This window comes from Pantoea sp. SM3, from assembly GCF_000963995.1.
GTDB classification, from domain to species: domain Bacteria; phylum Pseudomonadota; class Gammaproteobacteria; order Enterobacterales; family Enterobacteriaceae; genus Pantoea; species Pantoea rwandensis_B.
Map to the genome: position 1 here is coordinate 1 of NZ_JZRD01000018.1, position 57,671 is coordinate 57,671.

Annotated in this window: 51 protein-coding genes (1 of these 51 running past the window's edge); 36 read left to right on the forward strand and 15 right to left on the reverse strand. The window is 53.3% G+C overall.

Translation table 11 applies throughout. The features are described 5' to 3' along the window. Positions 1-39 precede the first annotated feature (39 nt). Together VI01_RS11945 and VI01_RS11950 are read right to left on the reverse strand one after the other, a co-directional pair. Positions 40-1,302 (reverse strand): MFS transporter, encoded by a 1,263-nt coding sequence (locus tag VI01_RS11945; protein WP_045815276.1) that lies wholly within the window; start codon positions 1,300-1,302, stop codon positions 40-42. A gap of 140 nt (positions 1,303-1,442) precedes the next feature. Further along, a complete protein-coding gene (locus VI01_RS11950) occupies positions 1,443-2,777 on the reverse strand; it encodes a PLP-dependent aminotransferase family protein (protein WP_045815277.1) in 1,335 nt (444 codons plus the stop codon). A gap of 97 nt (positions 2,778-2,874) precedes the next feature. Between VI01_RS11950 and VI01_RS11955 the strand changes: the two genes are divergently transcribed. Both VI01_RS11955 and VI01_RS11960 read left to right on the forward strand, forming a co-directional pair. After that, positions 2,875-3,774: a DMT family transporter gene (locus VI01_RS11955; RefSeq protein WP_045815278.1), complete on the forward strand. Its 900-nt coding sequence runs from the start codon at positions 2,875-2,877 to the stop codon at positions 3,772-3,774. A 126-nt stretch (positions 3,775-3,900) separates the two neighbouring features. After that, on the forward strand, positions 3,901-4,986 hold the full coding sequence (locus tag VI01_RS11960; RefSeq protein ID WP_045815279.1) for a diguanylate cyclase: 1,086 nt from the start codon (positions 3,901-3,903) through the stop codon (positions 4,984-4,986). Here the strand turns inward: VI01_RS11960 and VI01_RS11965 are convergent, their stop codons facing one another. The 3 genes from VI01_RS11965 to VI01_RS11975 are packed head-to-tail and all read right to left on the reverse strand — an operon-like array spanning position 4,987 to position 7,437. Beyond that, positions 4,987-5,445, reverse strand: a complete 459-nt coding sequence (locus VI01_RS11965; RefSeq protein WP_045815280.1) for an OsmC family protein — start codon at positions 5,443-5,445, stop codon at positions 4,987-4,989. Between the two features lie 43 nt (positions 5,446-5,488). After that, the gene (gene otnK / locus VI01_RS11970) at positions 5,489-6,778 is read right to left on the reverse strand and encodes a 3-oxo-tetronate kinase (RefSeq protein WP_045815281.1); all 1,290 of its coding nucleotides are present in this window, start codon (positions 6,776-6,778) and stop codon (positions 5,489-5,491) included. Continuing rightward, entirely contained in the window at positions 6,772-7,437 is a 666-nt protein-coding gene (locus VI01_RS11975; RefSeq protein ID WP_045815282.1) for an aspartate/glutamate racemase family protein, read from the reverse strand. The genes otnK and VI01_RS11975 overlap by 7 nt, the downstream gene beginning before the upstream one ends. Positions 7,438-7,642: 205 nt before the next feature. On the opposite strand from VI01_RS11975, the gene VI01_RS11980 reads away from it, so the two are divergent. Both VI01_RS11980 and VI01_RS11985 read left to right on the forward strand, forming a co-directional pair. Continuing rightward, positions 7,643-8,890, forward strand: a complete 1,248-nt coding sequence (locus VI01_RS11980) for an alpha-hydroxy acid oxidase (protein ID WP_045815283.1) — start codon at positions 7,643-7,645, stop codon at positions 8,888-8,890. A 2-nt stretch (positions 8,891-8,892) separates the two neighbouring features. Further along, positions 8,893-9,582: a substrate-binding domain-containing protein gene (locus tag VI01_RS11985; protein WP_045815284.1), complete on the forward strand. Its 690-nt coding sequence runs from the start codon at positions 8,893-8,895 to the stop codon at positions 9,580-9,582. On the opposite strand, the gene VI01_RS11990 is transcribed toward VI01_RS11985, so the two are convergent. Beyond that, positions 9,579-10,613 (reverse strand): LacI family DNA-binding transcriptional regulator, encoded by a 1,035-nt coding sequence (locus tag VI01_RS11990; protein ID WP_045815285.1) that lies wholly within the window; start codon positions 10,611-10,613, stop codon positions 9,579-9,581. The genes VI01_RS11985 and VI01_RS11990 overlap by 4 nt on opposite strands. A 264-nt stretch (positions 10,614-10,877) precedes the next feature. Here VI01_RS11990 and VI01_RS11995 point away from each other — a divergent pair, with 264 nt between their 5' ends. From VI01_RS11995 to VI01_RS12025, 7 genes are all read left to right on the forward strand, one after another. Then, a complete protein-coding gene (locus VI01_RS11995; protein ID WP_045815286.1) occupies positions 10,878-12,182 on the forward strand; it encodes an MFS transporter in 1,305 nt (434 codons plus the stop codon). Positions 12,183-12,192: 10 nt separating this feature from the next. Further along, positions 12,193-12,831: an aldolase gene (locus VI01_RS12000; protein WP_045815287.1), complete on the forward strand. Its 639-nt coding sequence runs from the start codon at positions 12,193-12,195 to the stop codon at positions 12,829-12,831. Between the two features lie 33 nt (positions 12,832-12,864). Beyond that, positions 12,865-14,013, forward strand: a complete 1,149-nt coding sequence (locus VI01_RS12005; RefSeq protein ID WP_045815288.1) for a beta-propeller fold lactonase family protein — start codon at positions 12,865-12,867, stop codon at positions 14,011-14,013. A gap of 51 nt (positions 14,014-14,064) precedes the next feature. Beyond that, entirely contained in the window at positions 14,065-14,772 is a 708-nt protein-coding gene (locus VI01_RS12010) for a hypothetical protein (protein WP_045815289.1), read from the forward strand. A gap of 116 nt (positions 14,773-14,888) precedes the next feature. Further along, complete coding sequence (locus tag VI01_RS12015; protein ID WP_045815290.1) at positions 14,889-16,298, forward strand: cytochrome c; 1,410 nt, start codon at positions 14,889-14,891, stop codon at positions 16,296-16,298. Then, positions 16,288-16,818, forward strand: a complete 531-nt coding sequence (locus VI01_RS12020) for a sugar dehydrogenase complex small subunit (protein ID WP_045815291.1) — start codon at positions 16,288-16,290, stop codon at positions 16,816-16,818. Before VI01_RS12015 ends, VI01_RS12020 begins: the two co-directional genes overlap by 11 nt. Then, positions 16,815-18,461: a GMC family oxidoreductase gene (locus VI01_RS12025; RefSeq protein ID WP_045815292.1), complete on the forward strand. Its 1,647-nt coding sequence runs from the start codon at positions 16,815-16,817 to the stop codon at positions 18,459-18,461. Before VI01_RS12020 ends, VI01_RS12025 begins: the two co-directional genes overlap by 4 nt. A 140-nt stretch (positions 18,462-18,601) precedes the next feature. On the opposite strand, the gene VI01_RS12030 is transcribed toward VI01_RS12025, so the two are convergent. Then, entirely contained in the window at positions 18,602-19,261 is a 660-nt protein-coding gene (locus VI01_RS12030) for a helix-turn-helix domain-containing protein (RefSeq protein ID WP_045815293.1), read from the reverse strand. A 133-nt stretch (positions 19,262-19,394) separates the two neighbouring features. Here VI01_RS12030 and VI01_RS12035 point away from each other — a divergent pair, with 133 nt between their 5' ends. The 9 genes from VI01_RS12035 (at position 19,395) to VI01_RS12075 (ending at position 28,170) form a co-directional block, all read left to right on the forward strand. Beyond that, positions 19,395-20,312, forward strand: coding sequence for a carbon-nitrogen hydrolase family protein (locus VI01_RS12035; protein ID WP_045815294.1), 918 nt, complete (start codon positions 19,395-19,397; stop codon positions 20,310-20,312). Beyond that, entirely contained in the window at positions 20,305-21,087 is a 783-nt protein-coding gene (locus VI01_RS12040; protein WP_045815295.1) for an ABC transporter ATP-binding protein, read from the forward strand. The genes VI01_RS12035 and VI01_RS12040 overlap by 8 nt, the downstream gene beginning before the upstream one ends. A 12-nt stretch (positions 21,088-21,099) precedes the next feature. After that, positions 21,100-21,942 carry an ABC transporter permease gene (locus tag VI01_RS12045; RefSeq protein WP_045815296.1) on the forward strand — a complete coding sequence of 281 codons (843 nt, stop codon included), beginning with the start codon at positions 21,100-21,102 and terminating at the stop codon, positions 21,940-21,942. Positions 21,943-21,944: 2 nt separating this feature from the next. Beyond that, on the forward strand, positions 21,945-22,847 hold the full coding sequence (locus tag VI01_RS12050; protein WP_231638514.1) for an ABC transporter substrate-binding protein: 903 nt from the start codon (positions 21,945-21,947) through the stop codon (positions 22,845-22,847). A 168-nt stretch (positions 22,848-23,015) separates the two neighbouring features. After that, the gene (locus VI01_RS12055) at positions 23,016-23,222 is read left to right on the forward strand and encodes a hypothetical protein (RefSeq protein ID WP_045815297.1); all 207 of its coding nucleotides are present in this window, start codon (positions 23,016-23,018) and stop codon (positions 23,220-23,222) included. Next, positions 23,215-24,585, forward strand: coding sequence for an amidase (locus VI01_RS12060; RefSeq protein ID WP_045815298.1), 1,371 nt, complete (start codon positions 23,215-23,217; stop codon positions 24,583-24,585). Before VI01_RS12055 ends, VI01_RS12060 begins: the two co-directional genes overlap by 8 nt. Before the next feature lie 5 nt (positions 24,586-24,590). Then, positions 24,591-25,457: a DMT family transporter gene (locus tag VI01_RS12065; protein ID WP_045815338.1), complete on the forward strand. Its 867-nt coding sequence runs from the start codon at positions 24,591-24,593 to the stop codon at positions 25,455-25,457. A 602-nt stretch (positions 25,458-26,059) separates the two neighbouring features. After that, a complete protein-coding gene (locus VI01_RS12070) occupies positions 26,060-27,295 on the forward strand; it encodes an oligosaccharide flippase family protein (RefSeq protein WP_045815299.1) in 1,236 nt (411 codons plus the stop codon). A 5-nt stretch (positions 27,296-27,300) separates the two neighbouring features. Further along, the gene (locus VI01_RS12075; protein WP_052697000.1) at positions 27,301-28,170 is read left to right on the forward strand and encodes an ATP-grasp fold amidoligase family protein; all 870 of its coding nucleotides are present in this window, start codon (positions 27,301-27,303) and stop codon (positions 28,168-28,170) included. Positions 28,171-28,278: 108 nt separating this feature from the next. Here VI01_RS12075 and fic read toward each other — a convergent pair whose 3' ends face one another. After that, complete coding sequence (gene fic, locus VI01_RS12080) at positions 28,279-29,355, reverse strand: protein adenylyltransferase Fic (RefSeq protein ID WP_045815301.1); 1,077 nt, start codon at positions 29,353-29,355, stop codon at positions 28,279-28,281. A 531-nt stretch (positions 29,356-29,886) separates the two neighbouring features. Between fic and VI01_RS12085 the strand changes: the two genes are divergently transcribed. Continuing rightward, entirely contained in the window at positions 29,887-30,504 is a 618-nt protein-coding gene (locus VI01_RS12085) for a response regulator transcription factor (RefSeq protein WP_045815302.1), read from the forward strand. An 89-nt stretch (positions 30,505-30,593) separates the two neighbouring features. Beyond that, positions 30,594-34,115 (forward strand): transporter substrate-binding domain-containing protein, encoded by a 3,522-nt coding sequence (locus VI01_RS12090; protein WP_156149354.1) that lies wholly within the window; start codon positions 30,594-30,596, stop codon positions 34,113-34,115. A 20-nt stretch (positions 34,116-34,135) separates the two neighbouring features. Here the strand turns inward: VI01_RS12090 and VI01_RS24565 are convergent, their stop codons facing one another. Continuing rightward, positions 34,136-34,750, reverse strand: coding sequence for a response regulator transcription factor (locus VI01_RS24565; protein ID WP_052697001.1), 615 nt, complete (start codon positions 34,748-34,750; stop codon positions 34,136-34,138). Beyond that, entirely contained in the window at positions 34,750-35,097 is a 348-nt protein-coding gene (locus tag VI01_RS25385; RefSeq protein WP_156149355.1) for a hypothetical protein, read from the reverse strand. The genes VI01_RS24565 and VI01_RS25385 overlap by 1 nt, the downstream gene beginning before the upstream one ends. A gap of 139 nt (positions 35,098-35,236) precedes the next feature. Between VI01_RS25385 and VI01_RS12100 the strand changes: the two genes are divergently transcribed. From VI01_RS12100 to VI01_RS12110, 3 genes are all read left to right on the forward strand, one after another. Then, the gene (locus VI01_RS12100) at positions 35,237-35,935 is read left to right on the forward strand and encodes a response regulator transcription factor (RefSeq protein WP_045815304.1); all 699 of its coding nucleotides are present in this window, start codon (positions 35,237-35,239) and stop codon (positions 35,933-35,935) included. A gap of 658 nt (positions 35,936-36,593) precedes the next feature. Beyond that, complete coding sequence (locus VI01_RS12105) at positions 36,594-36,815, forward strand: hypothetical protein (protein ID WP_045815305.1); 222 nt, start codon at positions 36,594-36,596, stop codon at positions 36,813-36,815. A gap of 94 nt (positions 36,816-36,909) precedes the next feature. Beyond that, positions 36,910-37,359, forward strand: coding sequence for a GNAT family N-acetyltransferase (locus VI01_RS12110; protein WP_045815306.1), 450 nt, complete (start codon positions 36,910-36,912; stop codon positions 37,357-37,359). Here VI01_RS12110 and VI01_RS12115 read toward each other — a convergent pair. Beyond that, positions 37,356-38,273, reverse strand: coding sequence for a LysR family transcriptional regulator (locus VI01_RS12115; protein WP_045815307.1), 918 nt, complete (start codon positions 38,271-38,273; stop codon positions 37,356-37,358). The genes VI01_RS12110 and VI01_RS12115 overlap by 4 nt on opposite strands. A gap of 110 nt (positions 38,274-38,383) precedes the next feature. On the opposite strand from VI01_RS12115, the gene VI01_RS12120 reads away from it, so the two are divergent. After that, positions 38,384-39,523 (forward strand): M20 family metallopeptidase, encoded by a 1,140-nt coding sequence (locus tag VI01_RS12120; protein WP_045815308.1) that lies wholly within the window; start codon positions 38,384-38,386, stop codon positions 39,521-39,523. Continuing rightward, on the forward strand, positions 39,510-40,910 hold the full coding sequence (locus VI01_RS12125) for a YfcC family protein (protein ID WP_045815309.1): 1,401 nt from the start codon (positions 39,510-39,512) through the stop codon (positions 40,908-40,910). The genes VI01_RS12120 and VI01_RS12125 overlap by 14 nt, the downstream gene beginning before the upstream one ends. A gap of 62 nt (positions 40,911-40,972) precedes the next feature. Here the strand turns inward: VI01_RS12125 and VI01_RS12130 are convergent, their stop codons facing one another. Genes VI01_RS12130 through VI01_RS12140 form a run of 3 tightly spaced genes read right to left on the reverse strand, consistent with a single transcriptional unit; the run spans position 40,973 to position 46,383 of the window. Beyond that, positions 40,973-42,964 (reverse strand): hydantoinase B/oxoprolinase family protein, encoded by a 1,992-nt coding sequence (locus VI01_RS12130; protein WP_045815310.1) that lies wholly within the window; start codon positions 42,962-42,964, stop codon positions 40,973-40,975. Positions 42,965-42,979: 15 nt separating this feature from the next. Next, entirely contained in the window at positions 42,980-45,031 is a 2,052-nt protein-coding gene (locus VI01_RS12135) for a hydantoinase/oxoprolinase family protein (RefSeq protein ID WP_045815311.1), read from the reverse strand. Between the two features lie 8 nt (positions 45,032-45,039). Continuing rightward, the gene (locus VI01_RS12140) at positions 45,040-46,383 is read right to left on the reverse strand and encodes an FAD-binding oxidoreductase (protein ID WP_045815312.1); all 1,344 of its coding nucleotides are present in this window, start codon (positions 46,381-46,383) and stop codon (positions 45,040-45,042) included. Positions 46,384-46,630: 247 nt separating this feature from the next. Here VI01_RS12140 and VI01_RS12145 point away from each other — a divergent pair, with 247 nt between their 5' ends. Then, positions 46,631-47,380: an IclR family transcriptional regulator gene (locus VI01_RS12145; protein ID WP_045815313.1), complete on the forward strand. Its 750-nt coding sequence runs from the start codon at positions 46,631-46,633 to the stop codon at positions 47,378-47,380. A 267-nt stretch (positions 47,381-47,647) separates the two neighbouring features. Then, on the forward strand, positions 47,648-49,015 hold the full coding sequence (locus VI01_RS12150) for an MFS transporter (RefSeq protein ID WP_197079592.1): 1,368 nt from the start codon (positions 47,648-47,650) through the stop codon (positions 49,013-49,015). Between the two features lie 129 nt (positions 49,016-49,144). Here VI01_RS12150 and VI01_RS12155 read toward each other — a convergent pair whose 3' ends face one another. Then, positions 49,145-49,915 (reverse strand): GntR family transcriptional regulator, encoded by a 771-nt coding sequence (locus VI01_RS12155; protein WP_045815315.1) that lies wholly within the window; start codon positions 49,913-49,915, stop codon positions 49,145-49,147. Positions 49,916-49,994: 79 nt separating this feature from the next. On the opposite strand from VI01_RS12155, the gene VI01_RS12160 reads away from it, so the two are divergent. The 7 genes in view from VI01_RS12160 to VI01_RS12190 are tightly spaced (at most 21 nt apart) and all read left to right on the forward strand, a layout consistent with a single transcriptional unit that may run on beyond the window. Beyond that, positions 49,995-51,275: a M20 family metallopeptidase gene (locus VI01_RS12160; RefSeq protein WP_045815316.1), complete on the forward strand. Its 1,281-nt coding sequence runs from the start codon at positions 49,995-49,997 to the stop codon at positions 51,273-51,275. A gap of 21 nt (positions 51,276-51,296) precedes the next feature. Next, on the forward strand, positions 51,297-52,895 hold the full coding sequence (locus tag VI01_RS12165; protein WP_045815317.1) for an ABC transporter substrate-binding protein: 1,599 nt from the start codon (positions 51,297-51,299) through the stop codon (positions 52,893-52,895). A gap of 9 nt (positions 52,896-52,904) precedes the next feature. After that, on the forward strand, positions 52,905-53,852 hold the full coding sequence (locus VI01_RS12170; protein ID WP_045815318.1) for an ABC transporter permease: 948 nt from the start codon (positions 52,905-52,907) through the stop codon (positions 53,850-53,852). Beyond that, a complete protein-coding gene (locus tag VI01_RS12175; protein ID WP_045815319.1) occupies positions 53,845-54,672 on the forward strand; it encodes an ABC transporter permease in 828 nt (275 codons plus the stop codon). The genes VI01_RS12170 and VI01_RS12175 overlap by 8 nt, the downstream gene beginning before the upstream one ends. Then, positions 54,672-56,309, forward strand: coding sequence for an ABC transporter ATP-binding protein (gene nikE / locus VI01_RS12180; protein WP_045815320.1), 1,638 nt, complete (start codon positions 54,672-54,674; stop codon positions 56,307-56,309). Before VI01_RS12175 ends, nikE begins: the two co-directional genes overlap by 1 nt. 10 nt (positions 56,310-56,319) lie before the next feature. After that, positions 56,320-57,546 carry a M20 family metallopeptidase gene (locus tag VI01_RS12185; RefSeq protein ID WP_045815321.1) on the forward strand — a complete coding sequence of 409 codons (1,227 nt, stop codon included), beginning with the start codon at positions 56,320-56,322 and terminating at the stop codon, positions 57,544-57,546. Then, positions 57,546-57,671: the 5' portion of a Xaa-Pro peptidase family protein gene (locus VI01_RS12190; RefSeq protein WP_045815322.1), read on the forward strand. It continues 987 nt past the right edge of the window; the window shows 126 of its 1,113 coding nt (coding positions 1-126); it begins with the start codon at positions 57,546-57,548; its stop codon lies off the right edge, out of view. Before VI01_RS12185 ends, VI01_RS12190 begins: the two co-directional genes overlap by 1 nt.

Genomic DNA, 57,671 nt, shown 5'->3' on the forward strand with positions numbered 1-57,671 from the left:
CTTAACTGATCGGCATTAGGCCTGATGGCCGCCTTCTTTTTAAAGTGGCCTGCGGTGATCGTCTTTATTCAACGTTAACAGCGCCACGAAACTTACCAGCGCGGTGCCCATCACATACCACGCCGGAATATCTGCATTACCCGTCTGCTTCATCAATCCGGTAATAATCAACCCCGCACAACCGGAAAACAGTGCATTCGAGAGCGAGTAGGCTAATCCAAGCCCGGTATAGCGCACGCGCGTCGGGAACATTTCCGCCAGCATCGCGGGGCCGGGGCCTGCGAGCATGCCAACCAAGGCACCCGCGACAAACACCACAGCCGCTTTGATTAGCAAGCCATTTTGTGGGTCTTGTAGTACTTTCAGCAGCGGGAATGCCAGCACCAGCAACAGGAAAGTCGCCAGTAACATCACTGTGCGTCGTCCCACGCGATCGCTCAGGATACCCGCAGGCAGGATGGTAGCCGCAAAACCGAGATTAGAGATCACCGCAATCAGCAGCGCCTGGTTGAAGCCGGTATGCAGCGCAGCCTGCAAATAGGTGGGCATGATCACCAGATAGGTATAACCCGCTGCGGACCACACCATCAGTCGTCCGATTCCCAGCACAATGGCACGCACAGTAGCGCTGACCGACGCGCTTTTTGCATCTGTTGCTTGCTCAAACTGTGGAGACTCTTCTAAGCCTGACCGTAGCCAAAGTGCAATCGCTCCAAGAGGCAGTGCGAGCAGGAAAGGAATGCGCCAGCCCCAGGCACTCATAGCTGCATCTCCTACCATCAGCGGCAAAACGGCCACCACGGCCACGCCTGCCAGCAGGCCAAACGCCACGGTCAGAGACTGCCAGGCGCCGTAAAAGCCGCGCTTGCCGGGAGGCGCAAACTCCGTCATCAGTGAAACTGCGCCGCCGTACTCTCCGCCAGCAAACAACCCTTGCAGGATGCGTAACGCGGTAATCAGCAGCGGTGCGGCAACGCCAATCGAGGCGTAAACCGGCACCAGACCCATCGCGACTGTGGCGAGCGTCATCAAAATCAGCACAGCGATCAGCACCGGTTTGCGTCCATAGCGATCGCCAAGCCTGCCGAACAGAATCGCGCCTAACGGGCGGAAAAAGAAGGCCACGGCGAATGCCGCATAGGTCAGGATCAAACTGGTGAGGGCACTTTCACCCTCAAGCTGGAAGAAGTTTTTAGCCATCAGCGTGGCCATAAAACCGTAAACGGCGAATTCATACCACTCAATAAAATTGCCGACGGATCCGGCAATGAGCACGCGCTTGTGTGCCGCAGAAAGAGACATGACGTTTTCCTATCAACAAAGGGCAGTGAACATCCTGCGGTCTGGCCGTCATTGTGACAACTGCTGGTGCTAATCTGCTGCTGAAAATCGCTGTGGGTTCAAAGTTTTAATTATCGAGTGGCTGAAAACCACGCTTCGTTTTACAAACCCTCTTCAAAATGAATCGCTTCCTTTACTTCTCTTAATGCAGATTGCAACGCATGCAGGCTTACAGACCCCAGCGCCAGTCGGATAGCCTGCGGTACGATGGAGGAAGTGCTGAAAGGTTCTGCGGTTGATACGGAAATCCCACTCTGCAGTAAACGTTTCATGACGCGCTCCGCCCGAGCCTCACCGGGTAATACAATCCAGATAAAATACGCATTCGGATGGCCATAGCAGGTAAAAGTGTGCAAGATCTTTCGCGCCAGGGCCTGACGTTGCTGGGCATCATTTCGTTTCTCTTCCTCAAGTTGAGCAATGTAACCCTCTCGCAACCAGTCGCAGAGGATGGAAGTCATTAATGCGGGTGTGTTCCAGCTAGTGGCGCGAATCGCGCGTTCCAGTGCATCACGATGTTCCGCAGGACACACTACGGCACCAACTCTCAACCCCGTCGCCACGTTCTTAGAAAAACCAGTGACATATATCGTACGTTCAGGAGCGTAATACGCCAGTGGTGCTGGCGCCGTTTGAGCGAGGTAAGCGTAAGCAGCATCCTCGATGATCAGCAAATTGTATTTTCGAGCGATTGAGCTGATTTTTTCTCTTTGATCCTTGTTCAAGACCCAGCCCAGCGGATTATGCAATGTAGGCATGGTGTAAATGGCGCGAACCCGCCTGCTTTGGCAGACTGTTTCCAAAGCCACAAGATCAGGGCCTGAAGAATTGACTGGGATAGGGACTAGCTCCAGATGGTACAGGCTGGCCAACACCTTAAAGCCCGGATAAGTCAGAGCATCAACCGCGACAACATCACCTGGTCTCAACAAACCCATTACGGTTATCGCCAAACCATGTTGCGCGCCGTTAACGATGAGAACGTTTTCGGCTTGCGGAACAAGCCCCATATTGCTCAGGTAAAAGGCAACCGCTTCACGGTCGTTCAAACGCCCGGCATAAGGCTGATAGCGCAATAACGATTCGATGTCACCGCGTGTCGCAAGTTGTCGCAGCGCACTGCGTAGACGGTCAGCTTGTTCTGGCAGGGAAGGGGTGTTGAAATTCAGATCTAATACATCTGGTGCAACTCGCTGTTGATCATCACCTGATCCCAGTGGGCGTAAAATTTCCCTGACAAAGGTTCCCCGACCTGTTTCTCCGCTCACCAGCCCCATGGCTTCCAGCTCATTGTAAATACGTGTTGCGGTGGCTAATGAGATAGCGCGTTGACTGGCGAGAGCTCTGTGCGTGGGCAATCGTGTCCCTGCGGGCAAATGGCCGAGTTGTATCGCGCTGGCGAATTCATCAACGATGACTTTATAGCGGGCCTTCATCTAATGTATCCATGACAATTTTTTGATTGTCTTTAATGCTGTCATTTACGCTCTGTAGCGTCAACGGTGGGTAAGTCAATGAATCAAGGTGGCGTTTATGGCAAGTAGCAGCAACACAAGCGTGTGTCACGCTTGCAATTCTGGATTAAAAGGATGGATAAGCGGATTCATCGGGATGATTATTTTTAGTGGGTCATTACCGGCTACGCGCGTGGCAGTACAAAGTTTTGACCCCTTCTTCCTAACCTTCATGCGGGCTTCAATAGCGGGAATGTTGGCGCTTCTGCTGATTTTCGCTCTAAGGCAAAGCAGGCCTGCCCTCAGCCAGCTTTTCTCCTTGTTTATCGTCGCACTCGGTGTCGTAGTAGGTTTTCCTTTGCTCACTGCACTGGCGTTACAGCATGTCAGCTCCGCACATTCCATCGTTTTTATCGGATTGCTGCCAATGTCTACCGCGTTTTTTGCTGTCATTCGCGGAGGCGAACGACCACGAAGAGCATTCTGGTTCTTTTCCACTATCGGGTGTCTATTGGTCATGGGATTTGCGCTGGCGCAAAGTGCCGCGGTTTCACTTACCGGTGATATCCTGATGCTCGCAGCGACGTTAGTGTGCGGCCTGGGTTATGCGGAAGGCGCGATGCTTACTCGTCATCTGGGCGGCTGGCAGGTCATATGCTGGTCACTGATTCTTTCACTGCCGATCATGCTGCTGGCAACAGTGATGACTGCTCCTATGCGTTTTTCACCTGTTCAGGCGTCAGCATGGTGGGCTTTAGGTTATGTATCGCTGTTCAGTATGCTGATTGGTTTCATTTTTTGGTACAGAGGTTTGGCAGCCGGTGGCATCGCCAGCGTAGGTCAACTTCAGCTATTACAGCCTTTCTTTGGCCTCAGTTTTTCGGCTTTATTGCTCCATGAATCCATCAATCCATCGATGCTGGCGGTGACGGCAGCCGTTGTAGGTTGTTTGGCCGCCGCGCGTAAATTTGGGCGATAGCTTTACAGAAAACTAACGAATCTTGCGCAGTTGTTAAGCGCAAGGTAAAAATTCTTAAAATAAAGCGCTCCGCTCACTGTTTTTCCCGTTAAACTGCATTTCTTGTCGATCAGACTTTTCCAGTGAATGAATTATTACTCACCTGATGATAGCCATCTGAAGCGGCGTTCGCAGCGCTTCGTGCGTCGTATGTTTATCATGCGCCAGCTTGGCACAATTTTATGTTTCTTCCCGATTCTCTCGGTATTGATGGAGATGGATCGCGGTGTGGCGTTCAGCGCCCTGTTATTTATCAATGCGTTTATCTGGCCGTGGGTGGCTTATCGCCGGGCATTGCGTGCAGAAGACTCCACCGGCACCGAACGCCATAACTTAACGCTGGACGCGGCATTCGGTGGGATTTGGGTGGCGCTGATGGCGCTCAGTCCGCTTCCTTCGTTCATTATCATGGCCGTGCTGGCCTCGGACCGTTATGCGGCAGGGGGCGCAGCGCAGTTAATCGCTGCCATGCAGGCGTTCCTTTGCGCTTTCGTTATGGTCTGGCTGGTGGATGGCGCGGGCGTCCATCTCGCATTCAGTCCGCAAACCGTCTGGCTGACATTGCCGCTGGCGACCTGCTATATGCTGGTATTGAGCGTGACGTCTTACAATTTGACCTGGCAATTGCGTAAACGAAACCGGGAGCTGGAGCGTATTGCGTTAATGGACCCTGGTCTGGAAATCCCTAACCGCCGTCTGTTTGAACGCCGCCTGGAGAGTGAATTCCTGAGTACGCGTCGTGGCGAAAGTGCGGGCTATCTGTTGCTGATGGACCTCGATTACTTCAAGTCGGTGAACGATACCTGGGGCCACGAAGCCGGGGATTTTCTGCTGGCTGAGATATCAGCGCTGCTACGCAATCATGTGGGATTACAGGATATTCCCGCGCGTTTCGGCGGCGATGAACTGGGCGTGATCGTGCATCACGCGACCGATGAGTCGGTTGTCGCGCTGGCAAATCGCTTGAAAGAAAAAATCGCCCAGGTGCGTCTACCGGCGTCGGCAGAGTTTCGCTGCTCGGTGAGTATCGGCATTGCTTCAGCCGCCAACGCCGAAACTTTGCGCCATTGGTTACGCCATGCAGATGAAGCGTTATACGAGGTAAAACGCGCCGGACGAAATGGAGTGCGGTTGTGGGTACCTCCGCAACCGCCATTGGCCGGCGCCGCCTGATCAGGCAAACGTCGGCTCGCAATTCACCGGGAAGTTGAGTGAATTCGCCACATAACAGGCCTCATGGGCCTGATGATGTAACTCACGCGCGCGATCCGCATCTGCCGGATCGCGCAGCGTAATATGCGGCTTCAGCGTGATCTGCGTGAAACGACCCCGCGCCCCTTCCACCATGGTGCCTTCCGCGGCATCCTCATAAGCTTCCACCACAATGCCCGCGTCCGCGCACAGGTGCAGATACCACAGCTTGTGACAGGCTGAGGCCGAAGCCAGCAATAACTCTTCAGGATTCCAGCGCGTGGCATCGCCACGAAATGCCGGATCGGCGCTTAATGGCATCGTGGGTTTGCCATCTGCCAGCATCTCACCGTTACGATCGTAAGCCGTATAAGAAGACGTGCCTGTACCGCGATTGCCTGTCCAGCGCACTGTAACCTGATAATGGTGTTCCTTGGCCATACCTCTGTTCCTCAACATGTCACGTGAATATAAGTGGGATAACTCACTCTATTTTATCAAGATGATAATCGCCACCTAATGTGTTCAAAGCATGTTGAAAGAAATCTCTTCTGCCAAAATTGCCTGACTTAAGTGCAAGCGCCAGTGGTTGATCTGAGTGGCTAAACAAGGTGGGAACACCGGGATCGATCTCATTGCCCACCTGCAGTGAGCCAAGGTTCAGTGCACTGACCACCGCACCTGACGTTTCTCCACCGCCAACCACTAATCGCCGAATGTCTGCTTCATAAACCAGTTTGTGCGCAGCATCGCCGAAGAGTTGATCAAGACGTTGTGATATACGCTGTTGACCATATTGTTCCTGCGCTTTTTTCACGCTAAGCGGATCGCCAGATGAGTAAACCAGCGGGCAGTCTGCCTGATGATCAAGAATAAACTGCACAATATCATCGGCTGTGATGTTGTTTTGCATTACCTGCTGGATGTCCAGTGCTAATACCGCGGAATGCTGCTGATGGGCTTCTATTTGGCCGCGTGTTGCGCCAGAACAGCTGCCAACCAAAATCGCACTTAACCCCTCCACCGCAGGTTGTTCCTGATTCCCACCTTGAGCGAGACCCGCTTTGATGAAGTTATGCGGTAACGCTTGTGCAATGCCAGAACCACCGGAGATCAGTGGGAATCCCGCCGCCGCTATACCAATAATGGTGAGGTCGTGGTCGCTTAACGCATCCACAACCACTAATTTCACTTCATCATCACTCGCGAATTGTTGACGAAGTGGTTCGCTGCCCTGAGCTACGTGCTGCCAGGCAATATGACCAACAGGTGTGACAGCTTGTTGCGCTAATAAGCGACGAATATCCGCATCTTTCATCGGAGTGATGGGATGATGCTCCATGCCTGATTCATTCAGCGGGCGATCGTGAACGAACAAATTGCCCTGATAAACCGTGCGTCCCATGGTGGGGAAGGCCGGGCAAACAATGACCTGTTTTGCCTGCAAGCGCATTGTTAGTGCATCCAGTACTGGGCCGATATTGCCCTCGGCAGTGGAATCAAAGGTTGAACAATACTTGAATATAATCTGTGTGCAGCCCTGATCGAGTAACCACTCACAAGCCGCCAGCGACTGCTCAACGGCATCGGCTGCGGGTATAGACCTCGATTTGAGCGCAATGACTCCCGCTTCCACGGCTGGAGCGGCAGGGTGCAGGGGTACGCCAAGATATTGCGTCGTGCGCAATCCACCTTCACCAGTTAACCCCTTGGAGAGTGTCACCGCAATATCACTGGCACCGGTAAAATCATCAGCAATTACGCCAATCAGCATGATGTTTCTCCCAGCGCGGCGCGCAGTTTTTTCACTGCGGCATGCGGTGCGGTCAGGACGGGCACTGAAACGCGTTCCCGGACGGCTTCAGCAGCTTGTGAGGTAGAGAAGTGCGCGAGCATAATCGCATCGCAGTGGCTTAGCCGAGGGGCATATTCGGCCACCAACCGGTTATGGCTGGCGACATCGCCCTTACGCAATAAATCGATCGCATCAGGTACCAACAGGGTTTCCAGCTTGGCGTCAGAACCACACTGTGCTGCATAGTGATCGAACTCATCGCACATGGTGACCAGAGAAGGGCCGAATGTCGCCAACATGCCAATCCGTTGACCTGACTGAAGCGCGGCCTCAAACATCGCTTCATTCGGCTTCAGTACGGGGATTGGCAGGGTTGCGGCCAGTTGTTCTATCGCCGGGCCAAATGCTGAACAGGTGACTAAAATGCCTTGTGCTTGCATGGTGTAGGCATAGTGTCCGAGTGCGACAAAGCGTTCGATGAGTTCGGGGGTTAATTGCTCCGTTTTCGCTCGGTCAATCGTCAAACCATCATCCAGCAAATTCACGATTTCCGACTCTGGCCATTCGTCTTTGAAAGCTTGCTGAATAGGCGGCATGGCGACTGGCGTGGCATGCAGTAAAACGATTCGTTGGCTCATGTTGATCTCCGTTAGCTGCCATAGGCTCGATGTACTAAAGAACACCATACTCAGATAAAAATTAAAATGTAAGGGCTTACATTTTACTTGATATGGTGATGATGATCACATAAAAAATCTGAGCGTCTGTCAGGATATAAAACAGAAAATAATTGGCTATAAACAATTTTGATAACGCTTACTTTTTTAAATGTGAGAACGCGCTATGACGACTCGTGGAGAGACCACTGCTATCAACATCGTACAGAAACCGGAAGCGCAGACGCGTCCAGTTAACACTTTGCCGCGACATTTTCGCGACCTTCTGGCCTTAGAGGATTTTGAACGCCACGCGCGTAAGCGCTTGCCGAATATGATTTTTCAATATGTTAAAGGGGGAGTTGAAACCGGTAGGGGACTCGCGGCTGCCCATGAGGCTTATCAGCAATATCACTTCGTTCCACGTATGTTCCGCGATGTCTCCGGGCGCGATCAACATGTTGAACTGCTGGGGCATAGCTGGTCGCTGCCATTTGGCGTCGCCCCACTCGGAGGAGCCTCCTTTGTGAGCTACCGGGCTGACCTGATGTTAGCCAAAGCTGCGCGCGCTAAGAATGTGCCGATGATACTCAGTGCGTCATCCTTGATTCCCCTGGAAGATATTATTGCCGCAAACCCTGATGCCTGGTTCCAGGCTTATCTCGCGGGAGACCAGCCACGTATTGACCGCCTGCTCGATCGCGTCGAGCGTGCGGGGTACAAAACACTGGTGGTGACGGGAGATACCCCGATGTTGGGCAACCGTGAGCACAACACCCGCAGCGGCTTTAGTATGCCCATCAAAATCACCCCGAAAGTCATGTGGCAGAGCGCTATCAGTCCACGTTGGCTATTGGGAACCGTGGCGCAGACCTATCTCCGCCATGGCGCACCGCACTTTGAAAATACCGATGCTGAGCGCGGTCCACCGATGATGTCGAACAAGGTGCGAAACACCAACGCACGTGACAAGTTGAGCTGGACGCATGTGGAAGCTATCCGCAAAAAATGGAAAGGCAATTTGGTGGTGAAAGGCTTGATGTCGCCTGAAGATGCCTTTATCGCGCGTGATTTAGGCGCAGATGCCGTGATCCTCTCGAATCATGGTGGCCGCCAATTGGATTACACCATCCCGCCACTGCATTCCTTGCCGGAGATTGCGGCTGCCAAAGGCAATATGAAGGTGATTATCGACAGCGGCATCCGCCGTGGCACCGATGTCATGAAAGCGATGGCGCTAGGCGCTGATTTTGTCTTCTTAGGACGTCCTTTCCTGTACGGATCGGTTATCGGTGCGCAAGCGGGTATCGAGCATGCTATGCATATCCTACGTGACGAAATTGATCGCGATATGGCACTGCTCGGTGTCACACGGCCTGATCAACTGAATGCTGCGTTCTTGCGCCGCGCACCCCTGTTTGCCCGTGAGGATTAAGCATGGAGTTAACCATCTATAGCGCGCTTGCGTTAAGCGCGCCTTTTGAAGAGCTGTTAAAACAGTGGCAAAGCCTGCAACCGGACCATCGGTTGGCAATACGCTGGCATCCCAGCACCCTCATTGAACAAGAAATACGGCAAGGAGCCAAAGCCGAGGCGATCATAGCCACGGTCGAAACGGTCGATCGACTCATAGAAGATCGCCTCGTGGATGCCAATAGTCGGATAGAAGTGGTGGATTCTCCGATTGGCATTGCGGTGAAGTCTGGCACGCCAAAACCGGATATCAGTAGCCGGGAGCATTTAATCGACAGCCTGGTGGCCGCACGTTCGGTGGCTTGGTCCGAAGCAGGAGCCAGCGGTCAATGGTTTTCTCGGCTGATTAAGCAGTTGAATATCGATGAGATTTTGCGTCAACGCGGAACGGTGATTCCGGCCGGATTTACCGCTGAGCAACTGATCAATGGCAAGGCGGATATCGCTGTACAGCAGATCAGTGAATTGCTGATGGTGCCAGGCATCGATATTGTGGGGCCGTTGCCGGCTGGCACTCAGCAGCCCATTTCGCTTTCCGCTGCGCTGCTGCAAGAGGCAACCTACCCTGAAGAGGCGGCTGCATTTCTGGCGTGGCTGAAAACCCCGTCAGTCACGCAAGTTTTCAACCAGTTCGGTATGTTACGCCGCGATTAACGCTCTTGTCGGGGCACAGAGCCGGTGCTGCCCCGAACAATTAACTCTGTTTGGATCACCGTATGTGCCTGAGCAGGCAGGTTATTGAGCGTGTTTAACAGGAACTGCGCGGCGTGTTCGCCTATTGAAGCCAAGTCTACGCGCATTGTGGTCAACGGATGCTCAAGGTGCTCGGCATATTCGTAATCATTAAAGCCCACGATGGAAATATCATTCGGAATACGCAAATAGCGTTCGCTCGCGGCGCGCATAGCGCCAAACGCCAGCAGGTCATTACCGCAGATGATGGCGGTGGGTGGCTGCGGCCCATCCAGCAGACGAAACACCGCTTTGCGCGCGTCATTCATGCTGAAAGCGTTATCGATCAGGTGGCTATCCGGTAACGCCAGACCCTGCTTCTCCAGTGCGCGCCGCGTACCCTTGAGACGTTCAGAAACGCGGTCGTTTGACGGCGGGGTGCCGACGATCACCGCGAAACGTTGGTGTCCCAGCGCTAACAGATGATTGGCAATCACCTCCGCTGCGCCTTCGCTATCATAGCCGACACAAGGTTTCTCCTGATCCAGTGAGAAAGTCTGCACACAGGCTATCTCTTGCTGCTGAATTCTTTCCCAAAGCTTGGGGTGGTGGGTATGACCCACCAGCATCAAGCCATCAATGCCGTACTCAATCAGCTTGTTCACTTCTTTAAGCTCGGTATCCGGGTCGAAATTGGAATTGGCCAACAACAACGTATAGCCCGCCTCATGAATTAACTGCTGAAACGCCGCCAGCGGGCGAGAAAAGGTTTCTGTTGCGAGGGTAGGGACCACGGCGCCAATCGTCATGCTGCGGCGCGAGGCCAGTGTCCGGGCTGCACGGTTAATCACATAGCCTAACTCTTCACACGCCTTTTCAACCGCCTCACGACGGGCGGCTTTGACGGTGCTGCTCCCGTTTAAAACGCGTGACACCGTGGCCGTTGAGACGCCAGAGAGACGCGCAACATCTTCCAGTGATACGCGGCCAGATCCATTTTGTTTCTCACTCATCAAGTCACTCCTGCAGAAAGAGTGAGCTTGCCCACAAAAATCACAGGCAACTCACAATCAATTTTGAAAGCGCTTACTTTTGGCTTGACTGTATTTTGTAATCGCTTACTTTTGACAACATGTTATCAGGTTGGGGTCACCCGCTCACGATTTATTAACCGATTTGTGACGAGTTGCTCCGCATTTTAACCACTACCCTGGCCCTGCAGCCCGATACGCCGCAGAACCTCTGTTACTTACAAATAAATCATAAAGGAATTCACCATGCGCAGATATCCACGAATTCGCTGGTTGATGATCGTGTTCTGTTTTTTTGCCATCGCCATCAACTACATCGACCGCATCAACCTTGCCATCGCGGCGCCGCACATCAAAGCGGATTTGGGACTGGATGACACCAGTATGGGGCTGGTGCTGGGGGCATTCTTCTGGACATATGCCTTGATGCAGATCCCGGCAGGGCGTTTGATCGACCGTTTAGGAGCCCGTGCTGGCTTGGCACTAGCCGTGGGCTGGTGGTCGCTGTTTACGGTGTTCACCTCGTTCGGTAAAGGGTTTACCTCGTTGTTCGCGGCGCGTTTGGCGTTGGGTATCGGTGAAGCGGGGGGGAACCCCGGCTGTGTCAAAGTGGTCTACAGCTGGTTTGCGAAAAAACAGCGAGCGACGGCGAGTGGTATTTTCGATGCGGGCCCACGTGCGGGCAGTGCGCTGGCCTTGCCGTTGGTGGCCTGGCTTATCAGCACCTGGGACTGGGAAACATCATTCGTTGTCACCGGCGCATTAGGTCTGGTGTGGGTCGCTATCTGGCTGGTGTTCTACCGCGAGCCGGAAGAGATGAAAGGCTTGGACGAGACCGAACGACAAAACTTGCTCGAAGATCGTGCCGCTCCAGTAATTGAGGGCAATGCAAAAGTCGATTTGTGGTCATTGTTCCGCCACCGCAACGTGTGGGGCATGATGATTGGTTTCTTCTGCATGAATTTTGCCACTTACTTCTTTGTCACCTGGTTCCCGACTTACCTGACCGTAGCACACGGTTTCTCACTGAAGGAGCTGGGCACACTGGGGGCGATCCCGGCTTTGATGGGGATTCCGGGAAGTTTACTGGGCGGCGTGACCTCCGATGCGCTATACCGCAAAGGCTTCAGTCTGACCACCGCACGTAAAACCTGTCTCGTATTGGGCATGCTGCTGTCATCGGTGATTGCGTTCGCGGCGTTTACCGACAGCAACGCGGTGATCTTGACGCTGTTCTCCATTACCTATGCGGGCCTCGCTTTTACGGCCGCCAACATCTGGACACTACCTGCTGATGTGGCTCCTGCCAGTTACTACGTGGCGACACTGGGCGGCATCCAGAACTTCGCCGGTAATCTCGCAGGCATTGTCACCGCTTCCTTTACCGGCCTGATGCTCAGCCTGAGTCACGGTTCCTTTGTGGTCCCGTTGCTGGTGGCGGGAGGGATCTGCGTGCTGGGTGCGCTGACCTTCCTGTTTGTCCTCGGCAAGCTCGAGCCACTGCCAATCACTCCCACTCGTAAAACCCCCGTCGTTGCGACAGCTAAATAAGGAGAGCGTGATGCAAAACGAACAATCTTTACGTGAAGAGATTTGCCAGGTCGGCGCAGATCTTTTCAATCGCGGCTACACCACGGGCACTGCCGGTAATATCAGCGCCCGTTTGGAAGATGGCTGGTTAATTACGCCAACCGATGCCTGCCTGGGACATTTGCAGCCTTCGCGTATTGCCAAGGTTAATCGTGATGGTGAGTGGGTTTCAGGTGATAAGCCCTCAAAAACGTTGCTTCTGCATCGTCAGATTTATGACCGCAATCCTGAGGCGCAAGGCGTGGTTCATACCCATTCCACTCATCTGGTGCAGCTGACGCTGGCTGGCGTCTGGCAGCGCGACAGCATTCTGCCACCGTTAACACCTTACCAGGTGATGAAAGTGGGGCGTATCCCGTTGATCGCTTACCGTCGCCCGGGCCATGCCGAAGTGGCGGAGCAGGTCGCTGCATTGGCGAACGATGTGCGCGGCGTGATGCTTGAGCGCTTAGGTCCGGTGATCTGGGGAACTTCGGTTTCGTCGGCCAGTTTCTCACTGGAAGAGTTAGAAGAAACGGCACGTCTGTGGCTAAACTGCACAACGAAACCGGCGGCATTACCGGAAACCGCAGTGTTGGAGCTGTGCGAGCACTTTAAAACACGCTGGTAGTCACAGGCTGTACCCTACAAAAGAGATAAATAAATGAAAAAAACGCTAATTGCAGCAGGCATGATGCTCTGCGCTTCAACGGTCATGGCGCAAGAGACGGCATTCGTCTACGTATCAAACGGTGACAGCGGTACGGTAACCGCCTATACGCTGAATAAAGCCAAGCAGACGCTCAGCCCCATTGGTGAATATCAAACCGGGTTGAAGAGTATGCCAATGGTGGTGTCGAAGGACAAAAAAACGCTGTATGTCTCGGTCCGCAGTCAGCCTTATCACGTATCGAGTTGGCATATCGCCTCTGATAGCACGTTGAGTCATTTTGCCGATACTCCGTTGCCGGAAGCGATGGCCTATATTGCACTGGATAAGACGGGGCGCTTCCTCTTGTCATCTTCGTACGGCGGCGATTTGTTCAGTATTAACCGCATCGCCAATGATGGAAAAGTAGAAAGCGCACCTGTCCAGGTGGTTCACACCGGCAAGCGTGCTCACTCGATCCAGACTGACCCTAGCAACCACTATCTCTACGTGCCGTTGCTGGGTGCAGACCAGATGTTGCAGTATCGTTTTGACAGTCAAAGCGGCAAAGTGACAGCCAACACGCCCGCTTTTGTGAACATTCAGCGAGAAGCCGCAACCGGGCCGCGCCATTTTGCTTTCGCACCGAAACCGGATGGGCAGGGCGAGCAGAATCTCTATTTATTAACCGAGATGGCAGGCAACATCTCACGCTTGACGCTGAATAAAGATGGCACGCTGAACGAACATGAAGCGACACCCTCACTCGATCCAGTGATTGCCCGTACCATGCAGCGCGGCGAGGCGCGTCCACTGACTGGCGATGATGATCTGCCAAAGTCAGAAAAACCGCGTTTATGGCAGGCTGATATTCACATTACCCCAGACGGACGCTTCCTTTATTCCACCGAGCGCACCAGCAGCAATATTACTGCCTTCCAGATTTCACCGGACGATGGTCATTTAAGCTTCATTAATAGTACCAAAACGGAAGAGCAGCCCCGTGGATTTGCTATTGATAACTCAGGCCATTTCTTAATCGAATCAGGACAGAAATCAACACAGGTGGCGCTCTACGCGATTAACCCGGCAAGCGGGAAGCTTAATTTGCTTGAGCGAGCGCCAACTGGGAAGGGTGCAAATTGGGTGACGATTGTTGAGTAAATATCACTCGCTTAATGTCATCTGCTATTCGTTATTTTAACAGGAGTCGTAATGTCTATTGTTCGCAAAACGATCACCAGTACCTTGATGTGCACCGCAATCTTTACTGCCAGTCTGCAAGCTCAGGCAACTGAAAAAGTTGTGGCGACTGATTTGGAACCTCTGCACCATGTTATTTTGGAAAATAAATATGTGACGGTCATGCGGGTGTTAATCCAGCCCGGCGAGTCAACGTTGTTTCATGAACAACATCTGGACTATGTCAATACACATATCGAAGGCAGTCCGGTAAAAATCGAATATCCCGATAAACCGGTTAATAATACCGAGATGAAAACCGGTAATGTTAAATTTGGTGAACATCAGGGTAAATCTGATACAGATAAAGTCACTAATACCGGTACGAATGTTAATCATCAAGTCGCATTTGAAATTAATATTCCTGGCCCCCAACATTTTGGCGGTGCCAGCCGTCCAGCTCGTGAAGCTTTCCAACAAGTATTAGATAAGAAAACCGTCAAAGGTTGGAAGGTTACCCTGAAACCCGGCGAGAGCAGCGGCGAATATACCCAGCATGGGCCGGGCGTTCGCGTCTTCTTTACCGAAGGGCGGGTATTACTTGCTGACGACAAACATCCGAATCGAGTGAAAGAGCTATGGGTTCATCCGGGAGATGCTTTTTTAACCGAGCCTGGGAAAGTCGATATTACGGCGGCCAGTGGTGAAAATATCATCTTTAATGATTATGAACTGTTATAGCACTGTTTTTATTTTGTAAATCAAAAACATTTGATATTCTGCATTCCCGCAACTTTGTTGCGGAAATGTTTTCTTATTTAACACCAAATAATTATTATTAACCGGAAGCAATTATTATGAAGGCAAGAAAGGTGAGACCGCGCTGTCTACCTTTCGCGTTGAGTTTACTGTTGTCGACGACATTTTTAGCCCATGCTGAAAATGCGCCTGATGCTGCATCACTTATCGCGAAAGGGAAATATCTGGCTATTGCGGCGGATTGTGGTGCATGCCACACGCCACCCAACCATGGTGATGAAATGTCAGGCGGATATGTTATTTCTTCGCCGCTAGGAAATATCGTTGCCAGTAATATCACACCCTCAAAAACTGCAGGGATTGGTAATTACACCGAAGAAGACTTTGCTAAGGCAGTGCGTGAAGGGATAAACAAACAAGGACAGCATCTTTATCCTGCGATGCCTTATACCTCTTACGCAAAAATAACCGATGCCGATATTCATGCGCTGTATGCATATTTTATGCACGGAGTGAAAGCCAGCGATCATCGTCCACCGGCCACCGATCTGCCTTTCCCGTTTAATATTCGTTTAAGTATGGCGTTATGGAATACTTTATTTGCAGATAATAAGGTGTTTATTCCCGCACAAGACAAATCTGAGCAGGTTAATCGCGGCGATTATTTAGTCAATGCCTTGGCTCACTGTGATACCTGCCATACACCGCGTAATTCACTGATGGGACAAGTAAACGATCAGGCGTTGAGCGGGGGAAATTTGGGTAGCTGGTTTGCACCCAATATCACACCGGACAAGCATTCGGGCATCGGCAACTGGAGCGATGAAGAGATCGCGCAATACCTGAAGACGGGCCATGTTGCGGGTAAAGCTCAGGCCGCGGGTCCTATGGCTGAAGCAGTTGAACACAGTTTGCAGTATCTCAATGACGATGACATCGCTGCCATGGTGGCGTATTTGCGTCAGATCCCTGCTGTGGGCCAGTCTTCTGGCGCATCGCGCGAATCGCTGGGTAAACCGGCGACAGATGAAGCCGCACTTCGCGCGGTGAGCCATCCTGATGAAGGCTGGAAAATCTACGGCAGCACCTGTGCCAACTGTCATCAGCCTGATGGCTCGGGTAATAAACTTTATCCATCACTGTTCCACAACACGGCAACAGGCGCACCACAGGCGGACAACCTTATTGCCACCATCGTCTATGGTGTGCATCGCCAGGTCAACGGGCAGGATATTGATATGCCTGGATTCGGCCCGGATGCTCTGTTTACCGATCGTCTGACCGATCAACAAATCGCCGATGTCAGTAATTATGTGCTGAAAAACTTCGGTAATGCCCAGCTCACGGTGACACCGCAGCAGGTGAAAACCGTGCGGGAGGGTGGCGAGCGCCCGCTTATTGCCCGTTTGGCTCAGCCTGCAGCATGGGGCAGTGCGGCGGCGGTCATCATCATTCTGTTGGTGCTTCTGATTTCACGTTCGCGCAGAGGTAAAAAGCATGGCGCATAATTCCACCACCCGAATTTCTCGCCGTCGTTTATTGCAGGGGATGGGTATCTTATCCCTTGGCGCGATGTGCAATTCACTGTTCCCTGCACGTGCACTGGCTGCCGAGCAAATGGCGGACAACGCCTTCCTTGATGTGTCCGCTTTCCTGGTCAGTCGTCCTGTTGGTCCCATTTTGGGGCAGCGCTATTTCAGCGCCTTGGTTCGTCATGATGCGCAGTTCCCGCAAAAGCTGAGCAGCCTGCATACGCTGTTGCAGCAGCATACCTTTGCACATGTCGACGATTTCCTTGCCGCATTCAGAGCGGATAACGCGGACTGGCAGACAGCAAAAACGGTGATTTCTGCCTGGTATACGGGCGTCGTCGGGACAGGCAGCGACCTGGAACTGATCGCCTACGCCGATGCGCTGATGTACCTCCCCACCAGAGACATTCTCGTGGTGCCGACGTACGGCGGCGGTCCGTTCTATTGGGCCGTGACACAACCAGGTAAAGTGGCAACAACAGGAGAGAGCGCATGAGTGCTAAAAAGGTCGATGCCGATGTGATCATTATTGGGTCCGGCGTTATGGGTGGTCTGGTCGCGACTCAAATGGCAAAAGCGGGCAAATCAGTGATCATTCTTGAGGCCGGTCCGCGCGTTTCACGTCAGGAGATTGTAGAACGCTTCCGTAATTCTCCGTTCAAAATGTCGCTCACCAACATCAAGTTGCAGGGGGTGGGATCGCCTTATCCTAACCCGCCGCATATTCCGTCTACTTACGGCGATTATTTACAACAGGTTGGCCCGGTTAAATACCCGACTAAATACCTGCGTGTGGTGGGTGGAACCACCTGGCACTTCGGTTCCGCGCTGTGGCGTATGATCCCTAATGATTTCAAATTAAATACTCTTTACGGACGTGGGCGTGATTGGCCCTTTGCTTACGATGAGCTGGAATCCTGGTACGGCAAAGCGGAACATGAACTGGGCGTTTCAGGCATGGATGGCCAGGATGAGAGTGGTCAGGGGGGTAAAGCCTGGCCGCCACGTTCGACACCCTTCCCGATGCCCGGCTTGCCCACCAGCTATATGTTCGATCGCCTGACGGAGATGTTGGGTAAAGGGGGATACAATCCGGTGCTGGAACCCAACGGCCGCGCGACAAAACCTTGGGGTAAGCGCCCTAAGTGTGGCGGTAATAACAACTGCAACCCGGTTTGCCCGATTGCCGCGAAATATGACGGCTCAATGCACATTGATGAAGCGGAAAAACTGGGCGCAACGCTGCTGGATAATGCGGTGGTGTACCGTATTGAAGCAGGCGATGATGGCAACATCACCGGTGTGTGGTACAAAAAGCCGGACGGATCGGAGCATCACCTTACCGCCAACTATTTTGTGCTGGCCGCTTACGGCATTGAATCACCAAAACTGTTGCTGATGTCCACCTCTGAAAAATACCCTAATGGCATTGCCAACTCTTCCGATCAGGTTGGGCGCAATTTAATGGGGCATACCGGTATCAGCATGAATGTGATGATGTCTGAAGATGTCTGGCCAGGGCAGGGACCCACGGAACTCTTGGTCTATCTCAACAATCGTGATGGCGCGTTCCGCAAGGATTTCCCGAGTTATAAAATCAAAGTCCGCAACACTGTCCCTACCGCGGACTATGCTGCTTCGTTGATTGAAAAAGGGGTATTGGGATCGAAACTGGACGCAGAGATTCGCCGTCAGTCTGCACGTTCACTCAATTTTGCGATTGATTTTGAAACCTTGCCGCTGCCGGAAAACCGCGTTACGCCGAGCAAAACCAAGAAAGATGCGATTGGTATTCCACTGCCGGAAATTTACTACAGCGTGACCGATTATTGGCATGCGGGTAAAGAAGAGGGCATCAAGGATTTCCATAAGTTCGCTGAATTGCTCAACGCAGAAATCCTGTCTATCGATACCAAGTTCCAGGATCGCCAGCACATTATGGGCACCACGATCATGGGGGACGATGCAAAAACCTCGGTGGTAGACAGCAACTGCCGCACCCATGACCATCCGAATATGTGGATCGCCGGTACGAGCGTAATGCCTTCTGCCTCTTGCATGAACCCAACCTTAACGGGTGCAGCGCTGAGCCTGAGACTGGCAGAGCATATGTTGCAAACCATGGGTAAGCATGAATAATCACTATGCGTAAGTTGTAAAACAGACAGCGGGGCTTACATGCCTGCTGTTTGCCGATTAAGCTTCTCGTGATCATCTATCTGAACGGTCGTTGTTCGTACCGTTAATTTACTTGCAGCATGGCGGCCCCTGGGTCGCCATTAGCCGCCGCGCGTCAAATCCTCAATATCCAGCGTTTCGGTCTGGCAAATGGAAATCAGGCTGGCGGCTTCTTCACTTAGCCGTACAAAGGTATGACGCATCGTACTGTCGATGTAGGCGCTGTCACCTTGCGCCAGCCGCAGTGGTGCATAGAGCTGCGTGTGCAACATCACTTCGCCTGACAAAACATAAATGAACTCTTCACCGGCATGTTGAGACCAGGCTTCCGGCGGTGGCAATTCACGTGTCTCAATTCCCATCACCACCGGGATCATCCCTTTCACCAGCAGTTCGGCGGCATGCACTTCATAACGAAAATAGGGATTGGTAAAGGCCAATCCTTTACCGGCCAGTGTGTAAGTGCGGCGGCCCTGAATGGCGGTGCTCGCCACCGAAGGCGGGGGCAACTCTTCGGCGAACAGTTCTGCCAGAGAGTAATCAAACGCGCTGGCAATCTTGGCAATGGTATCGAATGAAGCGGATACCTGACCTTTTTCAATCTTCGAGAGCGTCGAAATCGAGACGCCACTCAACTCGGCGACCTGCTCCAGCGTCAATTCTCGCGCCTGACGTATCGTTTTGATTCGCAGTCCAAAATCTTGTTCGCCGGTTAAGGCGGCGCCCAGCCCGGAGGCTTCATGCTGTCGGGTGGTTTTCATTGGCAATGATTCTTCTGCTGAGTGAACTGGACAGTTAATTTCTCACATATGATAAAAATTATCACATAAGAAAATTGTATTGGTCTAAATGTGAGCAGAGTAGCAGTTTAAAAGAAAACTTCTGGGAGCTGCTATGAACATAACCACCATCGCCAGCATTACGCTGCCCGCGTTTTACGATAAAGCCCGCAACCTCAACAACCTGCTGAGTTGGATGGAACAGGCGGCACAGGAAGGTGCCGATCTGGTGGTTTTTCCGGAGCAGGTTTTGCAAGGCTATCTGCCGGATACGCTCAACTGGAACGGTGAAGCAGTGGCGTGGCAAATGGCGCAAGCCGAAGTGGTGACAGAAGGTGAGAGCGTGCAGGCAATGCAAAAGCTCGCCACGCAACTGGGCTTGCATGTGGTTTTTGGCATGACCGAGCGCCATCCTGAACGTGCCGAAGTGCTGTTTAACAGCGCGGTGCTATTGGGGCCTGAGGGTTTAATCGGCGTATATCGCAAAGTGCATCAGCCGGGCGATGAGAAACATGTCTACTATCCTGGCAGCGATTTCCCGGTATTCCCTACGCCAATTGGCCGCATTGGCATGTTGATCTGTTACGACAAAGTGTTCCCGGAAAGCACCCGCGAGCTGGCGCTTAAAGGCGCAGACATCATGATCATGCCCACCGCATGGGGCTATGCGGGCGATGGCAGTGCAGGCGATGCCGATCCGATGGTCGATAGCTACACGCTGTTTGGACGCGTGCGCGCGCTGGAAAATCAGTGCTGGATGATCGAATCCAATCTGTGCGGCCAGCACGGCAATCTTCACTATCATGGCCACAGTCGCATCATCGATCCGCTCGGTCATATCGTCGCCGACAGTGGCAGCACGGAAGGCATGGCGATTGCCTGCGTCGAGGTGCAATCCGCCATTCTGCGCGCCCGCAGCAGTGACTATCTCGGCTATCACTTCCTGAAAGATTACGTTCCGGTGCAGGCTCCGCCTTCGCCGCTGACGGTTCACAATCGCCATGCGCGACCTTTGGGGGAAAACCATGAGTAAAGTTCTGGAAGCCGCTGGCATCCACAAAAGCTATCCCACGCCGGAGGGGGAGGTGACGGTGCTGCGCAACCTCAACTTCCACGCCAATCGCAACGAATTCGTCTCTTTTGTCGGGCCCAGCGGCTGCGGCAAATCGACGCTGTTCAACATCATCACCGGGCTGCTCATGCCGGACAGCGGCAGCATTCTGCTGAAGAATCGCGAAACCACCGGCACGCCGTCACCGGAACTCGGTTATGTGCTGCAAAAAGACCTGCTGTTTCCGTGGCGTACGGTGATCGACAACGTGATCCTCGGGCTGGAGGTGCGCGGCATGCCCAAAGCGCAGGCACGAGCGAAAGCGCGTGAACTGTTCGAGCTCTACAAGATGACCGGTTACGAGCAGAAGTATCCGTCGCAGCTTTCCGGCGGGATGAAACAGCGTGTGGCATTGATGCGCACCATGGTCACCAACCCGGAAATCATCCTGATGGATGAGGCTTATAAAGCGCTGGACTACCCGCTCAAAATTTCGCTGGAAAGTGAATTGCTGAGCGTGGTGAAAGAGCAGCACAAGACGGTGATCTTCATTACGCATGATATCGAAGAGGCGGTCACGCTGTCGGATCGCGTCTATGTGATGAAGGCGCGTCCCGGTGAAATTGTGCAGGAGATTGAGGTCGATCTGGGTACGGAGAGCCTGTCGATTCCCGTACGCCGCCTGTCGCCGCGTTTCAATGAGTATTACGAGCATATCTGGCGCAGCATCGGCATTCAGCCTGAGCCGGTTAACTAACGAGAGGACGACATGACAATGAACTCAGTGTCTACACGCCCCACGGTTGCGGCGACGGCAAATCGCAGTTCGCGAGAAACCTTTTTCCGCTCGGCTAACGCTCGCCGCTACACGCTGCTGTTCTTACAAGTGGCGATTGTGGTGGTGCTGCTGGGAGGGTGGGAACTCGGTGTGCGCAGTGGCAACATCAACGCCTTCCTGTTCTCCAGTCCCTCGCAGGTGTGGGAGGTGCTGGTCCAGCGGTTCCAGTCCGGTGAAATGGTGACCGATGTGCGCGTCACCGCCGTTGAAACCCTGGTGGGGTTTGCCGTGGGCGCGATTGGCGGCTCAATCCTCGGCCTGCTGCTGTGGTATTCGCGTTTTATCTCTGACCTGGCCGCGCCGTTTATCGCTGCCATTGGCTCAATCCCGGTGCTGGCGATTGCGCCGATGACCATCATCTGGTTCGGCACGGAGATGCTTTCCAAAGTGGTGATTGTGGCGTTTTCCTGCGTGGTGGTATCGCTGACCACCTCTTATAAAGGCGCGATGCGCACCGATCCTGACCTCATCAACCTATTGCGATCCTTCAACGCTGGACGCGGCACCATCTTCTTCAAGCTGGTGGTGCCATCCGCGATGTTGTGGGTGCTGTCAGGCTTACGCCTCAACGTTGGCTTCGCGCTGGTGGGCGCCATCGTGGGTGAATACATCTCTTCGGATAGCGGCGTGGGTCACATGATCCTGCTGGGTAGCTCCAATTTCGGTATGAACATTGTGCTGGCTGGCATCGTGCTGGTCATGCTGATGATGCTGTGTTTCAACGCGCTGGTGGCATTTATTGAACGCCTCATTCTCTCCTGGGACAGGAAATAATCATGAAAAAATTCCGTTTAGCTACGATCTCTGCCGCAGTTTGTCTGGCTTCTCTGGTGAGTGCGCACGCGGCTGACACGCCGGTGCGCATCAACCAGGCGTTTCAATCGCTGCTCTATCTGCCGCTGTATGTGGCGCAAGAGCAGGGCTTTTTTAAACAGCAGGGCGTTGATGTCAAAATCAGTACCGGCGGCGGTGGGGCGCAATCCTGGGCGGCGGTGATTGGCGGCTCGGCAGATTTCTCGATTCAGGATCCGGTGTTTGTACCTAAAACCCGTGAAAACGGCGGTAAAGGCGTGGTGGTGGCCGGGGTACAGAACGCGCCAACTATCTTCATCTTCGGCAAAGAGGCGGCTTCCTTGCAGGACAATTTGTCACTGCTCGCGGGGAAACGTGTGGTGACCAGCCCGCAACCTGATACCACCTGGGCGTTTATGAGTTATCTGATCAAACAGAACAACCTCAAAGACGTGAAGCTGGTGCATGTGGCGATTGGTAATGAAATCCCGGCGGTGGCGGCAGGTCGTGCAGATTACGCGTTAGCGGCGGAGCCACAGGTCACCATGGCCGAAAAGCAAAACGGCTTGCATGTGGCTTACTCGTTCTCAGCCGCACAATCCTGGTATCCGTTTGCCTTCTCCAGCCTGACGACCACGCAACAATATATCGATAAGAATCCGCAGGCCGCGCAGGCCGTCGTGACTGCCTTTGAACAGGCCTCGCGCTTTATCTACAAGCATCCGGCTGAGTCGGTGACCATTGCACGTAAATACTTCCCGGCGTTGCCCGAAGAGGTGGTGAAAACCGCCGTGCAGCGTGAAATTGATGCCAAAGGCTATCCAGAGAACGTGCTGGTGTCGCAGAAGGCCTGGGATAACAACATGAACATCGCGCTGTATGCCTAAAACATCAAAGCCTACCCCTCTGAAGCCACGTCATATCAGAACAACGTGAACACGGCGCTGGCGACGAAGGCCAAAGAAGCGGTTGATGCGATGGGTGATAAATAAGCCATTACCGACTTTCGACAGGTTATGGGCGTACCGCGGTGCGCCCGCATTAAAAGAGGATTGATGATGGATGCACTGACACTTCGGCTGGCCTTGATACAGCGTCATTGCGCGGCTGATGAGGTCGAGCTGGAACACCTGCTCACCGATTGTGAAGCGCGTGCGACGGGCGTTAGCGCCTTTGCAGCGCAACATTTCTTGCCAACGCTGCTGCCGGCAAATGCCTGGGTCTCTGCTTTGCAGCCGCCGCTGGAGTTGCCCCATGAGTGAGTTGATCGATGTCTCGATGCTGACCTTGGCACAACAGCTGCGCATGCGGCAGACCAGCGTCCCAGAACTGGTCGAAGCCTGTCTGGCGCGTGAGGAAATCACACGCGATCTTAATGCGTTCAATGAGGTCTATGTGTCTCAGGTACGTCAGACGGCCAAAGCCAGCCAACGCTTGCTGGAACAGGGTTACGACTTGGGCCCGCTGCATGGTATGCCGATTGCCATTAAAGCCAATATCGATTTGGCCGGTGAGGAGATGCACGCGGGCAGCCAGATACTCAGTGGCAATATCGCCCAGCGTGATGCGGTGGTCGTGCAGCGCCTGAAACAGGCGGGTGCGTTAATCATCGGCAGCACCAATATGCATGAGTTCGCCTGGGGCGGCACCACTAACAATCCGCACTACGGTGCCAGCAGTAATCCCTGGGATGATGCCCGCATTCCCGCCGGATCCAGCGGGGGTTCCGGCGTGGCTGCCTCGGTGCGCAGTGCGCTGGCAACGCTGGGAACCGATACCGGTGGTTCGATACGTTTACCGGCTTCGATGAACGGCATCACGGGCCTGCGCCCGGGCGTGGGCCGACTCTCCACGGAGGGCATTTTCCCCCTCGCCACCAGTCTCGATACCGTTGGGCCGCTGGCACGTTATGCCGAAGAGTGTGAAGTGCTGTTTAACGTGCTGGACGGCAAAACACAGCCGCTGACAGCTTTACCGGAACTGGCCGGATTGCGTATTGGTTTGCTGCCCGATGTGCATCAGCAGGTACAGCCCGATGTCGCGGCTGCCTATGATCAAATGGTGCAGTGGTTGGGCGCGGCGGGTGCACGTTGCCAGACGCTGAGTTTGACCGGGCTTGAGCAGGCTGTGAATGCGCTGGTGCTGATCAATCTTGCGGAACCGGCTTCATTGCACGCTGCCTGGCTTGCTGATCGTCCGCAAGAATACGGTGCGGATGTGCGTAAGCTGCTGCAAACGGGGCTCGCCATTACCGCCGTCGAGTATCTGCAGGCACAACGTTTCCGCACCGGTTTACGCTTGCAGTTGTTGCAGCATTTGAATCAGGTGGATGTGATTCTGGTGCCGACGCTGCCGTTTACCGCACCGCATAAAGGACTGGAAGTGATTCAAATGGGCGACCGCGAAGAGAGCGTGTTGACCGGCAACATGCGTTACAACGCGCTGGCAAGTCTGTCAGCACTGCCTGCTATCAGTCTGCCTGCCGGGTTTGATCATGAAGGGATGCCCATCGGCATGCAGCTCATTGGACGTGATGGCGCTGAGCGCAAACTGCTTGCTTTCGCGCGTCGATTCCAGCAGGAGCACGATTATCATCTGCAAACGCCAACCCGGCTACGTGCGTGAAACCCATTCCCCTGCGCGACCTGTTAATCCTGCTGTTGGTGGTAAACGGCTGGGCCTTTAACGTTATCGCCATGAAGTTTGGCCTGATGGAACTGCCGCCGCTGTTCATGCTGACGCTGCGTTTTGTGCTGGTGGCAGCCCTGTTGCTGCCGTTTCATCGCCTGACGTGGCGTCAGCTACCTGGCATGATGCTGCTGGGATTCACCTTTGGTTTTGTGCATTTCGGGTTAATGGTGATTGGCATGCAAAGCACCGATGCGGGCACCACCGCGGTGTTTATCCAGATGGGCACGCCGATCGCCATGCTGCTGGCCGCATTCTGGCTCAAAGAGCGGCTTCGCTATCAGCAAATCGGTGGCGTGGTGGTGGCGTTTTTTGGCGTGATAATTCTTGCAGGCAGCCCGGCGCTAACGCACTGGCAAAGCACCATGTGGTTATTGATGAGCGCTTGTGGCTGGGCATGCAGCACGGTGCTGATCAAGCGTCTGCCGCCGATTGCACCGCTGGCGATGACGGGCTGGCTGTCACTGTTTGCCATTCCACTGGTAGGGATGAGTTCGCTACTCACCGAGCAGCACCAACTCGCTTTGCTGCTGGCTGCGGGTTGGCGCGGTTGGCTGGGGGTGATCTACAGCGCGCTGGGTTCATCTATCCTCGCTTATTCATTGTGGTACGGCTTGCTAAAGCGCTATCCCGCCAGCCAGATTCTGCCCTGGTCATTGCTGAGCCCGGCACTGGCGCTGTTAATGGGCGTGGCGATTCTGCATGAATCACTGGATCGCAGCAAAGTGATCGGCACGCTGCTGATTGTGGGCGGGATATTGCTGGCAGTGGTACGAGGCACAGTAATAAAGAAGAGGGTAGTGGTGTAATTGGGATTTTTCAGCCGCAAAGCTCAGATATCTTTATGTAAGAGAGTTTTATCCGCGTATCACTCAAACCTGTCAATGCGGCATGTCAGGCACGCACGTCGGCTCAAAAGCGCGAGTTAATTCCCTTACTTAAAATTGATTTGTTGCGATAAACACAGCGCTTACCCGTGTTGATATTGTCGCAGCCCGATGTCCCTGTGTTAAAACGCCGAGTTAAGGGGAGGAATGAATGGGTTTGCGTTTTATTATTCTGTCCGCCGCGCTCATGCATACTGCCCTCTCTATCTTCCTAATCATTACCCTCCTATTTAATTAATTCCATCAATGCAATGCCTTATTAATAGCTGGTACTGATTTTTATAAATATTGCTACTAATCTGATTCGAACAGAAAACCCTTCACTATTTTTGTATAAACAGTCACAGTATCGACCAATTAAAATGAAAGCGTAAAGTAAAGAGAGAATGTGAAGGTTATTTGACTATATAACCTTTTGGCAAATAAATATACCAGTAATGCATATAAATCCCGTTGCTTTTGAGCGTAGAACATCAATCAAGCATAACAACTGCAACTCAACATAAGTGTATGTGAGACGTGAAATGTATTCTAACGCAATATGGATCATGCTGGAGAAGTCAGTCAACATCATCGGACTGATATATATCAATTCGTTAATGGCTAAATACATTGGCCCAGATAACTTTGGCAAGATAAACATCGCCACTTCTCTGTTTATTTTTGTGCAGACGTTATCATGGTTTGGCGGTCAAAATATTATCTTCAAGCGCATGAGCGAGAGGACGCGATCGGGTATCTCTTTAGCAATGCATACTCAGAATCAGCGACGTTTTTTCTTTCTCATCTTCTCAAGTGCAGTACTGACGTATCTCTACTTCTTTACGGATCTCACGGTCTTTATCTTTGGCGTGGCCAACTGCATCGCGACCTATTACATCGTGATGGACTTCTTTTCGATTTACAACAACACCCAATTAAAATCAAAAATCAACACGATAACCAATGTCATCGGACTATCCATGGCACTGTTAGCCCGGTACGGCATCGCACACTTCGAGCTGCCTATTTACTACTTCACAATTCCCATTATTATTATTCCCCTTATCCCTTACATTATGCGTCTCATTTACTTTAGGCAGACTACGACAATCAATGAGAGCAGTAAGGGTGCCGTCATGTATAACCGTCATATGTTGTACACCGGTGGGGCCTTGATCCTATCGAGCATATCAGCGGATATCTACACGCAGATTTCGAGTATTTTTCTGGCCAAAATGATTTCTTACTCAAATCTGGGAATCTATAGCGTTGCATTAACCATAGGAGGCGCCTGGTCATTTATCGTATTGGCATTAATAACGAGTTTCTTCTCAAAGATTTACAATGAAAAGAATCAACCTGCTGTTGATGAGTTACTCAGTAAGATCAATAGGATTGTTATCCTGCTGTCCCTTGTTGTGCTAGGTGGGTTCTATCTGGTTGGTGATGACTTTGTCCATTTGCTGTATGGCAATAATTATATGGGGTCTGTGGAAATCATACCCATCATCATTATTGGCACGATGTTCTCGTCACTGGGAACGATCTGCTACCGGTATATGATCAAAGAGTCCGGATACAACTACCTGGCTAAGAAAATGTTTTTATGTTGTGTCTTAACCGTGCCATTTTCCTGGGTCATGATCCGTTCCTTCGGAATTAATGGCGCTGCATACTGTTTTTTGATTGTTGAAATTTTGTCTTGCACGTTACTGAATTATTTTTTCAAGAATAGAACAATCATCAAAATGCACCTCAACATTTTTAAAACGAGATAATTTCAATGAGAATGATAAAACACACAGTTAAGTCAGCTCTGAAAATTAGCGCTAATATTTCACCAGAATTCTGTGCTAAAGCCCACTACTACATAAAATTTAAGAAGAAACTTAATTTAACCAACCCGACCAATTTTAATGAAAAGATTCAGTGGCTCAAGTTCAATGAGCTGAATAATGATATCTACACCCGCTGCGCGGATAAGTATAAAGTCAGGGAATATATTTCATCCAAAGGCTGCGGTGAAATTCTCAATGAGCTTTATGGCGTCTACGATAGTCCTCAAGACATTGACTATGCTGCACTGCCTGAAAGGTTTGCGCTCAAGTGTAATCACGGCGCAGGCTACAACATCATTTGTAGTGATAAATCCTCATTAGATGTTGAAAAAACCAACAGGCAGTTGAGCAAGTGGTTAAGTGAGGATTTCTCATCACATTTTATTGAGCCACAGTACCGAAAGATTGAGAGAAAGATTCTCTGTGAAAAATTCATCGAGAATGAACGCGGTGGTTTCCCAGACGACTATAAGTTTTACTGCTTCAACGGTGAACCTTACGCCGTCATGGTTTGTGTCGGTCGTGAAAAAGGCACGCCTAAATTCTATTACTTTGATATGAACTGGAATCCACTTCCCTTTGAAGACACAGTGAAGTTGCTTAATAAGCATGATCTGCCAGAGATGCCTGATGGCTTTGTGAAAATGAAGCATTATGCAATGAAACTGGCGACCGATTTTAAGTTTGTGCGCGCTGATTTCTATCTTCTGAACGGTGAGGTCATTTTTGGTGAACTGACATTTACGCCTTCAGCAGGACTGGATGTCTCACTTCAGGAAGCGGATGCCATTTTGGGTGGGCAGCTGAGGTTGTGATCTGTGTGCATTGAGCGAACACAGCACACTCACGTCGCCCTTCGCTGTGGGTTAATAGCGGCTCGGGGATTGAGGGTGGCATAAAGCAACCCTTGATCCCCTTGTTATTTATTGATTAAGTTCCTTCAATAGCCTTGTGTTCATATACAGCTTCTCGCGTCCGTAACTTTTCTCTTCTAATACGCCAATTTCCACCAACTGTTTCAAATAGGAAGAGGCCGTTTGACGTTTAGCGATACCACTTTCAACCAGATTTTCGATGCGGCAGTAAGGTTGCGCAAACAGCACCTGCATCAACTCATAGGAATAGATTTTTGGCAGTTTTTCCCTGACGTACGCTGCCACTTCGGTGATTAATGCCCGCACGATAGCAATCTTTTGCGTCGTCCAAATGGCGGTATTTCGCACGGCTTCCAGCATGAATAGAATCCAGGCTTCCCATTCACCGTTTGCGGTGACGCCACGCAGCAGCGTGTAGTAATCGTCTCGGTTTTCCAGAATGAACCGCGAGAGATACAGAATGGGTAACGAAAGCAACTCGGTTTGGATCAAGTACAGAATATTCAGGATACGGCCAGTACGACCATTACCGTCAGGAAAGGGGTGAATGCACTCAAACTGATAATGGGAAATCGCCATTTTTACCAGTGGATCGATCTCGTCATTGGCATGAATGAAACGCTCCCAGTTTGCCATCAAATCACGAATAGCGGTTTCACCCACAGGAGGGGTATAAACCACGTTGTTGTGTTGGTCACGCAACACCGTCCCCGGCGTTTTGCGAATATCACTTTGCACTGCACGTAGCTTGGTGCAAAGCGCTATCGCTGTATTGGTACACAGTGGGTAAGCATCAAGATGGGTATAGCCCTCGAACAGGGCCGTGCGGTAACGTAACGCCTCTTTTGTGGAGGGATCGGCGTTTTCGTCATGATCGGCATATTGGAAAAGCTGATCGCTGGTGGTCACGATGTTTTCAATGCGAGATGAATCCTTCGCTTCTAACATGGGTAAGATGTTAATCAGCAACCCTTGATCGGGGATCAGTTCCCCAGCGGTTTTTAGCTCCGCGACTGCGGCCCGAGCCGCGATACAAGCCTTCAAAACCCTACGTGTCTCAATGGTTTCGAGGTCAGGCGGCAGCAACGGCAAGGTGTTATAGGGGGTTTCAGGTTTCCAGCTCATATGTTTAAAAAAACCGATTTTATCGACATATAGCCATAATATGTCGATGCCTTAAACATGTCACGGCCATATGTTTAAAAAAACCGATTTTATCGACATATCGTCAAAACATGACGATGCCGTATACATATCGAAATCCAGGTCTCTGTCAAAAATCGTCACGACTCTGCCGGGTTATTGGGGTGTTTGCCAACCAATTCATACTCAATCATTCAGGTTATCAATAGCCACACTTTATTCACTTCCGAGCTTTTTCCTTCTGATGGCAGTCAGGAAATATTTTGCGTTTATTTTGAATTATCGTGCCACCTATAAATGAAAAGTAAGATATATCATATGACCTGAGATGTTAAATGAACACATAACAGCTTGAGGCCAATGCTATAGGGTGTAATGGTATATAAATCAATGCATTAGATGCCTTGCAAGGTGGGGCATCGATAAGTACTTTCCTACAGACTATTCTTAGTTATCTTGCTAGGCTATCTTTCAAATCCATCCTGTCAACCGATCTTACGGGCCGCCTATCCCATGAAGAAAGTGCTAATTGTCGATGACCATCCGGTGATTCGTTTTGCCGTGAAAATGCTGCTGGAGCGAAGCGGTATGGAGGTTGTGGCTGAAACTGATAATGGTGTGGATGCTATTCAGAAGACCAAAGATACGCTCCCGGACCTGGTATTACTGGATATCGGTTTACCTAAAGTGGATGGTTTTCAGGTGTTACAACGTCTACGCGCATTGCAGTTACCGCTGAAAATTTTGGTGCTGACCTCGCAAGGGGGAGCGAACTTTGCCCAACGTTGCAAGAAGGCCGGTGCCGACGGTTTTGTCACCAAAAGCGATGATTTAGGCGAACTCACCGATGCGATTAAAATGGTGATGCGCAACTATAGCTTTTTCCCGCACGTGGAGTATGGGCAGTCGAATAATCAGGATGACGGCAAGTTGCTTTCTGATATTTCCGATCGTGAACTCAGTGTTTTGATCAGCATTGCTAAGGGTCTGACCAACAAGCAGATAGGGGAACAACTGATGTTAAGTGAAAAGACCATCAGTACCTATAAACATCGCCTAAAACATAAACTCAATGCACACACGTTAATTGAGTTGATCGATTTTGCCCGTCGTAACAATTTGATTGGATAATTCTTTCTATGCAGCGCTTACGTGTCATTTTACTGTTTATCGGAACGTGGCTGGTTTGCGCTCCCGTTCAGGCTTCCGAACTTCAGTTAATGACGCACCTGATAGGCTCAGAACAACCTGCATTATTATTATCCCCCGATGAAAAAGCCTTCCTTCACCAGAAACATCAGTTGGTGATGGGCGTGATGCGTAACGACTCGCCCCCCTATGGGATGCGCAATATTCGTGGCGAATTTGAAGGTATCAGCGCGGATTATGTCGGTCTTATCGCGCAACAGTTAGGTATTGCGGTCCGCATTGAAACCTTTAATGATCCTGAAAAGCGCTGGGAAGCATTGGCGGCGGGAAAAATCGATTTTATCCCTTCAGTTCCCGCCAATGTGGCAAAAGACGCGTTTGCTATGTCCACATCCTATGCCAGAGACCGGGCGGTTCTGGGTACGGAGATGACACATCCCATGGCGCTACCTGCTGACCTGCAAGGGGTTCAGGTGGCTTTAGTTAGAGATTACCTGCCGCTTTCACTGTTACGCCAATATTACCCGCAAGCCAAATTTCGTCTTTATGAAAATTATCAGGATGCTCTCAGCGCTGTGGCTTTCGGCAAAGCGGATGTCTACCTGGGCAATAGTTACTCGCTAAGTCGCAACTTCCTGAATAACTTGCAGTTAGCGCGCTATAGCACCTTGCCAGTCAGGGATATCTCCTTCGCATTTAGCCGCAACCAGCCTGAACTGTTGACGCTGTTTAATAAGGCGTTAGCGAATATTCCTCTGGATGATAAGCTGCAAATTAACCGTATCTGGCAGCCTGATTTTGTCGATATTACCCAGTCTGTTAATCCGTTGACCTTCACACCTAAAGAACAACGGTGGATGAAGGCGCATCCTCGCGTCAATGTGGTGTTTTTTAGCGGCGATAAAGCGGCGCCAGTGACCATTGTGGGTGCCGATGGGCAATTACGCGGCATGGCATTCGATTTGCTATCAATTGTGCGTCTGAAAACCGGGCTAAACTTTGAATACAGTACTGTGGATAATGCCATCCAGTTGATGCAACGGGTTAAAACGGCTGAAGTCGATATGTTTGCCTCACTGACGCCCAGTATACAGAGTTCGCAACAGATCCTTTTTACTCGCCCTTATCTGCGTAGTGCCTATGCCCTTACCACGCGCGCAAATCGCAGCGATATTCATTCTCTGCCAGATTTGCGCGGTAAGCGGCTGGCGATGGTGTCGGGCAGTGGGTCAGAAGATCTCATTCACACACATTTTCCTGATATCACAGTGGTTTCAGTGGATAACGAATCTGCATTGATGCAAAGCGTGGCTGAAGGGCGCGCGGATGCCGCTGTGGGCATTCTAATGATGTCGGATTATCAAATTAAATCTTACTACCCCCGGCAACTTAAAATTGTCGCGACCGTAGGGGATAGACCCGCCTGGATATCCTTTGGTGTCGGGCCAGGCGATCCTGAACTGCAATCCATTCTTGATAAAGTGCTGTTAAGCATTCCGCCCGTCGAAATAGAGAGTCTGGCAAACCGTTGGCGCCCAGGGGATTTTGTCAATATTGACGATTTTTGGACACGTTATCGTGATTTGCTGATCGCGTCCGCTATTTTCACCGGCATCATTATCCTGCTGACGGTGGGATGGGCATTTTATCTGCTTCAGCAGATAAAACGTAAGGCGGCGCTACGCCGGGAATTAAACAATCAACTGGCGCAGTTGCGTACCGTAGTCAGCAGTATGCCGTTCCCCGTTTCACTGCGCGATCGTCAGGGAAGACTGACATTCTGCAACGAGCGCTATCTCGTCGAAACCGGTGTCACTTATGACGAGGCGCTGGGCAAAACCATGGTGGAACTTCCCGGCCTGCGCACCCCAGAACAAGCGGCTTTCTATCATGGTCAGCTAATGGAAGTGATGAACTCCGACTCGCGCATTCTGGAAGATCGCCGTTACGACTTGTGGGACAACCCCAATTCTTCCATCGGCATCACCGTTTATCAGTGGATTGAACCCTGGCATGACAGTGATGGCACGGTGGTGGGGGTGATCGGGGGGTGGATGGATATCTCGGATCGTGAAGCCCTGTTCGCCGAGCTACGTGAAGCCAAAGAGCGTGCGGAAGATTCTAGCCGGGCGAAATCCGTGTTTCTCTCTACCATGAGCCATGAAATCCGTACGCCCATGAACGCAATCATCGGCATGCTGGATATGGCATTAAAGAAAGGGCGCAATGGCGAGCAGGATATCCAGGCGCTGGAAGTCGCCTATGAATCGGCTGACAGTCTGGTGGGACTGATTGGCGATATTCTGGATATTTCACGCATCGAGGGTGGGCAGCTGGATTACCATCCTGAACCCGTTGATTTGGCGAAGCTGATCGATAATCTGCTCAAAGTTTTTCAGGGACTGGCACTGGATAAAAACATCAGTCTGACCAAGCGCTATCCCGAAGAACCGCTACAACCGGTGCTGGCCGATCCTCTGCGTATCAAGCAAGTGCTCTCCAATTTGCTGGGCAATGCGATTAAATTTACCGATCAGGGCGGTGTGTCACTAACCGTCCAGCAGCAGGTGGATGCGGTAAGCAATCTGGTGACTTACACCATCAATGTGCAGGACAGCGGCATTGGTATTGATCAGGCACAGCAGGTAACGCTGTTCCAGCCCTTTAGTCAGGCGGATAATCGCCGCTCTGGGACCGGTTTAGGTCTTTATATCAGCCGTACCGTTTGTGAAAAAATGAACGGCACCTTAACCTTGAGCAGCGAGCGGGGCATTGGGACTTGTGTGCAAGCGGTGATGCGTTTGCCACTGATGAGCCTTGCGGAGGAAAAAGACAAATCAATCCGTGATATTGCCGCCGCTTTGCCCAGCGGGAAGGTGCTGGTGGTCGATGATAATGTCGCCAATCGCATGTTACTGGCGAAACAGCTCAGTTGGCTGGGGCAGCAGGCGACACTGGCGTGCGATGGCTATGAAGCACTGCAATGCTGGCAGCAAGAACATTACGATGCGATCATCACTGACTGCAATATGCCGGGCCTCAGTGGCTATCAATTGACGCAGGTAATCCGTGAATCGGAAGAAGAGCAGTCGCGTAGGGCGGCGTGGATTATTGGCTTTACGGCCAATGCCATGCACGAAGTCTATGAGCGTTGCATGGAAGCGGGCATGAACAGCTGTTTATTCAAACCGTGTTCGTTAAACAGTTTGTCCGCTGCACTCAGTCAGGCCTTTTCCGGACAGGCAGCTGAATGGAGTGAGGAACAGAACCTGCCTGCAGAACAGGCGGATGAAGAACAACGTATGGCGGAAAGCCTGCATGATCTCATGGTAACGACGTTACAAGAGGATCTTTCAATACTTGCTGCTTTAACGCCAGCTGAGGATCGCCATGCGATCGCCGATCTTGTGCATCGTATCGCGGGAAGCCTGCGTATTGCGCGGCGTAATGATCTGGCAGATGCCTGCCTGAGTCTGGAAATGCAGTGCCGGGATACCTCTTTACCGACCGTGAGCTTCACACCCGCCCTGACTTTACTGACGACAGAACTTTACGCCTATCTCTCTGACTTACAGAATTCGCCGGTGCTGTGAGGCATCGGTTTATTTCTCTGCTAAGCAAAGCCATTTCTCGCGGCTAAATCCACCACATCGCTTATCTTACTGGTTTGCATCTTTTTCATAATACTGCGTTTATAGGTACTGACGGTTTTACAACTGAGACCCAGTTCCTGGGCAATGGTCTTATTTTTTTTACCGGCGGCCAGATGACGTAGTATTTGTACTTCCCGATTGGTGAGTGATTGGATGATCGGTCTGTCAGGATAGAGCTGATGATAAGTGTTTTTAGCATGGCGAAATACCACGGGCTCGTTATTGGCGAGCGCGGTTAACACGCTGCTGAGTTTTTCAATGGGACAGGCTTTGCTCATATACGCCTGGTATTCCAGGCGTAAACTGCGCAACAGATAATAAACGCTTTCGTCTCCTGCATAGGCAAAGATTTGGATATCGGCATAATGGCGCTTTAACCTAATGAGTTTAATCAGTGAGGAGTGGCTGAGTTGGGCCGGATCAAACACCACAAGATGTGGGCGATACACCAGCGTGCTATAAATGAAGTCATCCTCATCGCCGGTGGCGACAATCACTTTATCGTGACGTTGCTGAAAAAAAGGCACTAAAACATCGAGAATTAGCGGTTGCTTGTCATAAATAATAACGTGCATCAGGGTATCCTTATCTCTCCTGGGCTGAACGCCAGTACGCGTGACGCTTCAGCGGCATCGTGGTTCAACCCCCAATCGTGAGAAATGCGCAAACGACTCACTAGCGGCAAGGCATAAAGCACCTGATCAATAGCGGTGAGTAATTGTGGCGCACGGCGGTTCACAACAAAGCTGAAGTTCAGCGTACCTAAGGTTGAATCCGGCGTTAGCCAGACATTATCAAGCTGTAAGTCGCGTGTGAGATCGTGGGCGGTGGTGCGCTTAATAGTAATAGCACCGGGCTCACCGGTAGCCAGGCTCGGTCTTGTTTTACCGACGGTTGTCAGAGAAGTTTGATGGCGCTGCACCTTGCTACGCTTGTGTAAGTAAATTCCTACCGTTCAATCAGTAACCGTTGACTCAGAATAGTCTCGCCTTGCGTTACGATCCGCGCGCAATAAAATGTATTTTGGTGTTTATTCTGGCTGACTAATGAGGTTTAAACGGATGATCCGTTACGCGGGTGAAAAAATAGCGGTGGTATTACTGGATGACCACCCGATGATTCGATTATCACTGGAATTGGCGGCCCGAAAATATCCTGATATGCAGATTATCGGTAGTTTTGCCCATAGCCGCGAACTCTTAACATGGTTGCAGAAGAACTCTGCTGATGTGCTGGTGCTGGATTATATTTTGGGTGGCGATGAGCTAGATGGCTTGTCGTTGATAAAACAGATTTTATTACGTCATCCAAAATTAAAAATTTTACTCTCGTCATCCATGGAAAGCCTGGCGGTAATACGCGCTGCCTTTATGAGTGGAATCAAAGGCTATATTTCTAAACGTGAAGAGGCGCAGGTGTATTTTGATGCCATTCGCGTGATTGACAGCGGGCTGCGCTTTATTCCAGATAACATTGAAAGTGAATTAAGAAAAATACCGGTGCGTAAGTGCGATGGCGCGGTATTAGATGGACCGCTGTATCACGCCAACGGCGATAAGATTTCTCACCTGGATACGCTGTTATCGCCACGTGAAGCCGAAGTGATTCGCTGTTTCCTCGATGGCATGCAGGTGATTGAGATCGCGGAAAAATTAAAACGCAGTCGTAAAACCATCAGCGGGCACAAACAATCGGGGATGAAAAAACTGGGGTTGACCACCGATTTAGAATTGTTTAAATACCGCGACCATCTTTTCTAATATTCACTTTTTTTTCATTCAGCAGCGGCCGGATGGTTTTACGTCAATCAGGAAGCATAAATTTTATGGATACGTTACCTTTTTCAATACGTATGAGTATTAAAGTTCGAGCAGCTAGTTTATCAACTCTGGTGAGGATAGCAGTGGCCCTCGCTTACACAGCGAAAAGCCGTATGACGCGCAGTGAGTGACATAACAGCAATGAAACCTTCCCCGAAATTAAAGCCATTTAACAGATCGCGCTTGGTAATTGCCGTATTTGGGGTGTTATGCGGTACGCTTACAGGGGCGGAGTCGTTTTCCTGATTTGATGTGGAATCACTTAAAGCAAAAGGGGCTAGCGGCTTCGCTGGTTACCGAGCTCGCGCCAGCACCGCCTTTTATGCCCTGCAACAGTACGGTAGAGCTGAAGGTCAATGGTGCGAAGCGTGGGCGTCACGCGGTGCAGTTTGTTGAGAAGAGGCGGCAACGGGGATTTTATTGACGCGGTCGGCCTACATCACCCACAGTCTCAATGAGAACCCTTCCCGGCACACCCAATCCACAACCATTCATCAACAGCCTTCATTCAATCCTGCGCCTCAGCGAATAGTGCACGAATTCGTACAAATTTATCGGTAACGTACTCAGCTTCATCCCTTTTCGGAACCACAGTTGTATGAAAAATCTGTCAAAACTGGTCATCACTTTAGGCCTGTTTTTAGCCGTCAACGCTCAGGCTGAAGCACAAGGATGCCTGAAAGGCGCGATGATGGGTGCCGCAGCGGGACATGTTGCGCACCATGCCGTGATGGGTGCGGTTGGGGGCTGTATTGTGGGCCATCACATGGCCAGTAAGCAGAAAAAAGAAGCTGCAGCCAAACAGCAGCAGCAAAAGTAATAGGCAGAGATGCGCTTCCGGTTTAACGTGTTCAATGCAGGTTTAACCGGAGGCGATGAGCGTCATCGCCCGCCTATCAGGAAGATAGCCCATCATGATCACTATCGAACCCGCCGATCCTTTTGCACCTGAATCTCAACGTCTGATTGAACAGCTCTCTACCGAGTTGTCGGCGATTACCGGGAACAACGGCAAAAGCCACTTTAGCGCTGAAGCGATTGATGCAAAGCGATCCATCTGGGTGTTGGCAAAAGATCAACAGGGCAGAGCAGTAGGCTGTGCTTCACTGCGGCCGCTGTCGGATGACGTCGCAGAACTGAAACGCATGTATTCAGATCGCAGCGTATCCGGCGTGGGGGCGGCGCTTTTGGATTATCTGCAAGAGTGGGCGGCAAAAGCGGGCTATAAAGATATTCGGCTCTCAACGCGTGTCATCAACACGCGTGCGGTGTTGTTTTATCTGAAGCAGGGCTTTCAACAGATAGATAATTACGGCCCTTATGTGGGGAGATCCGAGTCTATCTGTCTCAGTAAAACCCTTTAATTCGCGCCCGTTCCGTCAAAAAACTGGCACAGCAGCTGCCAAAGGTGCTGCGCAGCAGGGGTAAAGCGGTGGTCGGCGCTGCGTAACAGATGGCATTGGCTCTCGCGGGCGATGCGATGATTGATCGGCACCGCGATCAGATTGCGTGACACCAGGGCGTCTTCCACCACTTTCGTCGTCATAAAGGCAATGCCCATTCCCGCCTGGCTCAGCGCAATCGCACTGGAAAACAGGTTGCAGCTGTAGGCGGGCGTGAACACCAATCCTTCCTGATTAAACATGACATTCATATAGCTCTGAATACCAAAGTCTTTATCCATGCCAATCAGCGGATATTCGGCAAGATCGCTGACCTCTACCTGTTGATACAATCCGATAGGGTGATCACGATGCACAATGGCGCAGATGGGGCCGCGCAGATAACTGTGACACTTCACGCCGGGCGGACCAAGAGGGCCAAAGCCTACGGCCATATCCACTTCGCCACGGGTGATCAGGCTCACCGTGGTTTGCATATCGCCGGATAAAATATCGATGAACACTTCAGGGTAGCTTTGCGAAAAAGGCCGCAAGACATACTTCACCACCTCATCGACCATCCCCTGGCCGACACGCATGCGGATCGAGCCGCCGCGTTTATGGCGCAAATCACGCAGACGTCTTTCCAGGTGGCTTCTGCGCTGATGCGTTTGCGCATAATCTTCAGCCAGCAATTTCCCCGCTTCGGTCAGCACAACATTGCGTCCGCGCCGCTCCAGCAGCGGCAATTGCATATCACGCGCCAGCTGCGAAAGTTGACGACTGATGGCTGCGGGATCCACATCCAGCGCCTCCGCCGCGCGACGAATGCCGCCATGAACACCGACTTCATACAAGTATCTTATGGACTTGTCAGGATAGAGCAGCATTGCCATAGGTTTTCATTATCTGTTGTTCTCAGGTCAACAATAATAACGTTTTATACCCATTTTTTAAGCGCAATTTTATCCTCATACTCGGGATTCACTTGGTGAGGACAGAAGTAATGAAAAATATAATAAGTTATTTGCAACAGCATTCAGACGACATTCTCTCAGATATTAAAACCCTGGTGGCAGCTGAGTCACCGTCAATGAACAAGGCAGCGGTGGATCGCTGTGGCGACGTGCTGCGTGCCCTGTTTGCTGAGCGTCTGGGTATTGATGCTGAAATCGATGTACAGGAACACTACGGCAACCATCTTAAATTCACGCTGGGTTCAGGCGAGGATCAAACCGTGGTGCTAGGCCATTTTGATACCGTCTGGGATGAAGGCGAATTGTCGATGCGCGAGGAAGATGGCAAATTCTACGGTCCCGGCATTCTGGACATGAAAGCCGGACTGGTGCAGTCGATTTGGGCGGCACGCGCGTTAAAAGAACAGGATTTGCTGGCAGGGAAACGCATCGTTTTCCTGTGTGGCAGCGACGAAGAGGTGGGCAGCCCAAGCTCCAGTGAATGGCTGTCTCGTCATGCGCTGGGATCATCGCAAGTGTTGGTGGTGGAACCGGCCGTGGCTGGCACCGGCGCACTGAAGGTGGCGCGCAAAGGCACGGGCCAGTATCAAATCGTGATCACCGGGCAGGCCGCGCATGCGGGTAACAATCCTGAAGAAGGTATCAGCGCGGTACAGGAGATGGCGCATCAGGTGCTGTTCCTGCATGGATTAAATGCACCGGATCGTGGCACTACCGTCAACGTGGGTATTGCGCAAGGCGGAAATCGCATCAACGTGGTGGCGGATAAAGCGGTACTGGGCATCGATACGCGCGTTACCAGCGAAGAGGAAGCGCAGCGCATTCACGCCGAGATCACCGAGATTCAGCCGCACTTACCGGGCATTAAGCTGGAGATTACCGGCGCACAATCCCGTCCGCCGATGCGCCAGAGTGCAGAGTCGCGGGCTATCCTGCAGCGTGCGCAAGCCGTGGCACAACAGATCGGCTTCAGCGTGGAAGGTCAATCGGTCGGTGGCGGCAGCGATGGCAATTTCACTGCGGCGTTGGGTATCCCAACTTTAGATGGCCTGGGTGCGACCGGCGCAGGTATTCACGCGCGTCACGAACACATCATCATTGCCGATATTGCCTCACGCACCGCGCTGGTGGCGGGCTTGATGCTGGGGGAAAACCATGTCGCAGGTTAATGTTGAGAAAAATAGTGCGATGCAACCCGCAGGGAAAAAGAGTGAGCAGAGCCCTTATCTGCTGCTGTTTATCATTCTGGTGCTGGCTGCGGTCGCGACCTGGATTATCCCGGCGGGCAAGTTTGATCACGAAACCCGCAATGGCGTGACCTTTGCCATTAAAGGCAGTTTGCATGAAGTGGCGCGTACCGGTGTTTATCCCGGCGAGATTTTCATGGCCATCGTGCAAGGCGTGATCAAAGCAGCACCGATCATTTTCCTGATTCTGTTTACCGGCGGGCTGCTGGCGGTGATTGAAGCCACCGGCGCGATTGCCACGGCGCTGAATTCGTTGTCACGCAGTACCAAAATCAGCGATACCCGTCTGATCCTGATTTTCGCGGTGATCTTCGCCATCCTTGGCAGTACCGGCGTGGTGCAAAACTCGGTGGTGGCCTTTGTGCCGATTGGTCTGCTGGTGGCGCGTTCGTTAGGCTTGCCGCCGGTGATCGGCATGGCGCTGATCTACCTGACCTGCGCGGCAGGGTTCAACGTGGCGTTTCTCGGCCCGGCAACCACCGGTCTGACACAGCATCTGGCGCAGTTGCCGCTGTTCTCGGGCATGTTACTGCGCGGCATCACCAACCTGCTGTTTGTGTTAACGGTGGCGATTTATCTGATCATTACCGTGAAGCGCATGCGTAAAAATGGTCAGGTGCGTGCGGACAAAACCGTAGAAAGCGCTGAACCGCTGGCGATTACCGGTCGTCATAAACTGATTCTGCTGACCTGCGCGGTGACGCTGATTCTGTTTATGGTGGGCACGGTGCAACTGCATTGGGCCACCAATGAGATGTCAGCGATGTTTATCATCCTGTCGATTATGGTCGGTTTGATTGGTCGTTTGTCCGGTTCTGCTATTGCTAACACCTTCCTGTCCGGCTGCTCTCAGCTAGTCAAAGGCGGCTTTATTGTCGGGATGGCAGGTGCGATTTCGGTGGTGCTGCAACAGGGCAATATCCTCGATCCGATTGTCGGCTTCCTGTCAGACTTGCTGGCGCCGGTTCCGCCCGCGATTGCCGCTGTGGGCATGTTTATCAGCGCCGCACTGATGCACTTCGGCATTTCGTCCGGTTCGGGCGAGTCAGCGTTGTTGATTCCGATTTTCTCCCCGCTGGGTGATAACCTGGGTTTGACACGTCAGGTCACGGTGCAGACCGTGCTGCTGGGCGAAGGGATTGTGAATTCCATCAGCCCGACATCCGGCGTGCTGATGGCGGCGCTGGCGACCGCCAATATCTCGTTCGGCAAGTGGCTTAAATTCGTGGCACCGGTCGTCGCCATCTGGTTTGTGATTTGCGTGGTGACGCTGCTGATTGGCGTGGCGATCAACTGGGGTCCGTTCTAACCCGGTGAAAACGAGAAGGGATGCTGACGATAGCATCCCTTTTTTTGCTGCTTTAGGCCTCGTTACGCCTGCAGGAAATCCCGGAACTCCTCACTTAATTCGTCAAAGAGTTGATAGATCACCTGACCGCCCTGAGCGGTTTGTCCCCTGGCTTCCGCAGCGGCAAGCGCATCAAACAGGCGATGCTTGATATGAAAACGCCATATGACCGGCACGCGAGACAAGATATCAGTCAGTGCCCGATATCGCTCCGGCGTCCAGCTCTGCTCAAAGCGAGTACGCCATGGGCCAAAGTCAAAATGTGCCACACTGGCGGCTGTCGCAGAGCGTTGGTTGCGTGTCATCTGCGTGGCTTCCACGTCCAGTTCACCCTCGCGGATCACCACACCGTAATCTTGCTCGGCACGCGCCGAAGAAACGTAACCGCTTTTCACGTCTGATAACACCTGCTGGGGATCACGCTCCAGCGGTGAACCATATCCGCCGCCACCGGCTCCCGTTAATCGAATCACATCTCCTGCCTGGCAACGAATCACATCGCTATTGCCGAGCATTTCTGGTGCTTCGCTCTGCGGGTTTTTCACAAAAATGGCATTACTGCCCGCTTTCCCGCCAAGGACGCCCCAGGAAGCAAAGTGGGTGCGATCGCGGTTGCGCGCCGTCACGGTGGTATCAGGTGCAAACACCTGAAACTCCATCATTAGCCCGGAGCCACCGCGATATTTTCCTGCACCACCGGAGTCGGGTACCAGACAGTAGCGGGTGATACGAATCGGCACTTCCGCTTCGTTAATCTCCACTGGCGTATTGCGCAGAAAGGCCACGTTAGCCCCCGATCCCTCTTCTCCGTCACCGAACGGCATGCCGCCCGCACCGCCGCCCACCGGACCAATGGAAGCGATCACCGGTCGGCCCGAGGTGTTGGTGGTTTTAACGTTCAGAATCGCCAATCCACAGGCCGCGCAGGCAGGCAAACGGTCAGGGATCGCTTGTGAAAACGCGCCAAAGGTCAATACATGCGTTAACTTACAGGTCAGACTGCGCATGCCGACGGCCGCCGGGTAAACGGCATTCATCACGCTGCCTTCGGGCAGCACACATTCGACGACACGATCCAGCCCCGCGTTGAGCAAAATATCGGGATTCAGGGTATAGAGCACATAGTGATAGCCGACCAGCGCCAGCGCGTGACGCGTCATGCCGCCGGTCGGCATATTCAAGGATGAAAGCAATTGCGGATCGCTGCCGGTGTAATCAAGGATGGCGCGGCCGCCGCGAATTTTCAGCGTTATCGCCACGCGCATCGGTTTGCCGTTCACACTGTCTTCGTCAGCGTATTCCGCGAAGAAGTAATCGCCATCAGGCACGCTCTCGAGGATGCGTTGTGCCTGCTGCGCGGCATAATCGAGCAGGGCCACCATACCTTGCTGAAAATCTTCCACACCGAAATGCGCGATCATCTCCAGCACGCGTTTTTCGCCATTGGCCAGCATCGCCAGTTGCGCATGCAGGTCACCCATATTCTGTTCCGGCGCACGCACATTGGTTTTGATCAACGCGAGCAACGCTTCATCCAGCACGCCTTCACGCACGATCTTCGTCGGTGGGATACGGATGCCTTCCTGATGGATCTCCGTCAGCGTGCGCGACAGCGAGGCGGGCACGGCCCCGCCCACATCGGTATTATGAATATGACCGCCAACAAAACACACCAGCTTGCCTTGCCAGAACACCGGTTTCCACATCACCATATCCGGGCTGTGTGTTGCAACGTTACCGCTGTAAGCATCGTTGGTCATCGCCACATCGCCGGGGCGATAGTCCTCGATCATGCCGAGTACCGGTCCGTAATCGAGACCGATATACCAGGTGGCACCTAAGGTTTTCGGCGAAGCAAATGCCAGGCCTTCGGGGGTGAGCAGGGCACAGGAGAAGTCTTCCGTCTCTTTGACAAAAGTCGAATGTGCGGTGCGCACCAGCGTATGGGCCATGCTTTCTGCTGCCGCCACACAGTAGTTAGCCAGAATCTGCAGACCTGAAGTATCAAAAGCCATATCGCGACTCCTTTATTAAGCCGTGTGGGTGAGGTCAGTGAGGATAAGATTGCCGAGCGCATCCACCTGGGCGCGGAAATCGGGTAATACGGCGACAGTGGTGTCGGACTGGGTAATCACCGCGGGTCCGGTAAATGACTGACCGCCCGCAAGCTGCTCACGCTGGTAAAGTGGCACGGTGAGATAACGGCCCGACATCCACACATCAATATGCTCAGCGGGGATCGGTGCGGCGTCAGAGTGCGGCAAAGGTTCGAGTTGCGGCTTCGGTGTCGGCATGCTGACCACCAGACGCAGGGATACCACCTGAATCTGCGCATCACGGTCGCTGTAGGCATATAAATGATGATGTTGCGCATGGAAGGCTTCACGCATTGATAACAGGTTGCCGTTGGCTAAATCATCCCGCTGCAACGGCGTGGCGATCTCAAACGACTGTCCCTTGTACCGCATCTCCGCAGAAAGGCTAAACTGGCCCTGGCTGGCATCACTGACTTCGTGGCTCAGCCATTCGCGCGCTTGTTGTTCGAGCTGCTGATATTCAGCTTCGAGGTGTGGCAAGCTCTCTGCGCTTAAATCACCATAAATGATGCGAACAAAATCGTTTTTCACATCGGCAACCAGACCGCCTAATGCACTTAGCACGCCGGGCGTCAGCGGCACCAGCACTTCACGCATGTGCATTGCACGCGCCAGATAACAGGCCATCATCGGGCCTGCACCGCCAAAAGGCATCAGGGAAAAGGCGCGCGGGTCGATACCGAAGCGGGAAACCAGTCGGCTAATTCCCGCGTACATGCCGGACACGGAAACGTTGATGATCGCTTCCGCCGTTGCTTCGATGGATTGACCCAGCCGATCGGCCAGCGATCCTATTGCGGTTTTGGCGGCGGCGACATCCACATTCACCGCGTTGTAGCCCAACTTTGCCTGGCCAAGAATGCCCAATGACACGAAAGCATCGGTAATCGTGGGCTGCGTGCCGCCTCGTCCATAACACACTGGCCCAGGCGTTGAGCCTGCGCTTTCTGGCCCAACTTTGAGCACGCCAAACTCATCAACGCGCGCCACAGAACCGCCGCCATCACCAATCGATGTGACGGATACGGACGGAATATGAATCTGGTAGTCACCGATATACTCACCGGTGTCATATTGCGCTTCCCCGTTGACGATCAGCGCCACATCGGCGGTGGTGCCGCCAATATCCAGACTCATGACGTTCTCACGACCGCACTGGCGTGCCACCCAGGCTGCGCCCATCACACCCGATGCGGTTCCCGACAAGATTATCTGCACGCACTCGGCTTTACCGCGCTCTGCGCTCATCACGCCGCCATTGGACTTGGTGACTTTCAGCTCAGCGGTCACGCCTGCTTGCGTCAGTGCCTGCTGCAAAGCACCGAGATAATGCGCGACGCGTGGCTGAACATAGGCACCAATCACGGCGGTTTGCGTACGCTCGAATTCGCGGATAGTTGGCCAGACATCACTGGAGCAGCAGACAAAAAAGCCTGGCACGGCCGCTGCAATCAGAGCCTGAACCTGCTTCTCATGTTCGGGATTGCGATAGGCATGCAGCAGGGCAATCACCACACCTTCACAGCCTGCATCGCGCAAGCCCGCGACAGCGGCCAGTACACTCTGTTCTGCAATCGGCGCGAGTTCTTTTCCGCTCGCATCCATTCGACCGTCAATGCCAAACACATTTTCGCGCGACACCAGGGGTTCCGGACGCAGCGAATGCAGGCTGTACATATCCGGCGTCTTCAGCCTGCCAAGTGCCAGCACATCCTCGAAATAGCGATTGGTGATCAGCCCCAGCTTCGCGCCTTTTTTCTGCACCACGGCATTCACGCCAACGGTGGTGCCGTGGGTGAAATAGTCAATATCGGCGGGATCGATCCCATAGCGCTTCACTAACTCCTGAACGCCGTGCAGCACTTCCTGGCCCGGATCATCGGGTCGTGAAAACACTTTTAGGCTGTGCAACTGACCCGATGCTTCGTTGAAAACGGCGAAGTCGGTAAACGAGCCGCCGATATCGACACCAATGCGTAGTCCCATACTTCCTCCTAATTGGTTTGCGGATGAGCGGATTTATCCAGGCGATCGCGCACCTGGTAGTAGCTGCCAAGCAGCGGCATAAACCAGGTGTTGCCGGTGTAGAGCGGGTGGCCGGGCAGCGGCGATACCCCATAAGGACTTGCGTTGAGCGGTGTGTTTTCAATCAGGTGACGAGCTAATCGATGGCCTAGCCAACTCATCATGGTGACACCGCTGCCGTTACAGCCCACGGCATAAAAACAGCCTTGCGGCGTCTGGCCGATATGCGGCAGATAGTCGAGCGTGACGGCGACTTTACCGCCCCAGCTATGGCTGATTTTGATGTCGCGTAACTGAGGGAAACGTTGTGTCAGATGTTGATGTAGCACGCGCGCAGACTGCTGGCGATCAAGGGCGTAGAAGCGCGCGCGCCCCCCAAACAGCAGACGAGAGCCATCGGGTGAATAACGAAAATAGTGCGTGACGCGTTGGGTTTCCGCGATGCCGCGCTGATGCGGGATCAGCGTGCGTCGTAAATCTGCGGATAACGGTTCAGTGGCAATCTGATGGCTGGTGACGGGTACCACGCGTGCGCGTAAGTGCGCCATTTCTGGCCCGGTATAGCCATTGGTGGCGATAATCACCTGACGCGCGTTGAGACGGCCGCGCAGAGAATCAACCTGGTAATGCGCCCTGTGTTTCTCAATACGACTCACCGCAGAACCACTGCAAACCACCACGCCAGCTTTGCGCACCGCATCCAGCAAACCTGCGTAATAAAGCGCGGGATTGAGCAGACCAGCACGCTCAATCAGCACGCCGCCGTGATAGGCCGGGCTATCCAACTCGGCGCGCAGTTCATCGCGCGTCAGTATGCGCGCCTGCACCTGGCTCACGCTGTTTAGCAGCGGCAACCGCTTTTTCCAGCTCTCCAGATGTTGCGGTATCCACGCGGCGGCGAGGCGACCGGTTTGTCGATAATCGCAGGCGATGTGATGTTGTGCGATCAGATCTTCCAGATAGCGATAACCGTCAGCCGCCTCCAGCAACAAGTCGCGCTTCAGTTGCTCATCGCTCTGCCGCAATCCCTTTTTTGCCGACATGGTCTTGCCCACGTTGATGCCGCCAGTGACCTGACCGCCGCTCAAGGTACTCGCGCCACTGCCCGGTAGGCCGGCTTCCAGAATCACCACCTGATTGCCGTGTTGCGCCAGCGTCAATGCACAGCACAGCCCGGCATAGCCAGCGCCAATAATCACGTATTCCGTTTCAGGCGGAACCTCACTGGGCAACGCATCCTGCGGCTGCCACTGCTCCCACCAATAGGGTGCCGCCTTAAAATCTTCGGTAAATATCGACTGATGACCTGCCATCACTCCGCCTCGCTAAACATCATTGATGAATTCAGCGGCTGAAAACTTAGCCGTTCCACAATAAGGAATGCCATTCCATAAATTTAACGTGACATGATTTTATCTGCCCTGCAAGCACAAAAATTAAGCATTCGGAGGAAATTGTGATCGGCTCACGGGCAAAACGCCGAGCGGGAGAGGGCAGGCTGTGCCATATTACGGCACAGCAAGTTGAGACAATGAAGTCATTAAGTAGGGAGGGTGGAGTATGCAGAGCCTGATTAAAAGCCTGAAAGTGCTGGAGATGGTGGCCGAGAAACAGCCGATCAGTGTGGGCGAGTTGGCCAAAATGATGTCGATGCCAAAAACCACCGTGCAGCGCATTCTCTGGACCTTTCATGAGGCAGGTTGGTTACGATTGATTGAAGGCGACATGCCGCGCTGGACTGTCAGCCCGCGTGTGCTCAGCGTGCGGCCGATCGAGCTGGCGGGAGGCGGGCTGTCTGCTGCCGTCCAGGATCCGATGGCAGAGTTGCGCAATAGTACGCAGGAGACGGTGTACGTGTCGGTGTATGACGGCAATGGCGCGGTGGTGGTGATCGACAGGCTGGAAAGTCCGCATCCCGTTCGCGCGGTGAGCCCAATTGGGGATATTGCACCCATTCACTCCACGGCAAACGGCATGGCGATTTTGGCGTTCTTACCGGAAAGCCAGCTTGAAAATATCCTTACCGGCGAGCTGAGTGCCTTTAACCCGGCGACCATCACCGATGCCGATAAACTTCGCGCAGAACTGAAGCAGGTGCGTGAGCGCGGGTACTCCATCAACCGTGGCTATTATCGCTCCGGTATTTTCGCTATCGGGGCACCCATTTTTGATGCTGCCCACCAGCCGGTCGCCAGTATCTGCATCTCGATGCCGGACTCTCGTTACCATGAAGAAAAAATCGCAGAGTGGGGCGCGCTAACCGTTCAGGCTGCCCAGGCAATTGGCTTCCAGAGAAATGCCAGAGGTTAACGGCATGACGCAATGACCACACTGAGGTGTGGTCATTTCATCCTAACATGTTGTTTTTGTACTAAATAAATCGACTCCTCTCCCTTTTCGCCCTCCTGCTCAATCTCCGTGTGACCTATAGCGAAATCCTCTCACCCGCATATTGACGTCTAATTTTCACTCAACTAACGTAATTAACGGAATGCCATGCCGTAATGTGGAATGATTAAATTCATTCTGAGTCACGTTCACTGACCGTGCTGTTATGCGGTGAAGATGGGGTTAACCATGACAACTTCTGCCACGCTTCCTCAGGTGACACCTGAAATGCAGCGCAAAACGCTGATCGGTGCTGTTGCCGGCAATCTGGTCGAGTTTCTCGACTTTGCCCTCTACGGCCTACTGGCCAGTGTGATTTCACGGATCTTTTTCCCGCAGGATGCGCCATTGACGGCACTGCTCTCGGTATTACTGCTTTATGCATCGAGTTTTCTGGTGCGCCCGATTGGTGGCATCGTGCTGGGATTGGCGGGCGATCGCTGGGGCAGGCGTTCGGTGTTAATGATTACTATCACCGGCATGAGTGTGGTAACCGGTTTGACCGCTCTTCTCCCCACTTACGCGCAGGCAGGCACCAGCGCCACCGTACTGCTGGTGATTTGCCGACTGATTCAGGGCTTTTTCGCTGGCGGCGAATACGCGACAGCCACAGATTACATCGTCGAAAACAGCGATCAAAAACGCCGCGCTTTTCGTGCTTCATTCTCACCCATAGGTGCCTATATCGGCACGGTGATCGCTATTGGCCTCTACACCCTGCTGTCTTCGTTAATCACGGCGACACAAATGGAGGAGTGGGGCTGGCGCGTGCTGTTTGCCATCGGCCTTCCGTTGGGACTCGTCGGGCTACTGATTCGCCGCAAACTTGATGAGAGCCCGGAGTTCCGCGCGGTTGAACGGGCGCGTGTGGAGCAGCGTTTGAACCCGCCAACGGTGACTCAGGTCATTCGCTCGCAGTGGAAAAATATTCTGGTGTTCATGTCGATACTCATGAGCCATACGCTGCCCAATTATCTGATTCTGGGCTTCTTCGCCACGTATCTCACCACGTTTGTCGGGTTAGCCAAAACCGATGCAGCAATGGCGGTGTTAGTTTCGCAGTTTGTCCTGATTTTTAGCACGCTATTGCACGGCTATCTCAGTGATGTGGTGGGCAGAAAACGCTGGTTGCTGCTGGGCTGTATACTGGTGATTCCGGCGATGTTCTTTGCTTTCACCTATGCTGAGCATGGCACGTTAAGCAGTGCCATTATTGCAGCGGTTGTGCCAGTGATGGTTTTCCCGATGGTCACCAGCGGAATGACCATCAGTCTGGTCGATATGTTCCCGGCAGAGATGCGTGCTTCTGCCGGTGCGATGGCGTACAACACCGGTACCGCGTTGTTTGGCGGCACTGCACCGCTGATTGGGGCGGCGTTAATTGGCTGGTCGGGCAGTGCGTTTACGCTGGTGTATTATGTTGCCGCCGTGGCCATCGTCTCATTCATTTCAATTGCGCTGTTTTTCCGCTATCCGCAACGCGCCTCGCACAACGCTTATCAGCTTGCAAGCAGTGCTGCGCAGGGCAATCCGGTCGCGGCGCGCCTGCGCCGATAAACGGTTACATCACCTGACATCGGTCGCCGTTTCAGGGGTTGCCGATGAATTAACACCGGGTAAGGATGTGCTCTGTTTTAGGTGCCTTAATCTGTGACGCCCCCTGGCATCTCAGGGGGTGAAGCCGTTTTACCGTACCTCATTCACATACATGAAGTGCTCGGTGCTGAAACGGTGGTGCGCAAGGATCACCGGAATCGCACTCTGGTCAAAAGACACTTCATCTATCACCATCACCGCGTGCGGCAATGTCAGCTCCAGCAATGTCGCATCTTCTTCATTCGCCAGCTGTGCCGTGATCTGCTCACGTACCGCTGCTACGCGGACGTCGTACTGTTCGAACAGAAAGCGGTAGAGCAACGGCGGCAAGTGTTCCGCGGGAGGGAAATCAGGCAGACGCGCAGCAGGCAATATCAGTGTTTCATGCATGGCGGCAATACCTTTCACCCGACGCGTACGTTTCAGGCGTATCACGTCATCTCCTGCGGCAATCTGCAGTTTTTCTGCTTCCCGCTCGTTGGCTTGGCTCAACTGATAATCCAGCACTGTCGTTTCTGAATGCAGCAAGCCGCCGCTGTTATCGTGCAGGCGAAAATACTGGAAAAAGTGGCTCAGGTTGTGCAGCGGTGCCCAGCCAGTCACCACCGTGCCGGTTTTGCGACGGCGCATCAACATCCCTTCGGTGGTCAACGCGGCCAGCGCTTTGCGCACCGTTCCCACCGACACGCCAAATTTCGACGCCAGGCTGTTTTCACTCGGCAGGATCGTGCCCGCAGGTAGCTCACCCTGCAGGATTGATTCGCTGATATGGCGTTTCACCACTTCATACAACGGCGCGCCTTCTCCCTCGCTTAAACGAGAGAATTGCGGTGTGTCGTCTGCGTCATAGTTTTTTTGCATGTTTCCGATTACCGATTGACCTGCGTCCTTGAATTGCATTATCTATAAACTATATAGAAATACAACAGACGATAATCCTATGTTGCAGAATTCTCGCCTTAACAGTGCGTTAGAGAGCATTGCGGATGACACCGCACAGATAACTGACGATATGCAGCGCATGCTGGCCGTGGATACCTGCTTTCCACCGGGCAATGGCTATGCGCAATTTGCCGACCTGATGACGCAGCTATTAACGCCCATGAGCTTCAGCTTTGAGCGCGTTTCAGTGCCGGAAGATCTCTGGCAAGCGCCCGATGGCAGCGCGTACGGCGAACGAGTGAATTTGCTGGCAACGCTTAACTGTGGCGCAGCCGAAAACTGCAATCTCTACTTTCACACTGATACGGTGCCTGCGGGGGATGGCTGGCGATTTCCTCCGCTGGCACTGACGGTGGCCGAAGGTAAGTTGTTTGGGCGCGGTGCGGCGGACATGAAAGGGACGATTGTGGCGGCGATGGCGGCGATTCGTGCAGCGCAGGCCTGCAATCTGCCGCTGCGTTTCAATCCGGTCTTTCTGCTGTGTACCGATGAAGAGGGCGGGTTGTATCCCGGTATTCGCTACCTCGCCGAACAGCAGCGGTTCGCCGGGCATCTGTTGAGCTTCAACGGTGGCGCGGTGCCCCGCATCTGGGCGGGCTGCTTTGGCAGTATCGATCTCAAGATCATTATTACCGGGCGTTCCGCGCATTCCGGCGATCCGCTGCACGGCATCAATGCCATTGAAGCCGCGCTGCCGCTGATGAACGCGCTTTATCAACTGAAAGGCGAAGTGGAACAGCGCGCCTCAGCAATGCCTGCACCGCCGCATTACCAGGGCAAACCGCTGACCTCACTGTTGACGCTGGCTGCCGCACAAGGTGGCAGCAAAGGCTCGACCATCCCCGAACGCTTCGAACTGCTGATCAACCGACGTTATGCCCCGGAAGAGGCATTTGACGATGTCTGGCAGGAGTTGACCCACTGCATCCATCAAGCGATGCAAGGCAGCCCTGCGCTGGATGTCAGCGTGCAAATGATTGGTCATCTGGCCCCGGTGGCCAATCCTGATGGTCCGCACTGGCCTCGCTGGCAGGCCGCACTGAGTCAGGGATTTGGTTTTAAAGCGGAGGCGTTTAAACCCTGGGGATCCTCAACCAGTTCGGATATGGGTTGGGTCCAGCAGGCCGGTATGCAGGAAATTTTACTGGGCGGTTTAGCCCGCCCCGACAACCGCATTCATGCCGCCGATGAGTACACAACGATGGCAGATGTTATCGCACTTTCGCAGTCCATTCTGGCGTATCTCGCCGATGAGTTTCAGCCAACCCAGGGTATTTAACAAACTAACGAGGAAGAGAAGATGTGCGCGATGAAAGGGTTAAACCGCAGACAGTTTATCACCAGCTCTACCGCTCTGACCGGTGCAGCCATGCTGCCCTGGTCGTTCTCGGCCCATGCCGCAGCGGTAACCAGCGCGACGCCGGGCGGCACGCCACGTAAAGGCGGCGTACTGCGTATTAGTGTCGATCAGGCGGTCAGCGTGCTGAATCCACATCAGGTGCGCGTCAACCCGGAATATCTTGTCGCGGAGTTGCTCTACAGCGGCCTGACGCGCCTGACGCAGGAGATGAAAGCCGAAGCCGATCTGGCCCAATCCTGGCAGGCGAGCGCCGATCTCAAGCAGTGGACTTTCACCCTGCGTCCAAACCTCAAGTTCAGCGATGGCACGGCCTTAACTTCAGCAGATGTGGTGGCCAGCTTGCAGGCGCTGCTCGATCCGAAAAATGCGTCACCGGCCCTGCATAACATCGGCCCGATCAAAGCGGTGAGCGCCACAGATGCCAACACCGTGCTGATTGAAACCGATGCCCCTTATGCTGACTTGCCGGTGATGCTGGCTTATCCAGACGCCAAAATTATTCCTGCCAGCATTGCGCAGGGTCAGTACGACAAGCTCACCAAAGCCTCGCTGGGCGCGGGTCCGTTCCAGCTGGTTTCCTACGATCCAGAACGCAAAATCGTGGTGAAACGCAACCCGCATTATTACGACCCGGCGCGTCCTTATCTGGATGGCGTGGAAGTGGTGGTCTATCCCGATGGCATCGCAGAAAGCTCGGCGCTGATCTCCGGTGATACCGATTTGATGCTGAGTGCACAGTCGAGCGAATTTGCGCGTCTCTCCAAATCGTCCGGTGTGTTGCCACTGCGGGTGGCATCCGGTCAGTTCCTCAATGTGAACATGGGCTGCGATCAAAAGCCGTTTAACGATGTGCGCGTGCGCCAGGCGCTGGCACTGTGCGTTGATCGCCCGGCATCGGTGGATTTTGTTGCCGATGGCCTCGGTTCGCCAGGCAACGATACGCCAATCAACGCCTCTTACCCTTACTTCGCTAACCTGGCGAAAAAAGCGGTGGATTACAGCAAAGCCAAAGCCTTATTGGCGGACGCGGGTTATCCCAACGGCCTCGATTTAACGTTGATTGCCTCGGATAAACCGGCGACTCGCACCCAGTTGGGTATCGCGCTGCGTGAGATGGCCAAGCAAGGCGGTTTCCGCATTGAAGTGCAGACCATGGCACACAGCACGTATCTCGATCAGGTATGGAAAAAAGGCAATTTCTACGTCGGTTTCTACAACATGCAACCGACGCCGGATGCGGTGTTCTCACTGCTCTACACCTCGACCGCGTCCTGGAACGAAACACGCTGGAACAACGCCGATTTCGATAGTGCGGTCAACGCCGCCCGTGAAACCAACGATGATGCCCAGCGCACCACGCTGTACGGCAAAGCACAACAATTGATGCATGACGAAGTGCCTTCGCTGATTCCGACCTTCTTCGATCTGCTTGCTGCCAGCCGAGATTACGTCGGCGGATATCATCTGCATCCGCGTGGTGCGGTGTTCCGTCTCGACCATACCTGGTTAACTGACAAAGCGCCTAAGCGTGCAGTGTAAGGAGCGACCGTGACAGCAAGTTATCTGCTTAAACGCCTGTTGCTGATGATCTACACCTTGCTGGTGGTGTCATTGCTGGTCTTTGGCATCACCCAGCTGTTGCCAGCGGACGCCGCTGTCACCTTGCTGGGCCAAAACGCCACGCCAGAGGCACTCGCTGCGGTGCGCGAACGGCTGGGATTGGATGCGCCAGCATGGTTGCAGTATTTGCATTGGCTGAGCCAGGCGTTGCAGGGCAATTTTGGTGTGTCGATGCGCAATGGGCTGGAAGTGGGGCCGACGTTATTGACCGCGCTGTCACGATCGCTGTTGCTGGCGGTGTGTGCACTGTTGCTGATGCTGGTGATCGCCATCCCGCTCGGTATTTGGGCGGCAGTGCGTCGCGGTAAAACCGCCGATGTGCTGGTCAGCGTCATCTCCTATATCGGCATCTCTTTCCCGGAGTTTGTCACCGCAACGCTGGTGCTGCTGCTGTTTGCTGACGTCTGGCAGATTCTGCCCGCCACCGGCTATGTGCCGCTAAGTGAAAACTTCATCAGCGGCGTACAGCACCTGATCCTGCCGTCAATCACCGTGGCGCTGATTCTGGTGGCGCACGTCTCACGCATGGTGCGTTCGGAGATGGTCGATGTGCTGCACACCGACTACATCCGTGCCGCCTGGCTGAAAGGCCTGTCGCGCCGCCGCATTCTCTGGCGCCACGCACTGCGTAATGGCTTGTTGCCGACCATCACCATTGTGGCGCTGGATGTTGGGTATCTGCTTGGCGGCATTGTGGTGGTCGAGGAGATTTTCGCCATTCCCGGTATTGGCCGTGAGCTGATTGTTGCCGTGCAGGCGCGCGACCTGCCCACCATTCAGGCCGGTGTGATGATTCTCGCCGCGACCTATTCGGTGGTGAATTTCCTCGCCGATTTGGCCTATGTGGTTCTGGATAAGCGAATTTCCTATGCCTGATATTTTAAAACGTTTGCTGCGTTCACCGCAGGGCGCGGTGGGGGTGCTGATTATTCTGCTGTCGCTGCTGATGGTGGTGGGCGGGGCGCATGTCGCGCCCTTCGATCCTGAATCCATCTCGATTTTGACCCGTTACAAACCCCCAAGTGCTGAACACTGGTTTGGCACCGATCAAATGGGGCGTGACATCTTCAGCCGGGTGATGGTTGGCGCACGCTCCACCATCGTGCTATCGCTGCTGGCAACCGCATTGGCCATGGTGATTGGCTCAGTACTGGGCACCGCCAGTGCCTATCTGGGCGGCAAGTTCGATGAGTTTATGATGCGCACCATGGATGCGGTGATGGCGATTCCCAGCCTGCTGTTTGCCTTGTTGATTGTCAGCACGCTGGGTCAGAGCAGCATGAATGCGGTGCTGGCGATCACCATCGCGTTTGTGCCGGGCATGGTGCGTATTTCACGCAGCGTGGCGCTAGCGGCGCGGCAGCAGGATTACATCAATGCGGCGATTGCCCGTGGTGAAGCCGGGCACTACATCATCCTGCGCGAGATGTTGCCGAATATCCTGGCACCGATCATCGTGGAAGCCACCATCCGTGTGGCCTTCGCCATCATGCTGTTCGCCACCCTGAGTTTCCTCGGTTTAGGCGCACAGCCTCCTGAGCCAGAGTGGGGGCTGATGGTCTCCGAAGCCCGCACTTATTTCTTCACCGCACCGTGGATGATGATGATTCCAGGCCTGGCGATCGCGCTGGTGGCGATTGGTTTTAACTTACTGGGTGACGGGCTGCGAGACGTGCTCAACCCGAGGAGCCACTGATGAGTATGAAGCCTGAGCCGGTGCTGTCGGTGGAAAATTACAGTCTTGATTACGCGTTACAAAACGGTGAGTCACTGCCGGTGCTGCGCGATATTACGTTAAACGTGATGCCCGGCGAAGTGCTGGGTTTAGTGGGGGAATCCGGTTCGGGTAAAACCACGCTCGGCTGGGCGATCATGCGCTGGCTGGCGGGCAATGCGCGCGAGAAGTGGGGCGACATCCGCCTCAACGGAGAAAGTCTGCTCAGTCTGCCGGCCCCTAAACTGATGGCTCTGCGTGGCGAGAAGCTGGGGATGATTTTTCAGGACCCGAGCGCCTCACTCAATCCAACATTAACCTTGGGCGAGCAGGTAACGGAAGTGCTGCGACGCCATCGCGGTTTAACCGCACGTGAAGCGCAGGAATTGGGCGAGTCGCTGTTACATGACGTCGAGCTTAAGCATCCGGCACGGATGATGCGCCGTTATCCGCATCAGGTTTCCGGGGGCGAAAAGCAGCGCATCTTAATCGCCACGGCGTTCGCCTGCCAGCCGGACTGCATGATCTTCGATGAACCGACCACCGCGCTGGATGTGATCAGCTCGGCGCAGATCCTCGATCTCTATGAACGACTGCGCGAAGAGACGGGGGTAGCCTCACTGTATATTTCCCACGATCTGGCGCTGGTGGCGAAAGTCGCCGATCGCGTTTGCGTGCTGGAGAAGGGCCGTATCGTTGAGCAGGCCGACACGCAGAGTTTGTTTAGCGCACCGCAGAGCAGCTATACCCGCAAATTGATCGCAGCAGTGCCGAATCCGCAACAGCGCCTGGTGCAGGATGCCGCCGGATCGCAGCCGCTGCTGACGCTGGACGCGCTCACCATCGATTATGGTCAGCAAGGTTTTGTCGACCGCTTGCTGAAACGCGAGGCGAATACCACGCGCGCGGCCAATGCGGTCTCGCTCACTGTGCATCAGGGCGAAATCCTTGGCGTGGTGGGCGAGTCAGGTTCGGGGAAATCGTCGCTGGGTAAAGCCATCACCGGGCTGGTGCCGTTCAGCGGTGAGATCGATTTTTGTGGCTATGCGCTGCAAGGACGCGCGCAGATGGACAAAGAGTATCGCCGCTGCGTGCAGATGATCTTTCAGCATCCCGACGCCTCGCTGAATCCGCGCATGACCATTGGTGAAATCATTGCGCGTCCGCTGCGCTTATACGGTTTGCCTGCAGGAGAAACGGAAGCACAAGCCGTGGCGCGCCTGTTAGAAGAAGTGCGGTTGCCCGCAGAGTTTGCCTCGCGCTATCCGCATGCGCTGTCCGGCGGTCAGAAGCAGCGTGTTGCTATCGCACGCGCTTTTGCCAATCCACCGGATTTAGTGATTTGCGATGAAATCACCGCTGCGCTGGATGTGTCCGTGCAGGCCACCATCATCGAACTTTTGCTGGAGCTGCGTCGCCGCTACGGCACGGCTTACCTGTTTATTACCCACGACCTCAACCTGATACGCCAAATCGCCCATCGCGTGGCGGTGATGTATCGCGGCGATGTGGTGGAAGTGCTGCCCGGCGAGAATATGAGCGCGCTGGCGCAGCATCCTTATACCCGTGCACTGCTTGAAGCGGTGCACGTTCCCGACTTATCCCAATCCGTTGCTTAACGAGAAACGCATGAATCCTGAACAGTTAATTCATCATATCGATCGCGAGTTCTGCCTCTCATTTTTGGCAAAAATGGTGCAGCACAAAAGCTACAGCGCCACCGACGGCGAACGTGAGTTAGCCCGTTATATGGCAGAACAGATGACGCAGCTGGGCCTTGAAACCGAACTGCAAAAGGTCCCGGGCGACCGTCTCAATGCCATCGGCCGCCTGGCGGGCAGCGGTGGCGGCAACAGCCTGCTGTTCAATGGTCATCTGGACACTAATCCGGTGACCGAAGGCTGGACGGTGGATCCCTGGGCAGGAAAAATTGACGACCAGTTCATTTACGGCATTGGCGTCTCGAACATGAAAGCGGGCGATGCGGCCTATTTCTGTGCGCTGAAAACGCTGATTGATGCCGGTGTGAAACTGAAAGGTGATGTGATTCTGACCTACGTGGTGGGCGAATTGCAGGGCGGTATCGGCACGCTGGCGGCAATTGAACAGGGCGTGCGCGCGGACTACTTCATCAATGCGGAACCGACCGATCTGCAGGCGCTGACCATGCACGCGGGATCGCTGATGTTCACCATTGAACTGACGGGCGATACCCGCCATTTGTCGAAACGTGAAGAAGCCGTCGATGCGATCAACGCCGCCGTTGAGCTGATTCCGCAGATTAACGGCATGGTGTTCAGCGGCGCGAAAAGCGATGAACATCTGAAAATTAACCGTGGGCACATCGGCACCGTGCACGGCGCGCTGGGGCGCGATCTGGAAGAGTGGCGTCCACCGCAGGTGGCTGACTTTGTACGCCTGAAGGGTTCAGCCCGCTTTGCGCCGGGTCAAACCGTTGAAGGTGTGTTGGCGGATCTGCAAGCGCTGCTGGATACGCTGTGCCAGCGCTTCCCCGGCCTGAAAGCCGAGCTGTTTGATGACGGTATCCGTGATAAACCCACCATGTTGCCTTTCGAAGTCTCGCCAGAGTCACCGATTGTTAAAGCGGTCAATCGCGGCTGGAAAACCGTGCGTGGCACCGAACAGCCAACCGGGGTGATCACGCCACCGGCCTTCTTTGGGACTGATGCGGCACATCTGTATCAGCATGCGGGCATGGAAGGTATCGTGTGCGGCCCCGGCGGGAAATACAACACTATGCCGGATGAGCGCGTTGAGATAACCGAATTCCTCGATATGGTGCGTATCTATCTGCTCGCCATTCTGGAGATCTGCCAGCCGGTTGAGGGCGCATAATGAATGCTGCCGCGTTAAGCCGCCTGCGTGCCACCCTGCAGCAGGCAAATGTGGATGTGATGATCATCGATCATGGCGAGCTGCTGGCCTGGTTGACCGGCTACACCGTGTCGGAAACCTTGTAC

Coding starts and splice junctions, on each gene's coding strand:
- VI01_RS11945 (WP_045815276.1), bottom strand. CDS start 1,302: ATGTCTCTTTCTGCGGCACACAAGCGCGTGCTCATTGCCGGATCCGTC.
- VI01_RS11950 (WP_045815277.1), bottom strand. CDS start 2,777: ATGAAGGCCCGCTATAAAGTCATCGTTGATGAATTCGCCAGCGCGATA.
- VI01_RS11955 (WP_045815278.1), top strand. CDS start 2,875: ATGGCAAGTAGCAGCAACACAAGCGTGTGTCACGCTTGCAATTCTGGA.
- VI01_RS11960 (WP_045815279.1), top strand. CDS start 3,901: ATGAATTATTACTCACCTGATGATAGCCATCTGAAGCGGCGTTCGCAG.
- VI01_RS11965 (WP_045815280.1), bottom strand. CDS start 5,445: ATGGCCAAGGAACACCATTATCAGGTTACAGTGCGCTGGACAGGCAAT.
- otnK (WP_045815281.1), bottom strand. CDS start 6,778: ATGCTGATTGGCGTAATTGCTGATGATTTTACCGGTGCCAGTGATATT.
- VI01_RS11975 (WP_045815282.1), bottom strand. CDS start 7,437: ATGAGCCAACGAATCGTTTTACTGCATGCCACGCCAGTCGCCATGCCG.
- VI01_RS11980 (WP_045815283.1), top strand. CDS start 7,643: ATGACGACTCGTGGAGAGACCACTGCTATCAACATCGTACAGAAACCG.
- VI01_RS11985 (WP_045815284.1), top strand. CDS start 8,893: ATGGAGTTAACCATCTATAGCGCGCTTGCGTTAAGCGCGCCTTTTGAA.
- VI01_RS11990 (WP_045815285.1), bottom strand. CDS start 10,613: ATGAGTGAGAAACAAAATGGATCTGGCCGCGTATCACTGGAAGATGTT.
- VI01_RS11995 (WP_045815286.1), top strand. CDS start 10,878: ATGCGCAGATATCCACGAATTCGCTGGTTGATGATCGTGTTCTGTTTT.
- VI01_RS12000 (WP_045815287.1), top strand. CDS start 12,193: ATGCAAAACGAACAATCTTTACGTGAAGAGATTTGCCAGGTCGGCGCA.
- VI01_RS12005 (WP_045815288.1), top strand. CDS start 12,865: ATGAAAAAAACGCTAATTGCAGCAGGCATGATGCTCTGCGCTTCAACG.
- VI01_RS12010 (WP_045815289.1), top strand. CDS start 14,065: ATGTCTATTGTTCGCAAAACGATCACCAGTACCTTGATGTGCACCGCA.
- VI01_RS12015 (WP_045815290.1), top strand. CDS start 14,889: ATGAAGGCAAGAAAGGTGAGACCGCGCTGTCTACCTTTCGCGTTGAGT.
- VI01_RS12020 (WP_045815291.1), top strand. CDS start 16,288: ATGGCGCATAATTCCACCACCCGAATTTCTCGCCGTCGTTTATTGCAG.
- VI01_RS12025 (WP_045815292.1), top strand. CDS start 16,815: ATGAGTGCTAAAAAGGTCGATGCCGATGTGATCATTATTGGGTCCGGC.
- VI01_RS12030 (WP_045815293.1), bottom strand. CDS start 19,261: ATGAAAACCACCCGACAGCATGAAGCCTCCGGGCTGGGCGCCGCCTTA.
- VI01_RS12035 (WP_045815294.1), top strand. CDS start 19,395: ATGAACATAACCACCATCGCCAGCATTACGCTGCCCGCGTTTTACGAT.
- VI01_RS12040 (WP_045815295.1), top strand. CDS start 20,305: ATGAGTAAAGTTCTGGAAGCCGCTGGCATCCACAAAAGCTATCCCACG.
- VI01_RS12045 (WP_045815296.1), top strand. CDS start 21,100: ATGACAATGAACTCAGTGTCTACACGCCCCACGGTTGCGGCGACGGCA.
- VI01_RS12050 (WP_231638514.1), top strand. CDS start 21,945: ATGAAAAAATTCCGTTTAGCTACGATCTCTGCCGCAGTTTGTCTGGCT.
- VI01_RS12055 (WP_045815297.1), top strand. CDS start 23,016: ATGATGGATGCACTGACACTTCGGCTGGCCTTGATACAGCGTCATTGC.
- VI01_RS12060 (WP_045815298.1), top strand. CDS start 23,215: ATGAGTGAGTTGATCGATGTCTCGATGCTGACCTTGGCACAACAGCTG.
- VI01_RS12070 (WP_045815299.1), top strand. CDS start 26,060: ATGTATTCTAACGCAATATGGATCATGCTGGAGAAGTCAGTCAACATC.
- VI01_RS12075 (WP_052697000.1), top strand. CDS start 27,301: ATGAGAATGATAAAACACACAGTTAAGTCAGCTCTGAAAATTAGCGCT.
- fic (WP_045815301.1), bottom strand. CDS start 29,355: ATGAGCTGGAAACCTGAAACCCCCTATAACACCTTGCCGTTGCTGCCG.
- VI01_RS12085 (WP_045815302.1), top strand. CDS start 29,887: ATGAAGAAAGTGCTAATTGTCGATGACCATCCGGTGATTCGTTTTGCC.
- VI01_RS12090 (WP_156149354.1), top strand. CDS start 30,594: ATGACGCACCTGATAGGCTCAGAACAACCTGCATTATTATTATCCCCC.
- VI01_RS24565 (WP_052697001.1), bottom strand. CDS start 34,750: ATGCACGTTATTATTTATGACAAGCAACCGCTAATTCTCGATGTTTTA.
- VI01_RS12100 (WP_045815304.1), top strand. CDS start 35,237: ATGATCCGTTACGCGGGTGAAAAAATAGCGGTGGTATTACTGGATGAC.
- VI01_RS12105 (WP_045815305.1), top strand. CDS start 36,594: ATGAAAAATCTGTCAAAACTGGTCATCACTTTAGGCCTGTTTTTAGCC.
- VI01_RS12110 (WP_045815306.1), top strand. CDS start 36,910: ATGATCACTATCGAACCCGCCGATCCTTTTGCACCTGAATCTCAACGT.
- VI01_RS12115 (WP_045815307.1), bottom strand. CDS start 38,273: ATGGCAATGCTGCTCTATCCTGACAAGTCCATAAGATACTTGTATGAA.
- VI01_RS12120 (WP_045815308.1), top strand. CDS start 38,384: ATGAAAAATATAATAAGTTATTTGCAACAGCATTCAGACGACATTCTC.
- VI01_RS12125 (WP_045815309.1), top strand. CDS start 39,510: ATGTCGCAGGTTAATGTTGAGAAAAATAGTGCGATGCAACCCGCAGGG.
- VI01_RS12130 (WP_045815310.1), bottom strand. CDS start 42,964: ATGGCTTTTGATACTTCAGGTCTGCAGATTCTGGCTAACTACTGTGTG.
- VI01_RS12135 (WP_045815311.1), bottom strand. CDS start 45,031: ATGGGACTACGCATTGGTGTCGATATCGGCGGCTCGTTTACCGACTTC.
- VI01_RS12140 (WP_045815312.1), bottom strand. CDS start 46,383: ATGGCAGGTCATCAGTCGATATTTACCGAAGATTTTAAGGCGGCACCC.
- VI01_RS12145 (WP_045815313.1), top strand. CDS start 46,631: ATGCAGAGCCTGATTAAAAGCCTGAAAGTGCTGGAGATGGTGGCCGAG.
- VI01_RS12150 (WP_197079592.1), top strand. CDS start 47,648: ATGACAACTTCTGCCACGCTTCCTCAGGTGACACCTGAAATGCAGCGC.
- VI01_RS12155 (WP_045815315.1), bottom strand. CDS start 49,915: ATGCAAAAAAACTATGACGCAGACGACACACCGCAATTCTCTCGTTTA.
- VI01_RS12160 (WP_045815316.1), top strand. CDS start 49,995: ATGTTGCAGAATTCTCGCCTTAACAGTGCGTTAGAGAGCATTGCGGAT.
- VI01_RS12165 (WP_045815317.1), top strand. CDS start 51,297: ATGTGCGCGATGAAAGGGTTAAACCGCAGACAGTTTATCACCAGCTCT.
- VI01_RS12175 (WP_045815319.1), top strand. CDS start 53,845: ATGCCTGATATTTTAAAACGTTTGCTGCGTTCACCGCAGGGCGCGGTG.
- nikE (WP_045815320.1), top strand. CDS start 54,672: ATGAGTATGAAGCCTGAGCCGGTGCTGTCGGTGGAAAATTACAGTCTT.
- VI01_RS12185 (WP_045815321.1), top strand. CDS start 56,320: ATGAATCCTGAACAGTTAATTCATCATATCGATCGCGAGTTCTGCCTC.